At 66.5% G+C, this 57,671-nt stretch carries 55 protein-coding genes (2 of these 55 cut by a window edge); 44 read left to right on the forward strand and 11 right to left on the reverse strand.

Annotated elements, in window-relative coordinates:
* Positions 1 to 652, forward strand: partial view of an RNA polymerase recycling motor ATPase HelR gene (gene helR, locus EV641_RS21750; RefSeq protein ID WP_199233351.1) — the 3' end only. Its footprint begins 1,586 nt before the window's first position; 652 of the gene's 2,238 nt are visible here — the last part of the coding sequence; its start codon lies beyond the left edge, outside the window; the stop codon is at positions 650 to 652.
* A 19-nt stretch (positions 653 to 671) separates the two neighbouring features.
* On the opposite strand, the gene EV641_RS21755 is transcribed toward helR, so the two are convergent.
* The 3 genes from EV641_RS21755 to EV641_RS21765 are packed head-to-tail and all read right to left on the reverse strand — an operon-like array spanning position 672 to position 2,571.
* A complete protein-coding gene (locus EV641_RS21755) occupies positions 672 to 1,109 on the reverse strand; it encodes a MaoC/PaaZ C-terminal domain-containing protein (RefSeq protein ID WP_132474472.1) in 438 nt (145 codons plus the stop codon).
* Positions 1,106 to 1,552 (reverse strand): MaoC family dehydratase N-terminal domain-containing protein, encoded by a 447-nt coding sequence (locus tag EV641_RS21760; protein WP_132474474.1) that lies wholly within the window; start codon positions 1,550 to 1,552, stop codon positions 1,106 to 1,108. Before EV641_RS21760 ends, EV641_RS21755 begins: the two co-directional genes overlap by 4 nt.
* Positions 1,540 to 2,571 carry a WYL domain-containing protein gene (locus tag EV641_RS21765; protein ID WP_132474476.1) on the reverse strand — a complete coding sequence of 344 codons (1,032 nt, stop codon included), beginning with the start codon at positions 2,569 to 2,571 and terminating at the stop codon, positions 1,540 to 1,542. The genes EV641_RS21760 and EV641_RS21765 overlap by 13 nt, the downstream gene beginning before the upstream one ends.
* A gap of 61 nt (positions 2,572 to 2,632) precedes the next feature.
* On the opposite strand from EV641_RS21765, the gene EV641_RS21770 reads away from it, so the two are divergent.
* The 7 genes from EV641_RS21770 (at position 2,633) to EV641_RS21800 (ending at position 9,382) form a co-directional block, all read left to right on the forward strand.
* A complete protein-coding gene (locus EV641_RS21770; protein WP_132474478.1) occupies positions 2,633 to 4,879 on the forward strand; it encodes an ATP-binding cassette domain-containing protein in 2,247 nt (748 codons plus the stop codon).
* 109 nt (positions 4,880 to 4,988) lie between these two features.
* Positions 4,989 to 5,723, forward strand: coding sequence for a bifunctional 1-(5-phosphoribosyl)-5-((5-phosphoribosylamino)methylideneamino)imidazole-4-carboxamide isomerase/phosphoribosylanthranilate isomerase PriA (priA, locus tag EV641_RS21775; protein ID WP_132474481.1), 735 nt, complete (start codon positions 4,989 to 4,991; stop codon positions 5,721 to 5,723).
* A 5-nt stretch (positions 5,724 to 5,728) separates the two neighbouring features.
* A complete protein-coding gene (locus tag EV641_RS21780; protein WP_054716721.1) occupies positions 5,729 to 6,556 on the forward strand; it encodes an inositol monophosphatase in 828 nt (275 codons plus the stop codon).
* Positions 6,553 to 7,326 (forward strand): imidazole glycerol phosphate synthase subunit HisF, encoded by a 774-nt coding sequence (gene hisF / locus EV641_RS21785; protein WP_132474483.1) that lies wholly within the window; start codon positions 6,553 to 6,555, stop codon positions 7,324 to 7,326. Before EV641_RS21780 ends, hisF begins: the two co-directional genes overlap by 4 nt.
* On the forward strand, positions 7,323 to 7,664 hold the full coding sequence (gene hisI, locus EV641_RS21790; protein WP_132474485.1) for a phosphoribosyl-AMP cyclohydrolase: 342 nt from the start codon (positions 7,323 to 7,325) through the stop codon (positions 7,662 to 7,664). Before hisF ends, hisI begins: the two co-directional genes overlap by 4 nt.
* 591 nt (positions 7,665 to 8,255) lie before the next feature.
* A complete protein-coding gene (locus EV641_RS21795; RefSeq protein ID WP_132474487.1) occupies positions 8,256 to 9,107 on the forward strand; it encodes a glycoside hydrolase family 19 protein in 852 nt (283 codons plus the stop codon).
* A gap of 71 nt (positions 9,108 to 9,178) precedes the next feature.
* Positions 9,179 to 9,382 (forward strand): 4-oxalocrotonate tautomerase family protein, encoded by a 204-nt coding sequence (locus EV641_RS21800; RefSeq protein WP_277874518.1) that lies wholly within the window; start codon positions 9,179 to 9,181, stop codon positions 9,380 to 9,382.
* 39 nt (positions 9,383 to 9,421) lie between these two features.
* Here the strand turns inward: EV641_RS21800 and EV641_RS21805 are convergent, their stop codons facing one another.
* Positions 9,422 to 10,060, reverse strand: coding sequence for a GNAT family N-acetyltransferase (locus EV641_RS21805; RefSeq protein ID WP_132474491.1), 639 nt, complete (start codon positions 10,058 to 10,060; stop codon positions 9,422 to 9,424).
* 21 nt (positions 10,061 to 10,081) lie between these two features.
* Positions 10,082 to 10,567 (reverse strand): MarR family transcriptional regulator, encoded by a 486-nt coding sequence (locus tag EV641_RS21810; RefSeq protein ID WP_054716708.1) that lies wholly within the window; start codon positions 10,565 to 10,567, stop codon positions 10,082 to 10,084.
* A 147-nt stretch (positions 10,568 to 10,714) separates the two neighbouring features.
* Between EV641_RS21810 and EV641_RS21815 the strand changes: the two genes are divergently transcribed.
* The 10 genes from EV641_RS21815 to EV641_RS21860 all read left to right on the forward strand — a co-directional run bounded on the left by EV641_RS21815 (position 10,715) and on the right by EV641_RS21860 (position 21,238).
* Complete coding sequence (locus tag EV641_RS21815; RefSeq protein WP_132474622.1) at positions 10,715 to 11,482, forward strand: class III extradiol ring-cleavage dioxygenase; 768 nt, start codon at positions 10,715 to 10,717, stop codon at positions 11,480 to 11,482.
* Positions 11,483 to 11,548: 66 nt separating this feature from the next.
* On the forward strand, positions 11,549 to 13,132 hold the full coding sequence (locus EV641_RS21820) for an anthranilate synthase component I (protein ID WP_132474493.1): 1,584 nt from the start codon (positions 11,549 to 11,551) through the stop codon (positions 13,130 to 13,132).
* Positions 13,129 to 13,860, forward strand: coding sequence for a TIGR02234 family membrane protein (locus EV641_RS21825; protein WP_241997395.1), 732 nt, complete (start codon positions 13,129 to 13,131; stop codon positions 13,858 to 13,860). The genes EV641_RS21820 and EV641_RS21825 overlap by 4 nt, the downstream gene beginning before the upstream one ends.
* 90 nt (positions 13,861 to 13,950) lie before the next feature.
* The gene (gene trpC / locus EV641_RS21830; RefSeq protein WP_132474495.1) at positions 13,951 to 14,760 is read left to right on the forward strand and encodes an indole-3-glycerol phosphate synthase TrpC; all 810 of its coding nucleotides are present in this window, start codon (positions 13,951 to 13,953) and stop codon (positions 14,758 to 14,760) included.
* Positions 14,761 to 14,898: 138 nt separating this feature from the next.
* On the forward strand, positions 14,899 to 16,152 hold the full coding sequence (trpB, locus tag EV641_RS21835; RefSeq protein ID WP_132474627.1) for a tryptophan synthase subunit beta: 1,254 nt from the start codon (positions 14,899 to 14,901) through the stop codon (positions 16,150 to 16,152).
* Positions 16,149 to 16,952, forward strand: coding sequence for a tryptophan synthase subunit alpha (gene trpA / locus EV641_RS21840; protein WP_054713527.1), 804 nt, complete (start codon positions 16,149 to 16,151; stop codon positions 16,950 to 16,952). Before trpB ends, trpA begins: the two co-directional genes overlap by 4 nt.
* Positions 16,949 to 18,001, forward strand: a complete 1,053-nt coding sequence (gene lgt, locus EV641_RS21845) for a prolipoprotein diacylglyceryl transferase (protein WP_132474497.1) — start codon at positions 16,949 to 16,951, stop codon at positions 17,999 to 18,001. Before trpA ends, lgt begins: the two co-directional genes overlap by 4 nt.
* Positions 18,001 to 18,864: a TM2 domain-containing protein gene (locus EV641_RS21850; protein ID WP_054713528.1), complete on the forward strand. Its 864-nt coding sequence runs from the start codon at positions 18,001 to 18,003 to the stop codon at positions 18,862 to 18,864. Before lgt ends, EV641_RS21850 begins: the two co-directional genes overlap by 1 nt.
* Before the next feature lie 68 nt (positions 18,865 to 18,932).
* A complete protein-coding gene (gene pyk, locus EV641_RS21855) occupies positions 18,933 to 20,354 on the forward strand; it encodes a pyruvate kinase (RefSeq protein ID WP_132474499.1) in 1,422 nt (473 codons plus the stop codon).
* Entirely contained in the window at positions 20,351 to 21,238 is an 888-nt protein-coding gene (locus EV641_RS21860; RefSeq protein ID WP_132474501.1) for an acyl-CoA thioesterase II, read from the forward strand. The genes pyk and EV641_RS21860 overlap by 4 nt, the downstream gene beginning before the upstream one ends.
* 19 nt (positions 21,239 to 21,257) lie before the next feature.
* Here EV641_RS21860 and EV641_RS21865 read toward each other — a convergent pair whose 3' ends face one another.
* Positions 21,258 to 21,713, reverse strand: a complete 456-nt coding sequence (locus EV641_RS21865; RefSeq protein WP_241997396.1) for a MarR family transcriptional regulator — start codon at positions 21,711 to 21,713, stop codon at positions 21,258 to 21,260.
* Positions 21,710 to 22,342, reverse strand: coding sequence for a DJ-1/PfpI family protein (locus EV641_RS21870; protein ID WP_132474505.1), 633 nt, complete (start codon positions 22,340 to 22,342; stop codon positions 21,710 to 21,712). Before EV641_RS21870 ends, EV641_RS21865 begins: the two co-directional genes overlap by 4 nt.
* A 329-nt stretch (positions 22,343 to 22,671) precedes the next feature.
* Between EV641_RS21870 and EV641_RS21875 the strand changes: the two genes are divergently transcribed.
* The 6 genes from EV641_RS21875 to EV641_RS21900 all read left to right on the forward strand — a co-directional run bounded on the left by EV641_RS21875 (position 22,672) and on the right by EV641_RS21900 (position 28,338).
* Positions 22,672 to 23,694 carry a 2-oxoglutarate and iron-dependent oxygenase domain-containing protein gene (locus tag EV641_RS21875; protein WP_132474507.1) on the forward strand — a complete coding sequence of 341 codons (1,023 nt, stop codon included), beginning with the start codon at positions 22,672 to 22,674 and terminating at the stop codon, positions 23,692 to 23,694.
* 63 nt (positions 23,695 to 23,757) lie between these two features.
* Entirely contained in the window at positions 23,758 to 24,594 is an 837-nt protein-coding gene (locus EV641_RS21880) for a MetQ/NlpA family ABC transporter substrate-binding protein (protein WP_132474509.1), read from the forward strand.
* Positions 24,540 to 25,613 carry a methionine ABC transporter ATP-binding protein gene (locus EV641_RS21885; protein WP_241997397.1) on the forward strand — a complete coding sequence of 358 codons (1,074 nt, stop codon included), beginning with the start codon at positions 24,540 to 24,542 and terminating at the stop codon, positions 25,611 to 25,613. Before EV641_RS21880 ends, EV641_RS21885 begins: the two co-directional genes overlap by 55 nt.
* Positions 25,610 to 26,278, forward strand: a complete 669-nt coding sequence (locus EV641_RS21890) for a methionine ABC transporter permease (RefSeq protein WP_054713532.1) — start codon at positions 25,610 to 25,612, stop codon at positions 26,276 to 26,278. The genes EV641_RS21885 and EV641_RS21890 overlap by 4 nt, the downstream gene beginning before the upstream one ends.
* A gap of 37 nt (positions 26,279 to 26,315) precedes the next feature.
* Positions 26,316 to 27,095, forward strand: a complete 780-nt coding sequence (locus EV641_RS21895; protein ID WP_132474511.1) for a 2-phosphosulfolactate phosphatase — start codon at positions 26,316 to 26,318, stop codon at positions 27,093 to 27,095.
* A gap of 94 nt (positions 27,096 to 27,189) precedes the next feature.
* The gene (locus EV641_RS21900) at positions 27,190 to 28,338 is read left to right on the forward strand and encodes an RNA-guided endonuclease TnpB family protein (RefSeq protein WP_132474513.1); all 1,149 of its coding nucleotides are present in this window, start codon (positions 27,190 to 27,192) and stop codon (positions 28,336 to 28,338) included.
* 111 nt (positions 28,339 to 28,449) lie between these two features.
* On the opposite strand, the gene EV641_RS21905 is transcribed toward EV641_RS21900, so the two are convergent.
* Entirely contained in the window at positions 28,450 to 28,671 is a 222-nt protein-coding gene (locus EV641_RS21905; RefSeq protein WP_132474515.1) for a hypothetical protein, read from the reverse strand.
* Positions 28,672 to 28,840: 169 nt separating this feature from the next.
* On the opposite strand from EV641_RS21905, the gene EV641_RS21910 reads away from it, so the two are divergent.
* The 5 genes from EV641_RS21910 to EV641_RS29925 are packed head-to-tail and all read left to right on the forward strand — an operon-like array spanning position 28,841 to position 35,211.
* Positions 28,841 to 29,608: a TnsA-like heteromeric transposase endonuclease subunit gene (locus tag EV641_RS21910; protein ID WP_132474517.1), complete on the forward strand. Its 768-nt coding sequence runs from the start codon at positions 28,841 to 28,843 to the stop codon at positions 29,606 to 29,608.
* On the forward strand, positions 29,605 to 31,749 hold the full coding sequence (locus EV641_RS21915) for a DDE-type integrase/transposase/recombinase (RefSeq protein WP_132474519.1): 2,145 nt from the start codon (positions 29,605 to 29,607) through the stop codon (positions 31,747 to 31,749). The genes EV641_RS21910 and EV641_RS21915 overlap by 4 nt, the downstream gene beginning before the upstream one ends.
* Positions 31,746 to 32,846 (forward strand): TniB family NTP-binding protein, encoded by a 1,101-nt coding sequence (locus EV641_RS21920; RefSeq protein WP_132474521.1) that lies wholly within the window; start codon positions 31,746 to 31,748, stop codon positions 32,844 to 32,846. The genes EV641_RS21915 and EV641_RS21920 overlap by 4 nt, the downstream gene beginning before the upstream one ends.
* Positions 32,843 to 34,666, forward strand: a complete 1,824-nt coding sequence (locus tag EV641_RS21925; RefSeq protein ID WP_241997398.1) for a TniQ family protein — start codon at positions 32,843 to 32,845, stop codon at positions 34,664 to 34,666. Before EV641_RS21920 ends, EV641_RS21925 begins: the two co-directional genes overlap by 4 nt.
* Positions 34,597 to 35,211, forward strand: a complete 615-nt coding sequence (locus EV641_RS29925; protein ID WP_241997399.1) for a hypothetical protein — start codon at positions 34,597 to 34,599, stop codon at positions 35,209 to 35,211. The genes EV641_RS21925 and EV641_RS29925 overlap by 70 nt, the downstream gene beginning before the upstream one ends.
* A 563-nt stretch (positions 35,212 to 35,774) precedes the next feature.
* On the opposite strand, the gene EV641_RS29540 is transcribed toward EV641_RS29925, so the two are convergent.
* Positions 35,775 to 36,497, reverse strand: coding sequence for a hypothetical protein (locus tag EV641_RS29540; RefSeq protein WP_199233354.1), 723 nt, complete (start codon positions 36,495 to 36,497; stop codon positions 35,775 to 35,777).
* A gap of 653 nt (positions 36,498 to 37,150) precedes the next feature.
* Complete coding sequence (locus EV641_RS29320; RefSeq protein WP_158289205.1) at positions 37,151 to 37,729, reverse strand: hypothetical protein; 579 nt, start codon at positions 37,727 to 37,729, stop codon at positions 37,151 to 37,153.
* An 85-nt stretch (positions 37,730 to 37,814) separates the two neighbouring features.
* Between EV641_RS29320 and EV641_RS21945 the strand changes: the two genes are divergently transcribed.
* Positions 37,815 to 38,309 (forward strand): MarR family transcriptional regulator, encoded by a 495-nt coding sequence (locus EV641_RS21945; protein ID WP_054717935.1) that lies wholly within the window; start codon positions 37,815 to 37,817, stop codon positions 38,307 to 38,309.
* Positions 38,310 to 38,355: 46 nt separating this feature from the next.
* Here the strand turns inward: EV641_RS21945 and EV641_RS21950 are convergent, their stop codons facing one another.
* Positions 38,356 to 39,390, reverse strand: coding sequence for an iron-siderophore ABC transporter substrate-binding protein (locus EV641_RS21950; RefSeq protein WP_132474527.1), 1,035 nt, complete (start codon positions 39,388 to 39,390; stop codon positions 38,356 to 38,358).
* A 178-nt stretch (positions 39,391 to 39,568) separates the two neighbouring features.
* On the opposite strand from EV641_RS21950, the gene EV641_RS21955 reads away from it, so the two are divergent.
* From EV641_RS21955 to nuoI, 14 genes are all read left to right on the forward strand, one after another.
* The gene (locus EV641_RS21955; protein ID WP_132474629.1) at positions 39,569 to 41,278 is read left to right on the forward strand and encodes an ABC transporter ATP-binding protein; all 1,710 of its coding nucleotides are present in this window, start codon (positions 39,569 to 39,571) and stop codon (positions 41,276 to 41,278) included.
* Positions 41,275 to 43,086 (forward strand): ABC transporter ATP-binding protein, encoded by a 1,812-nt coding sequence (locus tag EV641_RS21960; RefSeq protein ID WP_132474529.1) that lies wholly within the window; start codon positions 41,275 to 41,277, stop codon positions 43,084 to 43,086. Before EV641_RS21955 ends, EV641_RS21960 begins: the two co-directional genes overlap by 4 nt.
* Positions 43,087 to 43,315: 229 nt before the next feature.
* Positions 43,316 to 43,618, forward strand: a complete 303-nt coding sequence (locus EV641_RS21965; RefSeq protein ID WP_054718833.1) for a hypothetical protein — start codon at positions 43,316 to 43,318, stop codon at positions 43,616 to 43,618.
* A 113-nt stretch (positions 43,619 to 43,731) separates the two neighbouring features.
* Positions 43,732 to 46,098 (forward strand): Hsp70 family protein, encoded by a 2,367-nt coding sequence (locus EV641_RS21970; RefSeq protein ID WP_132474531.1) that lies wholly within the window; start codon positions 43,732 to 43,734, stop codon positions 46,096 to 46,098.
* Positions 46,099 to 46,205: 107 nt separating this feature from the next.
* Positions 46,206 to 48,020, forward strand: coding sequence for an Hsp70 family protein (locus EV641_RS21975; protein ID WP_132474533.1), 1,815 nt, complete (start codon positions 46,206 to 46,208; stop codon positions 48,018 to 48,020).
* Between the two features lie 84 nt (positions 48,021 to 48,104).
* Positions 48,105 to 48,530 (forward strand): hypothetical protein, encoded by a 426-nt coding sequence (locus EV641_RS21980; protein ID WP_054720379.1) that lies wholly within the window; start codon positions 48,105 to 48,107, stop codon positions 48,528 to 48,530.
* 200 nt (positions 48,531 to 48,730) lie between these two features.
* Positions 48,731 to 49,090: an NADH-quinone oxidoreductase subunit A gene (locus EV641_RS21985; protein ID WP_054720384.1), complete on the forward strand. Its 360-nt coding sequence runs from the start codon at positions 48,731 to 48,733 to the stop codon at positions 49,088 to 49,090.
* Positions 49,091 to 49,175: 85 nt separating this feature from the next.
* On the forward strand, positions 49,176 to 49,730 hold the full coding sequence (locus tag EV641_RS21990; protein ID WP_132474535.1) for an NADH-quinone oxidoreductase subunit B: 555 nt from the start codon (positions 49,176 to 49,178) through the stop codon (positions 49,728 to 49,730).
* A complete protein-coding gene (locus EV641_RS21995; protein WP_132474537.1) occupies positions 49,727 to 50,422 on the forward strand; it encodes an NADH-quinone oxidoreductase subunit C in 696 nt (231 codons plus the stop codon). The genes EV641_RS21990 and EV641_RS21995 overlap by 4 nt, the downstream gene beginning before the upstream one ends.
* Positions 50,423 to 50,436: 14 nt before the next feature.
* Positions 50,437 to 51,738 carry an NADH dehydrogenase (quinone) subunit D gene (gene nuoD / locus EV641_RS22000; protein WP_132474539.1) on the forward strand — a complete coding sequence of 434 codons (1,302 nt, stop codon included), beginning with the start codon at positions 50,437 to 50,439 and terminating at the stop codon, positions 51,736 to 51,738.
* Entirely contained in the window at positions 51,735 to 53,861 is a 2,127-nt protein-coding gene (nuoF, locus tag EV641_RS22005) for an NADH-quinone oxidoreductase subunit NuoF (RefSeq protein WP_132474541.1), read from the forward strand. Before nuoD ends, nuoF begins: the two co-directional genes overlap by 4 nt.
* Positions 53,858 to 56,308 carry an NADH-quinone oxidoreductase subunit G gene (locus EV641_RS22010; protein WP_132474543.1) on the forward strand — a complete coding sequence of 817 codons (2,451 nt, stop codon included), beginning with the start codon at positions 53,858 to 53,860 and terminating at the stop codon, positions 56,306 to 56,308. The genes nuoF and EV641_RS22010 overlap by 4 nt, the downstream gene beginning before the upstream one ends.
* On the forward strand, positions 56,305 to 57,633 hold the full coding sequence (gene nuoH, locus EV641_RS22015) for an NADH-quinone oxidoreductase subunit NuoH (RefSeq protein ID WP_132474545.1): 1,329 nt from the start codon (positions 56,305 to 56,307) through the stop codon (positions 57,631 to 57,633). Before EV641_RS22010 ends, nuoH begins: the two co-directional genes overlap by 4 nt.
* On the forward strand, positions 57,626 to 57,671 hold the start of the coding sequence (nuoI, locus tag EV641_RS22020) for an NADH-quinone oxidoreductase subunit NuoI (RefSeq protein WP_054719372.1). 509 nt of this gene lie beyond the right edge of the window; only the first 46 of its 555 coding nucleotides appear in the window; its start codon is at positions 57,626 to 57,628; its stop codon lies off the right edge, out of view. The genes nuoH and nuoI overlap by 8 nt, the downstream gene beginning before the upstream one ends.

Below are 57,671 nucleotides of genomic sequence, written 5' to 3' on the forward strand. Positions count from 1 at the left end.
CGCTGCAGCGGATCGGGAATGGACCTATCGGCACGTCGTCGTCGACGAAGCTCAGGAACTGTCCGAGATGGACTGGAGAGTGCTGATGCGCCGTTGTCCGGGACGATCCTTCACAATCGTAGGTGATCTTGCTCAGCGTCGATCGGCGGCGGGAGCGACGTCGTGGGGCGAGATGCTCGAGCCGTACGTCCCCGGACGGTGGGTGTACCGATCGTTGACCGTGAACTACCGGACACCCGCCGAGATCATGGCCGTCGCCGCGAGTGTGCTCGCCGAGTTCGCACCCGGCATCGCACCGCCGGAATCGGTCCGCGCCTCGGGTTCGGCGCCCTGGTCCAGGTTCGTGAGCCGGGACGAATCACGGCTCGCTGTAGAAGAATTCGTCAGGGACGAAGCCCTCATGGAAGGGACGAGCATCGTGATCGGCCCGCCGGACGTCCCCGGCGCGGTACTGCCCTCAGAGACCAAGGGCCTCGAATTCGACGCGGTCCTCGTCGTCGAACCCGAACGGATCCTCGCCGAGGGACCGCGCGGGGCAGCGGAGTTGTATGTTGCGCTGACCCGTGCCACCCAGCGTCTCGGTGTCCTGCACCGCGCACCGTTGCCGGAGATCCTGTCCGGTCTCACGGCCAGAACCCCGCTCACGCGGTGAACCGGGACCGAGGCGTGGGTCAGGGCCGAAACCTGACCTGGGCCTGGGTTTTTCCGAGGACGGTGCGGCCCTCGTAGCTCACCGTGATGTCGATCCGCGCCGTGTGTCCATCGGGGTCGAGTCGGGCGACCTTGGCGGAGATCGACAGGGTCGCGCCGTCGACCGGGTCGACGACCACAGGTCGCGTGAACCGTGTCTCGTACGAGATCACCGCAGTGGGATCGCCGATCCAGTCCACCACGACCTGCAGTGCCAGGGCTGCGGTGAGCATCCCGTGCGCGAGCACCCCGGGGAGGCCGACCTCGGCGGCGGTGACGTCGTTGTAGTGGATCGGATTCAGATCGACCGACGCGCCCGCATAGCGCACCAGGTCGTCGCGGGTGATCTTCGGTTCGGCCTTGGCAACGACGGCACCGACCTCGAGGTCGCCGAACGTGCGGCCGGCGGGAAGGCTCATGCGTCACCTCGATGCAGGAAGCTCGAGGTCACCGTCGCGACCAGCGCGCCGGTCTCGTCGCAGACGTCGCAGATCGTCGAGAGGAACGAATTGCCCGCGCGCTCGGACACGTCGACGATGGTCAACGTGGTCGACAGGTCGTCGCCTGCGACGATGGGCCGACGGTATTCGATCTTCTCCGAACCGTGGACTACCCGGTGCAGCTCGATGCCGGTGCCGGGGGACTCCATCAGCTGGGTCACGGCCGGACCCAGCACCACGGTGCTGAAGGTCGGTGGTGCGACCACATCGGCGAACCCGGCGGCGCGGGATGCCTCGACGTCGTGATGGAGCGGGTTCGTCGAGCGCACGGCGCGGGCGAATTCACGGATCTTCTCGCGGCCGACGAGATAGTTCGTCGGTGGGAAGACCCGACCTGCGAGATCAGGGTTCAGTGGTGCCATCCGCCGAGCTTATCGGGCCGCGAGGCCGGGGCGGTGCCGGAATCGTCCGTTGCGGCCGACAATCGCTGCGCGAACAGCCGGCAGGAGCGTAGAAGTGCCTCGCTGCCATCGATCCTGAAGTCGGCATCGACGAAGGCGAGAATGAGGACGAGCCATTGCCACGAGTCAACATCGAGGCCTACAGCGGTGCGATCGTCGTTCGCCGAGCGGATCCGGGCTTCCTGGAACTTCAGTGCGTCGACGACGTGCTCGACCGGCGCGTCGACCAGCAGATCCACCGGTTCCTTGCCACGGCGGAGGTTCCGGCGAAGGTATTCCGACGCCGAGTCGGCCGGCAGATCCCGTACCGGGTAGCGGTGTCCGGTACGGACCGGTTCGTGCACGCGGTCGACCCGGAAGACGCGCCAGTCCTTGCGCCGGGTGTCCCAGCCCATCAGATACCAGCGCAGGAGATGGTGGATCTGACGGTACGGGTCGACGCGTCGCTCGGTGGTGTTCCCCGCTGCGTCGACATAGCGGAAGGTGATCGTCTCCCGGTGCGTGATGGCCTCGGCGATGGTGCTCAGGTGCTGTGCGGTCACCGTCGGTGCCTGCTGGGGGCTGGTCTCCAGTCCGGCACGGATCGCGGTGAGCAGCGGGCGGAGTCGAGTGGGAAGGAACTGGTCGAGTTTGCCGTACGCGCGGGTCGCGGCATCGTCGATGCCGTTTGGCGCGGCATCGACGATGCCACCTTCCGCGGGCCCCACAGCGGCGAGTGCGGCGAGTGCCAGCAGTGTGGCGACGGCCTCGTCGTCGTCGAGAACGAGCGGTGGCATCGTTCGCCCGGCGGCGAGTCGGTAGAAACCGCCGGGACCGGGCTGTGTCTCGACCGGGTACCCGTACCCGCGAAGACGGTCGACGTCGCGCCGCACCGTCCGCGGACTGACTTCGAGCCGGCGTGCGAGTTCGTCGCCGCCGATCGCGCGACCGGTCTGCAGGAGAGACAGCAGCGCGAGCATCCGTTCCGTCACATCGGCCATGTCCCGATTCTTCCCGAAAATGCGGTCAGGATCCGGCCGCATCCGGTCGTACCGTCGACCTATGGCACCAACGCGACACATCACCGTCCGCCGGGCACACACCAACAACCTGGCCGACCTCGACCTCGACATCCCGCGGCACCGGCTGGTCGTCGTCGTCGGGGTGTCCGGCTCGGGCAAATCGTCGCTGGTGTTCGACACGATCGCCGCCGAGGCGGGGCACCAGCTGGGCGAGACGTTCCCGCCGTTCACCAGGAACCGACTGCCGAAATGGAGCCGGCCCGACGCCGAACACATCGCGGGTCTGACCCCTGTCATCGTCATCGATCAGCGCAGGATCGGCGGAAACGCCCGTTCGACCGTCGGCACTATCACCGATACCTGGACCTACCTGCGATTGCTGTACTCACGCATCGGGACACCGCACGTGGGCGAATCGAATTGCTTCTCGTTCAACGACCCCGCGGGAATGTGCCCCACCTGCTCGGGACTGGGGGAAGTCGTCGCCAGTGCGGTCGAACGCTTCCTGGACCTCGACAAGTCGCTCGCCGACGGCGGCATCGTGCTCCCGGGCTTCGGCCACGGCGGGTACTGGTACTCGTTGTACGCCGATATCGGCACGTTCGACGCTCGAACCCCGCTCCGGCAGTGGAGCGAGGCCGAACGCAACGCACTCTTGTACGGCGGTGAGGCCGGGGCGAAGCTGGGTCGCAGGACGCCGAAGGAGTACGAGGGCGTCGTCCCGCGATTCGAACGCATCTACCTGCACACCTCCGACAATCTGTCCGAACGCAAACAGGACACCATCCGCCGCTTCACGAGATCGCAGACCTGTCCCGAATGCGACGGCGACCGGCTGAACAAGGCCGCCCGCACCGCGGTCTTGCTCGGCCGCACCCCCGGCGAGATGTCCCGTCTCGAGGTCGCCGAACTCCTCGACCTCGTCCGCACCATCGATTCCGCCCACGTCGCGCCGGTGGCCACCGCGCTGACAGAACGGCTCGACGCCATGGTGAAGATCGGACTCGGGTACCTGACGCTCGCCCGCCCGACCACGAGCCTGTCCGGCGGCGAATCCCAGCGCATCAAGACGGTCCGACACCTCGGATCGAGCCTGACCGAGATGACCTACGTGGTCGACGAACCGACGGTGGGGCTGCACCCGAGCGATGTCGAGTCGATGGTCGAACTGCTCGAACACCTCTGCAGCAGTGGTAACAGCGTGCTGGTCGTCGAACACGATCCCGCGGTGATGGCCCGGGCGGACGAGGTGATCGAGATCGGTCCGGGCGCCGGCGCGGCCGGTGGCCGACTCGTGTTCCAAGGGACATTCGACGACCTGCGCCGCGCCGACACTCCGACCGGACATGCCTTGCGTCGACGAGCACTGCCCGAGCGTGCACCACGGCCCGCGACCGGGTCCCTCACCGTCGCCGACGCACGACGCAACAATCTGCAGCATCTCACCGTGCAGATCCCCAGAGGCGTGATGACCGTGCTCACCGGCGTTGCGGGATCCGGGAAGTCCAGTCTTGCTACGGAACTCGTCGACCAACACGAGGCAATCGTGATCGACCAGAAGCCTGTGAGCACCAACCGGCGTTCCACCCCGATCACCTACACCGGCATTGCACCCGCGATCCGGAGACTGTTCGCGCGCCGCAACGATGTGCCCGCGAGTCTGTTCAGTGCCAACTCCGACGGCGGGTGCCCAGACTGCAAGGGCACCGGCGTGACCTACACCGATCTCGCGTTCATGGAGGGCCAGGAAGTCGTGTGCGAGACATGCCACGGACGTCGATTCACACCCGAGGTCCTCGCGCACACAGTCGACGGGCTGTCCATCGCGGACGTGGACGATCTGACCGTCGAGCAGGCCGTTGCCCGGTTGCCCGACAAGGGCATCGCCCGTGCGATGGAACAGCTCGCGGCGGTCGGCCTGGGCTATCTGCGCCTGGGGCAGTCGTTGAGCACGCTCTCGGGAGGAGAATGCCAACGAGTCAAGATCGCCAAGGAACTGCGGGAGGTGGAACAGACCACCACCTATGTCCTCGACGAACCGACCACCGGGCTGCACATGGGCGACATCGACGCCTTGCTGCACGTTCTCGACAGGCTCGTCGAGTTGGGGAACGATGTGGTGGTCATCGAGCACAACCTCGATGTCATCCGCCGCGCTGACTGGCTGATCGACCTCGGCCCCGGGCCCGGCCGACACGGTGGGACGGTCCTGTTCGAGGGACACGTGGCCGACTACACCGGATACGACACACCCACGTGTCGTGCACTGGCGGACGCCCCTGAGTGAGCACCGGCGTGCCCGCGTCGATGACGCCGGGCCCGGTGGCGGTCCCCCGTGGCTCGATCCCGCCGAGTCGCTTTCGAGGTTCGATACGACAGGCACTACTGTAGGCGCAGTGAGCCTGGTCCTTTTGCCTGCAGTCGACGTTGCCAACGGTGAAGCAGTTCGCCTCGTCCAGGGAGAGGCGGGCAGCGAAACCGGCTACGGTTCTCCGCGCGACGCCGCCTTCGAATGGCAGAACGCCGGTGCCGAATGGGTGCACATGGTCGATCTCGACGCGGCGTTCGGTCGCGGCGACAACCGTGAACTCATCGCGCAGGTCGTCGGCGAACTCGACGTGAAGGTCGAACTCTCCGGTGGCATCCGCGACGACGCCACCCTCGCAGCGGCCCTCGCGACCGGCTGCGCGCGGGTGAACCTCGGCACCGCCGCCATCGAGAATCCCGAGTGGTGTGCACGGGTCATCGGCGAGCACGGCGACCGCATCGCCGTCGGCCTCGACGTCAAGCTCATGGACGGCGAATGGCGTCTCCGTGGGCGCGGATGGGTGTCCGACGGCGGCGACCTGTGGGAGACACTCGAGAGGCTCAACAGCGAGGGCTGTTCCCGATACGTCGTCACGGACGTGACCAAGGACGGCACCCTCAGCGGCCCCAACCTCGATCTGCTCGGCTCGGTGTGCAACGCCACCGACGCTCCCGTCGTTGCCTCCGGCGGCGTCTCGACCGTCGACGATCTGCGTGCGATCGCCACCCTCGTCGACGAAGGTATCGAGGGCGCGATCATCGGCAAAGCGCTCTACGCGGGCCGCTTCACCTTGCCCGAAGCGCTCGACGCGGTCTCGCGCTGACGTCGATGGCCGCGAACACGGACCGCGAACACCTCCTTGCTGTGGCGAGCGAGGTGCTCGACGGTGTGTCCGAACGTTTCGTCACCGGCCATGGAGCGCCGCGGTCGGTGGACAAGGGGCGCAACGACTTCGCCACCGAACTCGATCTCGAACTCGAACGCCGCATCAGCGGCGAGCTCGCCGAGCGCACGGGTATCGCTGTGCACGGCGAGGAGTTCGGAGGACCGTCTGCGAGCAGCGGGACAGTGTGGCTGCTCGACCCCATCGACGGCACCGTCAACTACTCGGCCGGACTGCCCACTGCGGGGATCCTGCTGTCGCTCGTCGAGGACGGCGAGCCGGTAGTGGGCTTGACGTGGATGCCACTGATCGGCCACAGGTTCTCCGCGGTGGTCGACGGTCCGCTGCTGTTCAACGGTGAGCCCCGCAAGCAGCTCGAGCCTCAGCGGCTCGAAGACCACATGATCGCCGTCGGCAGTTTCGACGTCGACAGTCGCGGTCACGTTCCCGGACGCACCCGGCTGTCCGTCATCACCGAACTGAGCCGGCGGGTCGCGCGGCTGCGCATGCACGGCTCGACGGGTATCGATCTGGCCTACACGGCGTCGGGTGCGCTCGGCGGCGCGGTCGTGTTCGGTCACCACCCGTGGGACAATGCAGCCGGGGTGGCCCTCGTCCGTGCGGCAGGCGGGATCGCCACCGACTTCGAGGGCGAGCCCTGGCGGATCGGATGCGGATCCGTGCTGGCCGCAGCGCCCGGTATCCACGACGAAATATCGGACATTCTGAGATCCGTGAGGACGGAGTCTCGTTCAGAAGGAGAATCCCAATGACGCTCGCCGTGCGAGTGATCCCCTGCCTCGATGTCGACGCCGGACGGGTCGTCAAGGGAGTCAACTTCGAGAACCTCCGCGATGCCGGCGACCCCGTCGAACTCGCCGCCCTCTACGACGCCCAGGGCGCCGACGAACTGACCTTCCTCGATGTCACCGCCTCGAGCGGTGATCGTGGCACGATGCTCGACGTCGTCACCCGCACCGCCGAGCAGGTCTTCATTCCGCTCACGGTCGGCGGCGGTGTCCGCACGGTCGACGACGTCGACCGGCTGCTGCGGGCGGGTGCCGACAAGGTCTCGGTGAACACCGCGGCGATCGCGCGCCCGGAAGTGCTGCGCGAGATGTCCGAGCGATTCGGCTCCCAGTGCATCGTGCTGTCCGTCGACGCCCGCACCGTTCCGGACGGTCAGGAACCCACCCCGTCGGGCTGGGAGGTCACCACCCATGGTGGTCGCCGCGGGACGGGTATCGATGCGGTGGAGTGGGCTCGGCGCGGTGAGGAACTGGGAGTGGGGGAGATCCTGCTCAACTCGATGGACGCCGATGGGACCAAGGCAGGGTTCGATCTGAAGATCATCGAATCCGTGCGCGCCGCGGTCCACGTCCCCGTCATCGCCTCCGGCGGCGCAGGCGCAGTGGAGCACTTCGCACCGGCCGTGCAAGCGGGTGCGGACGCGGTGCTCGCGGCGAGCGTGTTCCACTTCCGTGAACTCACGATCGGGCAGGTGAAGGACGCGATGCGTGCGGAAGGAATTGTGGTCCGATGAGTAGCTCCCTGAACCCGGAGATCGCGGCCAGGCTCAAGCGTAACGAGGACGGTCTGTTCGCCGCCGTCGTGCAGGAGAAGTCCACCGGGGCGGTCCTGATGATGGCGTGGATGGACGACGAGGCGCTCGCGCGGACGCTCGCCACCCGCAAGGCCACATACTTCTCGCGGTCCCGCAACCAGTACTGGGTCAAAGGCGAGACGTCGGGGCATACCCAGTACGTGCACGAGGTGCGGCTGGATTGTGACGGCGACACCGTGTTGCTCGTCGTCGATCAGGTCGGTGCGGCATGTCACACGGGTACGCACACGTGTTTCGACACCGACGTGCTCCTTTAGACCCTCCTGTTTCAGAAGGTGGTTTCGTGCCCGCTGGGGGGCGGGAGCGAGACCATGTCATCCCACCATCGTGACGTGTCATGGAATCGCGAACTTGATCTGTGCGATGTGACACAGAATCGTCTCGAACTGCGTCTCTGAGGGTCCACACGACGTCCGTTTTCTCGTGAGGCGGACCCGAGGCGGGATGTGCTGGCGCCACCCCCGGCGGGCGAGACCGATCGAGTTGTCGGCAGAGGTCGACGGCCGCCGAATTATGTTGCGGCGCAAGTGATGACTCCAGATCGTTCGGCTGGAGGCGCGCCCGGAGCGGGTGCGCCCGGTCGGTTCGCGGTGTGGCGCTCGCGTGGCGTCGTCGAATGTTCCTGCCGCGCCGGATCGACCGAGATGAGACGTGGTTCACGTCTACGCCGTCCACGTGGCGTCGGGCACGATCGCTTGAAGGTGCCCGACCTGCGGCGTTACCTGGTTGTGACCTCAAGGCCGCCGAATTGTGATCCGTCAGGGATGGACGACTTCCTTCGGTGCACGTGCGCGGCCGCCATCCCCCGGAGGCCGAACCGAATTCGGTCGAATTTTGGAGCACGACCAATGTCTCTTTCACATTCGCGCCATTTTCGTGTCGCGATCGCAGCTGCGGCCCTGATCGGCACGGCAAGCACCGCCGTCCTAGGACTCGGTACGTCCGACGCCAATGCCGATTCGGTGACCTCGGCGCCCACTCGGTACGAGGAGCCCGGCAATTTGCTCGAGGTGCTGGAGGTCCCTGCCTTTGCCGGGGGCGAGTGGGCCGGCCCCGGAGCCTCCCTGTCGTCGGCCTCCCCGTCGTCCGTTCCTGCCGAGTCCTCGGACGACTCCGACGATGCACCGGAGGCTACCTCGGCCGATTCCGCGGATCAGGCGCCTGCGCCACCTGCTGTCACCTCGGACGATCTCAGGCGGATCGTGCCGGGAATCCCGGCCGAGAGGATCGACCAGTACATTGCTCCGCTGAACGACGCGATGGTGCACAACGGCATAGACACGCCGATCCGTCAGGCGGCGTTCATCGCGCAGCTCGCCGTCGAGTCCGACTCCTTCCGGACCTTCGAGGAGTATGCGTCCGGTCGCGCCTACGAGGGCAGGGCCGATCTCGGCAACACCCAGCCCGGAGACGGAGAACGCTACAAGGGGCGCGGCGCGATCCAGGTCACCGGTCGTCACAATTACGAGGAGTTGAGCCAGCACACGGGGGTGGACTTCGTTGCGAACCCGGAGTTGCTCGCCGCGCCGGAGAACGCCTTCGCCAGTGCTGCCTGGTATTGGACGGCGCGTGACCTCAACAAGGTTGCAGACACGGCGGGAATCGTGCGGGTGTCGGAACTCGTCAACGGCGGTCACCACGCCCTCACTCGTCGAATCGCCGACTTCGAGCGGGGCCTCGACGTGCTGCTCGCGCCGTAGGCGCGAGCAGAGGGGTGCGGATCGACGCGAATCCCGACACGGCGATCGCCAATGCGACGTCACCGCTTCGCCTGCACTGTGATTACAGTGCGTCCATGCCTCTTATCCAGATCAGTCAGACGCCCGGACTCACGAGTGAGCAGAAGGCCGAGGTGATTGCCGCGGTGACCCGCGCGTATGCCGAGGCCGCCGGCAAGAGCGAGTCGTCGGTGTGGGTGACTCTTACCGAGGTGCCGCGTGAGAATTGGGGTGTCGGCGGGACTCCACTGGGGTGAACGGGGCCGGGACGCCGCTGGGTTCAGTGCGGACAGTGGTCAGAATGATCGGACCATGGTGAGTTGGTGCACCCGGGCACCTTCGTAGCGAAGTCCGGGAACCGGTGGAGTGCTGCCGTGCGGTGCGAACCCCATTCGCTCGAAGAATCTTGCTGCCCTGGCATTTTCGACCAGTGTCTGTAGGTGGCAACCCGGCACCTGTTCCGAGCGTAGGTGTTCGAACCAGGCGTCCATCAGTCCGGCGGCGGCTCCGGTGCCCCGCGCCTCCGGCGCGACGTTGATGTGCAGGTGCGCAGGCCACCGTGGATCGTGGATCTCGCCTGCCGTCGGTGTCCGGCAGATTGCTGCTGCGGCCGCGTCGAGCATGCTGCGGCCGAAGAATGTGACGGCCTGCCTGCTGCGAAACGGCCGGTACCGACGGAGGGCGTCGGTGATGAGTGTGTCCTCGCTCGGAAACGCCTCGGTGTCGATGCATCCGGTGAGGTATCCGACGAGTGCTCCGTCGTGCTCGGCCACGAACAGTGATGCGGGTTCGAGGTCCATGTACGGATCGAGGTAGACCGCCGCTTCGGAATCGGTGTGCCCCCACAGTGATTCGGTGGGGGTTCCTTGCCCCGCGCGTGCGAACAGGACACGCAGGCCGGTTCGGTCGTTCTCGCTGAATGTCCGAATTTGCATTCGGTCAAGCTACCGCAGGTCTCACGCTTTGCCGGTGCCTTCGGCGATGCCTTTGTCGAGTTGGGTCAGCAGGGCGGTTCCGACGGTCTCGAGGGTGCTCACCTGTTCGTTGTCGAGACCGTCGAAGACGAGCCGCCGCACCGTGTCGACGTGTGCGGGTGCGGTTTCGACGACTTTGGCGTATCCGTCGTCGGTGAGGACGGCATACGACCCACGGCTGTGCGGGATGGCTTCGCGACAGACCCAGCCGCGTTTGGCGAGTCGGGTGATGACGTGTGAGAGCCGGGACAGCGACGCGTTGGCTTCCGCGGCGAGTGTGGACAATTGTAGGCGACGGTCCGGGGCCTCCGACAGGACGGCGAGGACGAAATACTCGAAGTGGGTGAGGTCGGCGTCGCGCTGCATCTGGGTGTCGAGGGCCGCCGGTAACCGCGTGATCACGGCCACGAGCGAACGCCAGGCTTTTTGTTGTCGGTCGTCGAGCCACCGGGGATCGTCGCTGCTCATCGTCGAATAGGCCTCTCTTCGAGTCATCGTGATCTGTCCAGCCTGCCAAACCGGACGGTTGTGTCCCGCGGTGGGAATGGAATCGGTTCGGGGGATGTTCCCTGTACGATACTTGAAGCTTCAATAGTAGGAGTTCTTGTGAACGCGATGCCCGCCCTCTTCGTCAGCCACGGCGCCCCGCCCCTCGTCGACAGCGAGTTGTGGGTATCCCAGTTGGAGGCGTGGTCGTCGAACCTTCCGCGCCCTACCGCGATCCTGATCGTGTCCGCGCACTGGGAATCGGCGCCGCTCACCATCGGTGCGACCACCACCGGAACCCCTCTCGTGTACGACTTCGGTGGGTTCCCGCGCCGCTTCTACGAAGTCACCTACGAGTCACCGGGCGCACCCGAACTGGCTCGCAAGGTCGCCGCGCTCATGCCCGACGACGAGCCGGTGGTGCAGCAACCCCACCGTGGTCTCGACCACGGTGCCTACGTCCCCCTCACCGTGATGTATCCCGGCGCAGATATTCCCGTGCTGCAGATCTCGCTGCCCAGCCTCGACCCGCAGCGTCTGTTGGCACTGGGGGAGCGGCTACGCCCGCTGCGCGACGAGGGTGTGCTGATCATCGGGTCGGGGTTCACCACCCACGGTCTGCCGTTCCTGAGGGACATGCGCCCAGAGGCACCCGCGCCGGGCTGGTCGGCAGAGTTCGACCACTGGACCGCCGAAGAACTGGCCGCCGGAGACATCGATTCGTTGCTCGACTTCCAGCGTCGTGCACCCGGGATGCCGTATGCACACCCCTCCACCGAACACTTCGCGCCGCTGTTCGTCACGCTCGGCGCGTCCGGCGACCCAGGGCAACGACCCGACCAGGTCATCGATGGTTTCTGGCTGGGTTTGGCGAAGCGCTCGTTCCAGGTCGCGTAGAGCGGCCGACGCGCCGCAACGACCCGCGGCGCAGCCCGTTGTCATGGTGCCTGGGATGATGGGCGCATGTCCGGCGAGCCCACCACCATTCCCGCAGCCACCACGACCACGTCGGCCGGGGGGTGGTCCGATACGACGACCTCCCGTGCGCAGTTCAGGCTCCTCGCGGCCGAGCACCGCGTGGTCCCGGTGACCCGCAAGGTGCTCGCCGACGCGGAGACCCCGCTGTCGGCCTACCGGAAGCTCGCGGCCGACCGGCCTGGCACATTCCTGCTCGAATCCGCCGAGAACGGCCGGTCGTGGTCGCGTTGGTCGTTCATCGGTGTGGGGAGCCCCGCAGCGCTGACCGTCGTCGATGGTGAGGCTGCATGGTTCGGTCACGTACCCAGCGGTGCGCCGTCGGGAGGTGATCCGATCGAGGTTCTCCACGAGACCCTCTCGTTGTTGCACACCGATCGCATCCACGGTCTGCCGCCGCTCACCGGCGGCATGGTCGGGTATCTCGGATACGACATCGTCCGGCATCTCGAGAAGCTGCCTTCGCTGGCTGCCGACGATCTGCAGATCCCCGAAATGGTCATGCTGCTCGCGACCGATCTCGCCGCGGTCGACCACCACGAGGGCACGATCTGGCTGATTGCGAACGCGGTCAACTGGGACGGCTCGGACGAGCGCGTAGACGAGGCGTACGACGACGCCGTCGCGCGACTCGACCGCATGACCGCAGACCTGGCCGCTCCCGCGCCGTCGACCGTCACCACCTTCTCGAAGCCGGAGCCCGACTATCGGCGTCAGCGCACCACCGAGTCGTTCTGCACCGACGTGCGCAAACTCATCGGCGACATCGAAGCGGGCGAGGCATTCCAGGTGGTGCTCTCGCAGCGATTCGAAATGGATTGTGAAGCAGAACCGTTCGACGTGTACCGGATGCTGCGTGCATCGAACCCGAGCCCGTACATGTTCCTGGTGCACGTCCCCGATGCCGACGGCGGGACGGCGTTCTCGATTGTCGGGTCCAGTCCCGAAGCGCTCGTGACGGTCGCCGACGGTGTTGCCACCACTCACCCCATCGCAGGCACCCGCTGGCGTGGTAGGGACGAAGAGGAAGATGTGCTCCTCGAGAAGGACCTCATTGCCGACGAGAAGGAGAACGCCGAGCACCTCATGCTCGTCGATCTCGGTCGCAACGATCTGGGACGTGTGTGTGAGCCCGGCACCGTCAAGGTGCACGATTACCGGCACATCGAGCGCTACAGCCACGTCATGCATCTCGTGTCGACCGTTACCGGGCACCTTGCCGACGGCAAGCACGCCCTCGATGCCGTGACCGCGTGCTTCCCGGCGGGCACCCTGTCGGGCGCACCCAAGGTACGCGCGATGGAATTGATCGAGGAGCTCGAACCGACCCGCCGCGGGATCTACGGCGGGATCGTCGGTTACCTCGACTTCGCAGGTGACGCAGACACCGCGATCGCGATCCGCTCGGCCCTCGTCAAGGACGGGGTGGCCTACGTGCAGGCGGGTGCAGGCGTGGTGGCCGATTCGGCTCCGGAGGCCGAGGACACGGAGGCACGGAACAAGGCGATGTCCGCGCTCGCCGCGGTCGCGGCGGCAGCCACCCTGGCCCCGTTCGGAGGGGACGACGAGTGACGGACCCGGAACCTGTGCAGCCGGAGAACGCTCAGCCGGAACCCGACGCCGAACGCTCGACCCGGCCGGTCCGGCGGCGCTCGACCGCGCTTGCCGCGGTGCTCCTCGTCGTCGCGGCCGCAGCCCTGTGGGCATCGAGCCGCATGACCTGGGTGCAGGTGGACTCGGCCGACGGGCTCGGCACCGACCGGATCACCGACCTGGACGGCGGCACCTGGGCTGCCGCGACCACGCCACTTGCCCTGGCACTGCTCGCCGCGGTGGCCGCGGCGTTTGCGGTGCGTGGTCGCGCGGTGCGTGTCGTGGCCGGCGCGGTAGCGCTCGTGGGGGTGGCGGCGGCGATTCCGGTGGTGCAGTTGTTCACCTCCGGGGTGGATCCGGTTACCGCCGGGCAGGTTGCCGGGTTGCCGGACCGTGCCGCCGTGGTGGCCACCGAGGTCTTCCCGGTGCCCGCGGTCATCGCCGGTGTCGGTGCGTGTGTGGCACTAGCCGCGGCCGTCGCGCTATGGCGCACACCGAGTGCGCAGGCAGGCCTGTCCTCGAAGTACGACGCTCCCGCTGCGCGCCGCGAGGCCGCTGCGCGCAGCGCCGAAACGGACGAGCCGATGACCGAGCGGACCCTGTGGGACAGCATCGATGCCGGGCACGATCCGACCATCGCCACCGCCGACGACGATGCGGATAACGACCCCGATACGAATTCGGGCGAATCGGGGACCCGCCGCTGAGCGGCGTCGCGAGGCGGACTAGGCTGGGCAGTACTTCCGATGAAGTTGATCACATCGGGATTGACATGGGGCGAAAGGACTCGAGCCACGATGACAGTTCTCGACTCGATTCTCGAAGGAGTGCGCGCAGACGTCGCCGCTCGGGAGGCGGTCGTCGACTTCGCTTCCGTCAAGGCTGCCGCGGCTGCCGCGCCCTCGCCGATCGACGCCAAGGCGGCGTTGCTCGAACCGGGGATTGCCGTGATCGCCGAGGTGAAGCGCGCGAGCCCGTCGAAGGGTGCGCTCGCCGATATCGGCGACCCGGCCGAGCTCGCCAAGGCGTACGAGGCAGGCGGTGCCCGTGCGATCAGCGTGCTCACGGAGGAACGGCGATTCCGCGGAAGTCTTGCCGATCTCGACGCGGTGCGTCGTGCTGTGCGTATTCCTGTGCTGCGCAAGGATTTCGTGGTCGGCCCGTATCAGATCCATGAGGCTCGCGCGCACGGCGCCGACATCGTGCTGCTGATCGTCGCTGCTCTCGAGCAGACGGTGCTGCATTCGCTCATCGAGCGCGTCGAGTCTCTCGGCATGACCGCGCTCGTCGAGGCACACACGGAGGAGGAGGCCGACCGCGCCCTCGAGGCCGGCGCCAGCGTCATCGGAATCAACGCGCGAAATCTCAAGACCCTCGAGGTCGACAAGAACACCTTCGGCCGCATCGCGCCGGGACTGCCCTCCGATGTCCTCAAGATCGCCGAGTCCGGCGTTCGGGGACCGGCCGACCTGCTTGCGTACGCGGGAGCAGGAGCCGACGCCGTGCTCGTCGGCGAAGGCCTGGTCACCAGCGGTGATCCACGTCAGGCCGTCGCGGAACTCGTCACGGTGGGCACCCACCCGTCGTGCCCGAAGCCTGCGCGCTGAGGGCCGACTCCGCCCGAGCCTCGTACCTGGGAGCGGACCGCACAACCCGCCGGTGAACATGCACCACCGGTGGGGCAGACTGGACGTGTGACTGCAGACGATCCCGCACTGTCCGCCAAAGGTCGCGGACTTCCCCTGATGAGCGAAGCCGTCTCGACTTCGACCGCGCATGAACCCGATGCCGGAGGACATTTCGGTGTATTCGGCGGACGCTACGTTCCCGAAGCGCTGATGGCGGTCATCGAGGAGGTCACCGCAGCATTCGAGAAGGAACGCACCGATCCGGGGTTCCTCGCCGAACTCGACCGGCTTCAGCGCGATTACACCGGGCGCCCGTCGCCCGTCTACGAGGCAGCCCGCCTGAGCGAGCACGCCGGGGGAGCCCGCATCCTGCTCAAGCGGGAGGACCTCAACCACACCGGCTCACACAAGATCAACAATGTGCTGGGCCAGGCCTTGCTCGCGAAGCGCATGGGCAAGACCCGTGTCATCGCCGAGACCGGAGCGGGCCAGCACGGCGTCGCGACCGCCACCGCGTGCGCACTGCTGGGGCTCGAATGCCGTGTGTACATGGGCGAGGTCGACACCGAACGTCAGGCACTCAACGTCGCCCGTATGCGGTTGCTCGGCGCCGAGGTGATTGCTGCGAAGACCGGCTCGCGCACTCTCAAGGATGCGATCAACGAGGCGATGCGCGACTGGGTCACCAACGCCGACAACACCTACTACTGTTTCGGCACCGCGGCCGGACCGCACCCGTTCCCCGCAATGGTCCGCGATTTCCAGCGCATCATCGGGCTCGAGGCGCGCGCGCAGGTCCGCGAGCTGACCGGCCGTCTGCCCGACGCTGTCGTCGCGTGCGTCGGCGGCGGCTCCAACGCGATCGGAATCTTCCACCCCTTCATCGACGACGCGTCGGTCAAGCTCGTCGGCTTCGAAGCCGGCGGCGACGGGGTCGAGACCGGTCGTCACGCCGCGACCATCGGCGGCGGTACCCATGGAGCGCTGCACGGCGCGTATTCGTACCTGTTGCAGGACGAGGACGGTCAGACCATCGAATCGCACTCGATCTCGGCGGGCCTCGACTATCCCGGCGTGGGCCCTGAGCATTCGTGGCTGAACGACATCGGGCGCGCCGAGTACCGCGCGATCACCGACACCGAAGCAATGAACGCGTTCGAATTGCTGTGCCGCACCGAGGGGATCATCCCTGCGATCGAGTCCGCGCACGCCGTCGCGGGTGCACTGAAGCTGGGCCCCGAACTCGGCGAGGGCGCGATCGTCCTCGTGAACCTGTCCGGCCGCGGCGACAAGGACGTCGATACCGCAGCCAAGTGGTTCGGATACCTCCCCGCCGACAACGAGACCAGCACCGAAGGAGCAGCGCAGTGAGTGCCCCGCACGAACGCCTCACCGAGATCTTCGCAACCTGCCGCGCCGAGAAGCGTGCTGCACTCGTCGGTTATCTGCCCGTCGGATACCCCACGGTCGACAAGTCGATCGAGGCCATGACCACCCTAGTCGAGGCAGGGTGCGACCTCATCGAGGTCGGCATTCCGTACAGCGATCCGGTGATGGACGGCACCACCATCCAGGAGGCGGCGTTCGAAGCGATCGCCAACGGCGTGCGGGTACGCGACGTGTTCACGGCAGTCGAAGCCATCAGTGCAGCCGGTGGTGCAGCAGTCGTCATGACCTACTGGAACCTGGTGTTGAAGTACGGCGTGGAGAACTTCGCCCGCGACCTCGCGGCCGCGGGTGGACTCGGCATCATCACCCCGGACCTGATCCCGGACGAGGCCGCCGACTGGATCGCTGCATCCGACAAGTACGGACTCGGACGCACCTTCCTCGTCTCGCCGTCGTCGACGAACGAGCGTCTGGTGAACACCCTCGAACAGTGCCGCGGCTTCGTCTACGCCACCTCCACGATGGGTGTGACCGGTGCGCGCAACGCCGTCGACAATCGTGCACCCGAACTCGTCGCCCGGGTGCGTGCGCACTCGGACATCCCGGTCGGTGTCGGCCTCGGTGTCCGCAACGGCGCTCAGGCAGCGGAGATCGCCGGCTACGCGGACGGCGTCATCGTGGGTTCGGCACTCGTCACCGCTGTCGCTCAGGGGCCTGACGCGCTGCTGGCCCTGACACAGGATCTCGCGAAGGGCGTGCGCTCCGCTACCGTGGCGTCGTGACTTCGACCGCAGCAGTCCTGGCTTATCTGCCCAGCCCACCGCAAGGCGTCTGGTATGTGGGACCGTTGGCCCTCCGTGCATACGCACTCTGCATCATCGTCGGCATCGTCGTCGCGATCTGGTGGGGAGATCGCCGCTGGGTCGCCCGAGGTGGGCGGGCAGGCACCGTCCTCGACATCGCCGTGTGGGCGGTGCCGTTCGGTCTCGTCGGTGGGCGCCTCTACCACGTGGCGACCGACTGGCAGAAGTACTTCGGTGAGGGCGGCGACCCCATCGATGCCCTGAAGATCTGGGAGGGTGGCCTCGGGATCTGGGGCGCTGTGGCGTTCGGCGCGCTCGGCGCCTGGATCGGCTGCCGTCGACGGGGGATCCCGCTGCCGGCGTTCGGTGACGCTCTCGCACCCGCGATTCTTCTCGCGCAGGCCATCGGCCGGCTCGGGAACTGGTTCAACCAGGAACTCTACGGCCGTGAAACCACGGTGCCGTGGGGCCTCGAGATCTACGAGCGCACCGACGATGCCGGCCGGAGCGCACCGGGGCTGATCGACGGCGTCTCGACCGGTGAGGTCGCGTTCGTCGTCCACCCGACGTTCCTCTACGAACTGCTGTGGAACGTGGCGGTCGTCGTTCTGCTGGTGCTCATCGATCGCAAGTTCGCGATCGGTCACGGCCGGCTCTTCGCTCTCTACGTGGCCGGGTATTGCGCCGGCCGATTCTGGATCGAACTCATGCGAGCCGACACCGCAACCGAGATCGCAGGCATCCGCATCAACACCTTCACCTCCGGCATCGTGTTCGTGCTCGCCGTCGGATACGTGATATTTGCGCGTAAGGGCAGGGAAGCGCCCGAGACACTCGACCCCGGTGCATCGAGAGTCGAGGGTGCCGCGACGGACACCGCGGCAGCCGTTGACACGGACACCGGTGCCGAGGAAGTCGGCGGGCAGACGGAGTCGACGAAGAGTGACGACACACCGGATCCGAAGGAGTCCGATTCCGCCGGTAAGGTCGGAAACGGTACGCCCGGCACCAGCAAGGGGGAGAAGTAGTGACCACACCCGATCCCGGTAATTCGGACAAGCAGGACGACACGTCGGGGCGCGATCCCGTCGACAAGCCGGATCTTCGTAAGAAGACCGATTCTGCAGGACAGTCGTCGCCCACGGAGAACGCTGCCGAGGCAACCCACGAATTCGGCCGGACTTTCGATTACGACGCGACAGCGCAGGCATCGCTGTCCGAGCAACCCCCCACTCAGGAATCGCTCGGGGGATCCGGCGGTACGCCGGGGCCGGGTTGGGACACCTACTCGGGCGTGGGCAACGGACCGGGCTGGGGCACCACCCCGAGTTACCCGCCGCCGACGGAGAACCCGCAGTCCGACTACCCGGCACCCGGAAGCGCAGAGTTCGGCGCGGCCGCACCTCACTCGTATCCGGGCGGCCCGCAACCGGGGTTCACTCCGCCGCAGTACGGCATGCCGGGCCCGATCTACGGCACACCCGATCCGCAGTACCCGATCGGTGGCACGCCCGGGTCTTCGATGCCGAACCCGCCGGGCGCGCCCCAGGACCCGTACGGCAATCCACAGCCGTACGGTGCGTACGGTCCGCCGCCCGGATATCACGGGGTTCCGGTCGGATTCGTCGACCCGTCTGCGCCCTATGGTCGCGATCCCTATACGGGCGAGCCGTTCTCCGACAAATCCAAGGTCACGGCGGGTCTCCTCGAGATTCTGCTCGGCGCGTTCGGTGCCGGTCGTTTCTATCTCGATCAGCCCGGAATCGCGATCGCTCAGATCGCTGTCACGTGGCTGACCTGCGGCGTCGGCGGAATCTGGCCGCTGATCGACGGCATCCTGATGCTCACCGGAAAGGTTCGCGACAACCATGGGCGTCCGCTACAACCTTAGTGGAACGGCTACCGGCCGGTAACCGATGCGAAATGGTGGCGCAGGGTCGAGGGGACTAGGCTCGTCTCGTGACCCGACGCACCAAGATTGTTTGCACCATGGGCCCTGCGACAGCCGATCCCGATGTTCTACGAGAACTCGTCGATGCCGGCATGAACGTGGCCCGACTCAACTTCAGCCACGGAGAATATTCAGAACACGAGGGCCACTTCAACCGCGTCCGCGCGGCCGCCGAGGCCACCGGCAACGCAGTGGGTATCCTCGCTGACCTGCAAGGACCGAAGATCCGGCTCGGGCGTTTCGCCGAGGGACGCACCGTGTGGGAGAACGGCGAGGTCGTGCGCATCACCGTCGACGATGTCGAGGGCACGCACGATCGGGTGTCGACCACCTACAAGCAACTCGCGGAGGATGCCGCCGCGGGCGACCGGCTTCTCGTCGATGACGGCAAGGTCGGCCTCGTCGTTGAATCCGTCGAAGGCAACGACGTGGTCTGCCGTGTCACGGAAGGCGGACCGGTCAGCAACAACAAGGGCGTGTCCCTTCCGGGGATGAATGTGTCCGTTCCTGCTCTGTCGGAGAAGGACATTGCAGACCTCGAATTCGCACTGCGTCTGGGAGTCGACTTCATCGCTCTCTCGTTCGTCCGGTCCCCGGCCGACATCGAACTCGTCCACGAGGTCATGGACCGGGTCGGGCTTCGCCTCCCGGTCATCGCCAAACTCGAGAAGCCGGAAGCGATCGAGAACCTCGAGGCCGTCGTCCTGGCGTTCGACGCGGTGATGGTGGCGCGCGGTGACCTCGGTGTGGAACTTCCCCTCGAGGAGGTGCCGCTCGTGCAGAAGCGCGCGATCCAGATCGCGCGCGAGAACGCCAAGCCGGTCATCGTTGCGACACAGATGCTCGAGTCGATGATCGAGAATTCGCGGCCGACCCGCGCGGAGGCGTCGGATGTCGCCAACGCGGTGCTCGACGGCGCCGACGCGGTGATGCTCTCCGGTGAGACATCCGTCGGCAAGTTCCCGATCGAGACTGTCAAAACGATGGCGCGGATCGTCTCCGCCGTCGAATCGGACTCGACGGATGTGCCGGCACTGACGCACGTGCCACGCACCAAGCGCGGCGTGATCTCCTATGCCGCGCGTGACATCGGCGAGCGCCTCGATGCGAAGGCACTGGTGGCCTTCACACAGTCGGGCGACACCGTTCGCCGCCTCGCGCGACTGCACACCCGGCTGCCCCTGCTGGCGTTCACGCCGGTCCCGCACATCCGCAACCAGCTCGCACTGACATGGGGCACCGAGACGTTCTCGGTCGAACCGGTGGACACCACCGATCAGATGGTCGAACAGGTCGACCTCGCGTTGCTCTCGCTCGGCCGGTACCAGCGCGGCGACCTCGTCGTCATCGTCGCCGGTGCGCCTCCGGGACGATCCGGGTCGACGAACCTCATCCACGTGCACCGACTGGGGGAGAAGGACACTCGGTGACAGACCGCGAGTCCACGGGGAACACTTCCCGCGATCTCGATGTGCTCCTCGGTCTGCTCGATCTCGAGCAGACCGAGGAGCACATCTTCGTGGGGCAGCACCCGCAACAGACCGGGGCTCGTACGTTCGGCGGCCAACTGGTCTCGCAGGGCCTCGTCGCTGCCGGGCGCACGGTGGGGGATCGGCCGGTGCATGCCGTCAACGCCCACTTCATCCGGGGCGGCGACGTCAAAGAACCGATCGAATATCACGTCACCACGCATCGTGACGGCCGCGATTTCGCCAACCGTATGGTCACTGCCATGCAGGACGGCCGCGAACTGTGCGCGATGCTCGTGGCGTTCCAGCGATGGGGTAAGGGCCTCGAGCATTCGGTCGAGGTGCCCGAAGTTCCGATGCCGGAAGCACTTCCACCGATCGGCGATCGGCTTCGCGGGTTCGAGGAGCAGCTGCCGCACTTCGTCGGTGCGCTCAAACCCATCGACATGCGATACGCGAACGACCCCGCGTGGGTGCTCAAGGGAACCGGCGAACGCTTGAACCACAACCGGGTGTGGATGCGCTCCGACGGCGACCTCCCCGACGATCCGATGCTCCATGTCGCGACGCTCGCCTACGGATCCGACACCACGGTGCTCGATTCGATTCTGACGACGCACGGTCTCTCGTGGGGTCTGGACCGCATCGTTGCCGCCACGGTCAACCATTCGATCTGGTTCCACCGACCGCTGCGCTTCGACGATTGGCACCTGTACGCCACGGAGTCTCCTGTGGCTGCGGGTTCGCGGGGGATGGCGACGGGTCGTTACTTCACCCTCGAAGGTGAGCTGGTGGCGACGGTGGTGCAGGAAGGGCTCGTGCGGCACTTCCCGCGTCGCTCCTGATCTCCGTCGCTGATCCGGGTCAGCCCCCGGAGATCGCGTCGAGGGCCGAGGTGAGTCGGCGCATCGAGTCGAGGGCCGCATCGAGCTCGTCCCGGCCCATCGCTTCGACAAGTCGTGCGGCGGCGGCGGCGTGTGTGGGTTCCAGCGCCGAGACGGCATCGAGGCCGGCCTGTGTCGGCGCGACGAGTTTCGCGCGGCGATGTGACGGGTTGGGCCGGTATTCCGCCATCCCGCGCGTCACGAGCAGGTCGGCGATCCGCTGCACACTCTGTCGTGTGGTTCCCATCTCGCGTGCGATGGAAGCGACGGGCAACGGTTCGCGCAGGACCGCTCCGAGTACCTGCCACCACGCGGCGGTCAGTCCGACGGGGCGTGCCAGCATCTCGGCAAGCGCCAGGAACTGACCGTTGAGACGGAAGGTGGTGAGCGCGACACCGCTGAGCAAGTCTTGATCGGTGTGGTCCTGCGTGGTCACTGCTGCTGTTCCATCAGCGTGTAGAAGCCTGCGGGGTTGCGGTCCGCGTACAGCGCGAACCATGCGTCGAGGACCTCCGGTTCGTAGAGGTCGAGTCGTTCGAAGATGGCGTGCGCGAAGTGGATCGGTGCAATTCCGGTGGCCGTGATCAGCGCTCCGTCCGTCACTGCCGGCTCGTCGCGGTACAGGGCGCTGCCCGCGTAGCCGACTTCGTCGAGGAACTCTGCCGCGTTACTGGTGTGAGCGCGCTCGTCGAGAAGCCCGGCGGCAGCCAGGGCGCCGGTGGCGCCGCAGATCGCGGCGACCGGGACGTCGGCGTCGAGGAAGTCGCGGGCCTTGTCGGTGAACGAGGTGAAGCCATCGGTGTTCCAGATTTCGTTGCCCGGGAGGATCAGCATGGCGCTGTCGCCCGGTCGGATTTCATCGAGGGTCAGATCCGGAACGATCCGCAGGCCGCCTTTCGTCGTGACCGGATCGCGTGTCGCGCCGACCGTGGCCACCGTGAAGGATCCCGGTCGCTTCTGGAATTCGGGATCGTTGATTCCGGCCACTGCGTATCCGTACTCCCAGTCGGCGAGAGTGTCGTAGAGCGCGAGGTGAACTGTCTGTGGTGCGTCGAAATCAGACATGACAGCAGCCTGTCAAAAAGGCAGCATGTTGTCAATATGAGTCATGGTGAACGAGACAATTTGCCCTCGAGTTGTTCCTCGGATTAGCCTTGACCACCATGTTCGGCAATGATCTCGCGCAGTTCGTGAGCGCACGCAGGGTAGGCGTCCATGCCTCCGTGTGTTGTTGTCGCAGTCTCTGATGGTGCCTCCCGGGGCGATTCCCCGGATCTCCTCGACGTTCCGGTTCCGCCCGCAGTCTCCGTGCCCGCAGTCGTCCACGGAATGAACCCGCTGCCGAACCCGTTCCTGCATGCGACGGCACGTCGCGTCCAGAAAGGATCCATCTCATGCCCGACTCGGCAACATTGCCCATCATCGATCTCGCAGACCTCGACCGGGGCGACGACGCGCGCAAGGCGCTCCTCGACCGCCTGCGGACGGTCACGCACGAGATCGGATTCTTCCACCTCGCCGGCCACGGCATCGAGGAGTCGAGCGCGCGCCGCCTGATCGCGTCCTCACGCGAATTCTTCGCGCTGCCCGAGGTCGACAAGCTCGAGATCGAGAACTCGTACTCGCCGCACTTTCGCGGTTACACCCGCGTGGGCGGCGAACACACCCAGGGATACATCGACTGGCGGGAGCAGCTCGACATCGGGCCGGAGCGTGAGGCGGTCACGGACATCGATCCGACGCGCCCATGGGAAGTGCTGCACGGGCCCAACCAGTGGCCGTCACAGGTGCCACGCCTGCGCGAAGAGTCCCTCGACTGGATCACCCGTTGCAGTGAAGTCGGGATGCGCCTGCTTCGTGCCTGGGCCGAATCACTCGGAGCCCCAGCCGTTTTCTTCGACGATGCGTTCGCCGAACCCGATCCGCTCCTCAAGATCGCCCGGTATCCCGGTCACGATGGGGCAGTCACGAATCAGGGGGTCGGTAGCCACAAGGACGTCGGTGCGCTCACCCTCCTGTATCCCGAACCCGGCAGCGGTGGATTCCAGGTCGAACGCGACGGAGCCTGGCTCGACGTCGATCCGCTGCCCGGGCACTTCATCGTCAACATCGGCGAACTCCTCGAATTCGCCACCGGCGGCTATCTCAAGGCAACCGTGCATCGGGTACTGCCCCCGCCGGCAGGGTCCGACCGGGTGTCACTGCCGTTCTTCCTCAACCCGGGTCTCGACAAGGCGCTGCCCACTGTCGAGCTCCCCGACGACCTGGCCGCTGCCGCAAAAGGCGTGGGCACCGACGTCCACGGCGGTACCTTGCATTCTGTGTACGGACTCAACGCCCTGAAGTCGCGACTGCGGGCACATCCCAACGTCACGGACCGCTATCACACAGATCTGGCGCGGTCGTTCGACAGGTGATCCATCGCCGGCTCCACCCGGTACCGCGCCGCGGACCGGTCTCCACCACGGAAGGTAGAAACGATGTTCCTGCGTCGCACCGCCGCCGCTTCGGCAGCTGTTGTCCTCGGTCTCGGCCTGGCAGCCTGTGGGTCGTCGGGAGGTGACGAGAACACCCTGGTCATCTCTGCATCCTCCACACCGCACGTCGAGATCCTCGAGCAGGTCGTGAGCACCGGTGCGCTCGGCGACTACTCGCTCGATATTCGCGAGGTCACCGGTGAGATCGACCCCAACGAGCTGCTCGCCGCCGGCGATGTCGACGCCAACTTCTTCCAGCACGAGCCGTACCTCGTGGATTGGCAGAAGCAGAACGGAGTCGACAACCTCGTCGCCGTCGCCGACGTGCACCTCGAGCCGATCAGCCTCTACTCGAACAAGGTCACCTCGCTCGACGAGATCGCCGACGGCGACTCGATCGCGGTCCCGCGCGACACCACGAACTATGCGCGTGCGCTGTACCTGCTCGAATCCGCGGGGCTGATCACGATGGACGTGCCGTTCACCGAAGCCGATCTGTCGGTGGTCACCGAAGCGAACATCACGGAGAACCCGAAGAACCTCGAGTTCATCCAGATCGAGCGCCCGCAGCTCGCGCGTCAGCTCGACGACCCACAGGTCACCGCCGCGGTGATCAACTCAAACTACGCACTCGAGGCCGGGCTCACTCCGGCGGACGATTCCATCTTCACCGAAGAAGTCGAGGGCAACCCGTTCTCCAACCTCCTCGTGGTGCGCGCGGAGAACGAGAATGATCCGATCGTGGTCGCGCTCGCCGAGGCGCTCGAGTCCCCCGAGACTGCCGCATGGATCGAGGAGACCTACTCGGGCTCCGTGGTTCCGGTGCACCCGGCGAACTGATGATTGTCGTCGACACTCTCGTCAAGACCTTCCCCGGCGCCGGTGGCGCCGGGGAAGTCATGGCACTCCAGGGTATCGATCTCGAGATCGCGGATGGGGAGATCTTCGGGATAGTCGGCCCTTCCGGCTCGGGGAAGTCCACTCTGCTGCGCTGCCTCAATCTCCTCGAAGAACCCACGTCCGGCCGGATCCTGCTCGGCGGCGACGACCTGTCGAAGTTGTCGGGCTCCGAGCTCCGGTCGGCGAGGCGCCGCATCGGGACGGTCTTCCAGCAATTCAATCTGTTGCACTCGCGCACCGTGGTCGGCAACATCGAGTTTCCGCTCGAGGTCGGGGGTGTCGGCAAGGCCGCACGACGGTCACGTGCGAAGGCGCTGATCGATCTCGTCGGGCTCACGGGCAAGGAGAAGTCCTACCCGTCGCAACTGTCCGGGGGACAGCAGCAACGCGTCGGCATCGCCCGCGCCCTTGCCGCCGAACCCGATGTGTTGTTGTGCGACGAAGCGACCAGCGCCCTCGATCCCGACACCACCGACCAGATCCTCGATCTCGTCGTGGAGGTCAACCGCCGCCTCGGTGTCACCGTCGTGATCATCACCCACGAACTCGGTGTGCTGAGGCGTGTCTGTACGTCCGCGGCCCGGCTCGAGGCCGGTCGCATCGTCGAAACGGGTCGCATCACGGATCTCGTCGCACACCCCGGCTCGGCGCTCGGCGCGGCGATCGTGCCGGTGGGCGACGATCCGTCGGCCGGGGCGATCAGCGACACCGCGCTCGTCACCGCGATCGGCGACTACGCACACGGGCCATGGCTCTCGGAGATGATCCGGGAGCTCGATGCCGATATTGCTGTCGTCGGTGGTCGTGTCGAGAAGGTGGGCGATGTGACGGTCGGCCGCCTGCGTCTGCGCTTCGCTGCCGGAGCCGATCGTGACCGCATCGCGCGGTTCGTCGACGAGCGTGAACACCTGACCCTGTCGTGGGGGACCGACACCGACCTCGAGGGGTTGTCCGAATGAACAAGACCGCCTGGTACGAGGTCTTTCCCGAAGTCTGGGTCGCGACACTCGAGACCCTCTACATGGTCGGGGTCTCGTTCGTGCTCACCGTGATCGGCGGAATACTCGTCGGGATCATCCTGCAGATCACAGGGCCGAGCGGCCTGTGGCCCCAGCGTCTGATCAACGGCGTACTCGGCGTGATCGTCAACCTCTTCCGTTCGCTGCCCTTCCTCATCCTGCTCATCGCGCTGATCGGCGTGACGCGGTTCATCGTGGGCACGGCAATCGGCCCCACCGCCGCGATCGTGCCGCTCACCATCGGCGCGATCCCGTTCTTCGCACGCATTGTCGAGTCCGCGTTACGGGAAGTGCCACGTGGACGTGTGGAAGCCGCGGAGGCAATGGGCGCGACGAACATCCAGATCGTGCGTAAAGTGCTGTTGCCCGAAGCGACGACCGCACTCGTGGCCGGTGCGACGCTGACGCTCGTGCTTCTCGTCGGTTACTCGGCCATGGCCGGCGTGATCGGGGCCGGTGGCCTCGGCGACTTCGCGCTCGTCTACGGATACCAGCGCTTCAACACCCCGGTTCTGCTCGTCGCTGTGGTCGTGCTCATCGTGATGGTGCAGATCATGCAGTCGATCGGCGACACGATCATCAAGCGGATGGCGCACCGACGTTGACAGTCCGATGAACGGTACCCGGATGAACGACAGTCGGATGAACACTGCACACAGGCAAGGTGATTCCCGGATCCGATTCGACTGGGGATTGCGGGGCGCCGCGGCAATCGCCGAGGGCGCGGATGTTGCGGTCGTGGTGGACGTTCTCTCGTTCACCACGACGCTGTCCGTCGCGCTCGACGAAGGCATCGACGTCCTGCCCTATCGGTGGCGGGATGACACCGCAGAGGCCTACGCGGCCGCACACGACGCGGTGCTCGCGGGGGGGCGGCAGGAGATGACGCCGGGCGCAGTGAGCCTGTCACCCGGCACGATCCGGTCCGCGCGCACTGTCGAGCGGCTGGTCCTTCCCTCACCGAACGGGTCGTCGATCGCGTATGACCTGGATTCGCGGGCCTCGACGTGTCTCGGAGCGTCGCTACGGAACTTCCATGCCGTGGGCGAGTGGATCGCCCGGCACCATCCGACCGCGGTGGTCGCCGTTGTTGCGGCGGGGGAGAAATGGCCGGACGGGTCCTTGCGGCCGGCAGTGGAAGACTTGTGGGGCGCGGGTGCGGTGATCGCCGAGTTGGTGGGCGCACACGGTTTCGGGTCGTTGTCGCCCGAAGCTGAGCAGGCGCGCGCTGCGTGGGATGTGGTCGCCGGTCGAGTCACGAGTGTCCTGCAGGACTGTGCTTCGGGTCGCGAGCTTGCCCAGATCGGATTCGCCCGCGACGTGGAGATCGCGTCCGAGGTGCGGAGCAGCGACTGCGTTCCGGTCCTTGTTGATCACCGGTTCGTCGACGCCGACTCGCCTTCTTTCGCGGACGGCTCGTGACCGCACTATCTTCGGCGCAAGCCCGGTCGTTCACGGCCGGGGACAGCCGATCCCTAGAGCGGTGTGTGTCGGTGGTCGCTTGTATGGTGCGGGCGTGCAACTTCGATACCGCTACCGCGTGTATCCGACGCCCGGCCAGCAGGACATGCTGGTCCGGTCGTTCGGATGCGCGCGGGTGGTGTTCAACGATGCGTTGCGCGCCCGGCAGGACGCGTATGCGGCGGGGGCGAAAATCTCGGACACCGCCGTGCAGAAACAGGTGGTCACCGACGCGAAGAAGACTCCGCAGCGGGAATGGCTGGCCGAGGTGGCGTCGGTGGTGTTGGTCCAAGCCTGTCAGGACGCGCGTCGCGCGTATCGGAACTGGTTCGATTCACTGTCCGGGAAGCGGAAGGGCCGCAGGGTCGGGGCTCCGCGGTTCCGGTCTCGCAAGGACACTCGGCAGTCGATCCGGCTCACTCGGAACGGGTTCGGTATCCGGGACAACGGGAAGTTGTATATCGCGAAGGTCGGCGAACTGAAAGTCGCCTGGTCACGGGAGTTGCCGTCGGAGCCGAGCAGCGTCACGGTCGTGAAGGATTCGGCGGGCCGCTATTTCGCGTCGTTCGTGGTGGAGACCACCGATGTGCCGTTGCCGGAGTGCGATGCGGAGGTGGGGATCGATCTGGGTTTGACGACGTTTGCGGTCCTCTCGGATGGGAAGGTGATCGAGTCGCCGAGGTTCTTCCGCCAGGCCGAACGCAGACTCCGCAAGGCGCAGCAGAATCTGTCTCGCAAGGCGAAGGGCAGCAGGAATCGGGCCAAGGCACGTACCCGCGCGGCGAAGGCTCACGCGAGGGTGGCCGATGCCCGCAAAGATTGGGCGCACAAGCAATCCACGGCGATCGTCCGCGAGAACCAAGCGGTGTATGTCGAGGATTTGTGTGTCGTGGGGTTGGCGCGGACGCGGTTGGCGAAGTCGGTGCACGATGCCGGGTGGGGGATGTTCACTCGGTTGCTCGAGGAGAAGGCCGCCCGCTATGGGCGGGTCTTCCAGCGGGTGGACCGCTGGTTCCCGTCGTCGCGGTTGTGCTCGGTATGCGGCGTCTCGGACGGTCCGAAACCGTTGTCGGTGCGGGTGTGGACCTGTCAGGGGTGTGGTGTGGTCCACGACCGGGATCTGAATGCAGCACGAAATATCCTCGCCGCTGGACGGGCGGAGAGGCGAAACGCCTGCGGAGAGACGGTAAGTCTCTCCGCCTAGCGAGGAGCGCGACTCGATGAAACAGGAACCCACCGAAAGCGCCCAGCGGGCGCTGGTAGGAATCTCGGTCGTTCACGGCCGGGAGGACGTCAACGTCCGCTGATCACCACATCACCACATCAGGGTTTCGTCGCCCACGCGCACTCTGCCGAAGAAGCGTGTGCCTATGTCGGAGCCGTCGTGATTGTATCCGTTCATGAGGTCGGCGAGGTCGTCGAGGAGTGCTCGGAGCGCCGAACTCGGGGTGTCGATTCCGAATTCCGACACCCATCCCCAATCCTGCGGGACATTCTCCAAGGTGATCACGACCTCGGAATCATGGGGTGTCCGCACGGTATAGGTGATGTAGGGTCTCGAGACCCGTGGCCAAATCTCATCCGAGATGGCCACTCGGTGGCCAGTTGGCCATTTGGGTGAGACTGCCTTCGGCGTGGCTGCGTCGCGGAGCCGCGTAACGGGTGGATGATCCAACGAGTTACTTCCGAAGCGGGGAGATGCCGCGATGGGGAACGCTACGGTGGTCGGATCATCGAAATCGCTTGCCGGTTTGGTGGATCTGCGTACGACGTTGCTCGCCCGCCGCCGTGCAGTGGACGGTGCCGAGGAGATCCGACCGCTGGCTGAGGTCGCGGTCGATGACATTGTCGCCTCCGCGCCGTGGCGGACCTTCCGCTGGCATGGAGGTCAGCAGCACTATTCGGGTACCTATTGGGCGGCGACCGAGTCCGATCATGTGATCTACGAATCGCGGCTGGAGCTGGCAAGGCTGCTGTTCGCGGACTTCGATGTGGGGGTGCAGCGCATTGCCGCGCAGCCGTTTCTGCTGCGGTGCCCTGTCGACGGCAAGGAACGCCGGCACATTCCGGACTACCTACTGCTGTCAAACGCTGGACCGGTGATCGTGGATGTGAAACCTCGCCGGCGGTTGGAGTCGAAGAGTGTGGCGTTCACGTTCGAGTGGACCAGGTCGGTGGTGACCGAGCGGGGATGGCGGTACGAGGTGTGGAGCGAGCCGCCACCGATCGAGCTGGAGAATGTGCGGTTCCTCGCCGGCTATCGGCGGGCGTGGTTGTTCGATCCAGATGTACTCGACGCGGTGAGAAGTGCAGCGCGGGAGGGGATCACGCTCGGACAATCGCTGTCTGCGGTGCCTGCCTATCCGGAACCGTCGATACGAGCGGCGCTGCTGCATCTGCTGTGGCGGCAGGAGTTCAGTGTGGACATGACCCAGAGGTTGACCGCCGCCAGCGTGGTGCGGACCGCGCCATGAGTGGAGCAGCGGCGCGGGTCGGTGTCGGGACTCGGTTCATGTACGACGGTGAGATCGTCGAGGTGATCGAGATGATCGCAACCGCCGTGGGCAATGAGGTCGTGCTCAGAACCAAGACGAACGGTCAGATCCGCCGCGTCGCCATCAGAGAGCTGCTGACCTCAGAGAGTGCGCGTGTGATCCCCGAGGAGTCCGGGCCGTCCTCCGATGACCCCGGCGAGTTGTCTTCCGTCGTGACGGCGATGCTGACCGAACCCGACCGCATCCAGCTGCTCGAACGGGCTGAGCATGTGCGCGAGGTCCTGACCGGGTACAGGTCGGGTAGCGAGCAGTTGCCGGCGGCGGGCGAACCGCGCGGCGAGTACGGCCCGGCGGTGCCGTTGACGAGGCGGTATGCGGCCAAGGCCGCGGAGCTCGGGATCGGGGTGCGGACACTGCGGCGCTGGGTCGGTGACTATCGCCGCGGCGGTGAGGCCGGCCTCGCCTCGGGCAGAGCGGCCGGGAATAGGCCGTTGGAGCAGCGCGACCAGCGCTGGGTCGAGACGGCGTTGGAGGTGATGGTCGAGCACACCGCTCAGTCGCGGCTGTCGCGGACGATGGTGATCGAACGAACGAACGCCCGGGTGATCGCGCGGTTCAGGGCAGGCGTGGTGCGGCTGCCGTCGCGGGCGACGGCGTTTCGCATACTCGAGGACTTGGAGCGGCGGCACCCGACGTTCCGGTTGAGCACCACACGCAACCGCGACATCGCGACCCGACCGGACGGGCCGTACGGGAAGCTGCGCCCGACCCGGCCAGGTGAGTACCTGTTGATGGACGCGACACGGCTGGACGTGTTCGCGCTGGATCCGGTGACACTGCGGTGGGTGCAGGCCGAGCTCACGGTCGGGATGGACTGGTACACCCGCTGCATCGTCGGTATCCGGCTCACCCCGGTGTCGACGAAGGCAGTGGATGCCGCCGCCACGTTGTATCAGGCGTTCCGGCCGCGCCCGGCGGGCAAGGACTGGCCCGCGCATGCGGTGTGGCCCGAACACGGGATTCCACGGTCGCTGCTGGTCGACGCCTCGGCGATCGACGGGCCGATGGCCGGGGCGGCGAGTCCGGCACTGGCGCCGGAGACCATCGTGATCGACCACGGAAAGATCTACGTCTCCGAGCATCTGACCAGTGTGTGTCAACGGATGGGGATCTCGATCCAGCCGGCCCGGTTGCGGACCGGCCGCGACAAGGGGCCGGTGGAGCGGTTCTTCCGCACCCTCCGGGAGGACCTGCTGCAGGCCTTGCCCGGCTACAAGGGCCCGGATGTGCACTCGCGGGGAGTGGCGCCGGAGTCGGAGGCGTTCTTCTACCTCGACGAGTTGGAGGCGATCATCCGGGAGTGGGTGGCGGTGGTGTATCACCACCGGCCGCACGAGAGCCTGCTCGATCCGCATCTGCCGTCGGTGAAGATGTCGCCAGCGGTGATGTTCGAGCACGGTATCGCCCGCGCCGGCTACATCGAGGTGCCCCGCGATCCGGACCTGGGGTACGAGTTCCTGAAGGTGCAGTGGCGCACCCTCCAGCATTACGGGTTCGAGGTGCACGGTCGCCGCTACCACGGCGAGCTGCCACCGGGATGCCGCGACGGCGCCAGCCCGTACCCGGACCGAGGCAAAGGCAGGGGCCGGTGGTGGCCACTGCACGTCGACCCGGACGACATCACCCGGATCTACCTGCGGGATCCGACCTCACGGCGGTGGTACCCGCTCGAATGGGAGCACGCCCGGTCGATGCAGATTCCGCTCAGCGAGGACGCATTGGCGTTCGCCCGCAGGCTGGCGCGAGCGAAGTGCACCTACCCCGACGACCGGATCGCGGTCGCCGACCTGCTCGAGCGATGGAACCTCGGCCTCGGATCGAGCATGACCGAACGGCGCATGGCCCTGCGTATGGCACGCGAGGACGCGGCGCTCGACCTCGACCTCGACCCGGACGGACCGACAGACCCGACCGGACCGCCATCGGTGACGCGTCACGGCACGTCGGCGCCGGTCGACGCCGCGCAGACCAGCGAGGACATCGGTGATGACGACGCCGAGGACGAACCGGACCGGCCCGACGACGGCGACTTCTACGCCGATGCGCTGGAGTACCTGTGACCATCGCCCTGATCCGGCAGCGTCTGCAGGACTACGCGCCGCTGGGCAACGTGGCGCTCTCCCGCAAGGAGGGGTGGCGCGAGTTCGCCGACGCCCCTTCCCTGGTCGCGCCGCAGGTGCTGACCCACACGCAACTGCGCGCGCTCAGCGCGGACGATGCCGAGGTCTACAACCATTTCCGGCAGCTGTGGCACGCGAACCTGGGCCCGATCCGGACCCCACAACTGACCGCGCTGCACGAGCAGCTCTCGACCGTGGTCGACAGCAACCTCCAGTTCGGCGACAAGGCCAAGGGCGCGGTCGCGATCGACGCGTACCCCGGCCTGGGCAAGACGACGTCGGTGTTGGCGTTCGCCAAGGCGTTCCACCGCCGTGAGATCCGGATCAAGGGCACCCACACCCGCGAGGGGCACCAGCGGTGGCCGGTGTGCCGGGTCGGGTTGACCGGCAACACCGGGCTCAAGGAGTTCAACCGGGCGATGCTCGAGTTCTACGCCCACCCCGGGACCACCCGCGGCACCAGCGCCGACCTGTCCCGCCGCACCCTGGACTGTGTGACCTCCTGCGAGACACGGCTTTTGGTAATCGATGATCTGCATTTCCTGAGATTGCACGCCACCAGCGGGGTGGAGATCAGCAACCACTTCAAGTACGTCGCCAACGAGTTCCCGGTCACCGTGGTGTTCATCGGGGTCAAGCTCGCCGACCGTGGCCTGTTCGCCGAGGCGCAGACGGCGCGGCGCACCACGCTGGTGGGGATGCGGCCGTTCGTCATCGACACCGACACCGGCCGCCGCGAGTGGCGGACGATGCTGTTGGCGATCGAGCAGGGGCTGGTGCTGGCCGAGAAATATCCCGGCATGCTCGCCGACGATCTGTCGGACTATCTGTTCGCCCGCAGTACCGGCCACATCGGGTCGCTGATGGTGCTGATCAACCGCGGCTGCCATCGCGCGGTCGCCGGCGGCCGGGAACGCCTCGATACCGGCGTGTTGGACGCAGTGAGCAACGACGAGGACGCCGAGACCGCGCGGCGAGAACTGCAGGCTGCGATCGAGGCGCGGCGCATCACCACCCGGCCGCCCCGCCGCCGATGACCGAGGTGCGGTCCCTGCCGATCCGGGTGGCCCCGCTGCCCGGAGAGGCGATCGATTCCTGGCTCGAGGCCATCGCGCACCGCACCGGCACGACATTCGGTGACCTGGACACGGCCCTGCGCCCCGACGACAGCACTGCCGCAGACAGGGGTCGGCGCCCGAGCAGGTGGCCGATGCACCTGCGCCCGAACGACGTGGACACCATCGCCACGGCGGCGGACCTGCCCACTACCACCGTCGAGGCGATGACGCTGGCCCGCTACGACGGCATCGCCCTGTCGCTCGCCGACGGGAAGGGGCGATCCGCCGTGGGGTGGCCCTGGGGCCGCGGGCGCCGATCCCGGTACTGCCCGCACTGCCTGGCCGAGTCCGGCGGACGGTGGCACCTGCAGTGGCGGCTGGGGTGCGTGTTCGCCTGCCTCGACCACCACTGCCTGCTGGCGGACACCTGCCCGGACTGCGGAAGCTTCCAACGGCGTAGCCGTCCCCTCCGCGGACTGGTTCCGAGTCCGGGCCACTGCGCCCACCGGAGCGCGGACACCGCTCGCCCACCGGGGTTCGCCCGGTGCGGAGCAGACCTGACCTCGGCGCCGGTACTGCGGCTGCGCCCGGATCACCCGGCGATACGGGCGCAGCACCGGGTGCTCGAGGCCCTCACCTGCGGCCAGGGCACGTTCGGGGTGTACGCCGACCACCCCCATCCGGCCCGCGCGGTGCTGGCCGATCTGCACGCCCTCGCCTCCCGCGTCCTCGCCTACGGCCCCGCCGAAGCGATCGCCGAGCGGGTTCCCGCCGACCTCGCCGACGCGCTCACCCGGATTCGGTCCTCCGCATCCGCCGTACCGGTACGAAGATCGGAGCTGTCGAGGGCCGGTGGGGCGACCGCGCCGGCCGTCGCGGTGACCGCGACCGCGGCCGTGCTGGAGCGGCCCGACATCGCCGAAGCCGGCGAGGCGTTGCGGTGGCTGGTGCACGGCGGTCGGCGTCTGGGCCGGCAGGTCGACGCCGGAACCATCTGCGACTGGGGCAGCGACACCAGCACGACCTTGGCGGCCATCCAGCTCGCCGCGTTGCGGCCACTGTTCGTCCGCGCCGTCGATCAGCTGCGGTATCGCAGCGCCGCCGCGGTTCCGAGCTACCCGTCGGCAAGCGCCACCGCCGTGGACGACGCCGCCCGCCGCATCCCGTCCCTGCTGTGGCCGCAATGGTCGCTGCAGTGCACGGTGCCGCCGTGCAGCTCGACGCAGGTCCGACCGGCCCTGTCGGCGGCGCTGATGCTGGTGGGCACCACCCTGACCGTCGGCGAGGCCGCCGACCGCCTGGGATCTGCGGTCCGAGCGGGCGGAATCACCCGCACGCTGGCCTCCCTGCGGAACTCTCCACACTGGGGCGACACCCTGACCGCGCTGACCCGACTGGCGGACCACCTGGGCACCGAGGCGCCCCCGATCGACTACGACCGGCGCCGCCGCCTGGACTACCGAGCCCTGCTGCCCGACGCACTCTGGGACGAGATCTGCCGCCGAACCGGCACACCGCCCGGCGCCGGCCAGAAGGTAGACCTCGTCCGCTGCCTGCTATTCGAACGACTCAGCGGGCTCCCCGCGTCCCGGTCCCGTTCCTCGCGGCCGGTTACGACGTCCGCGCGAGATTGTCCGAGTTCCCGCGCGAACTCACCCCCGCACTGGCCGCGCTGCTCGACGAGGCGGCCCGCGGGTTCCTCGACGACCAGGGACTCGGCGCAGAACCGGTGTCGTGGCATCCCCCACCGCATCTGCTCGACGGGCTCGGTCTGCCCGGCCCCGATCCCGCCGCAGTGAACCTCGTCGACCTGCATGGTCTGACTCGCCGCGACCACATCGCGCTCTCGGAGATCGCGCGGCAACTGGGCACCACCGTCGAGGTGATCCGCTATCTCCTCGAACACCACCCCGCTCCCGCATCGTCCACTGTCGCACAGCGGTCCGGGCGACGCGCCGCCCGGCACACGGCCGAGGAAGCGATGAGTCGTTCGCAGTTCATCGACCTGTATGTCGTGCAGCGCCGCACCCTCGCCGACATCGGCGCGCTGCTCGGCGTCAGCAGGAAGGCGGCGGGTCGACTGGCCCGGCAGCACGGCATCACACCCCACACCGGTGGGCCCCCGGTCGATCCGGCCTGGCTCTACGACCAGTACGTCACACCCCACACCCGTGGACCCCCGATCGATCCGGAGTGGTTCCACGACCAGTACGTCAATCAGCGGCGAACCTTGCGGGAACTGGGACACGAGGTGGGCCGCGATGTCTCCCGGATGAGCCGGATCGCGAAAAGGTACGGCATCCCGATACGTACACCGAGCGAGGCGTGCCGTAGGCACAACTGAGCGAGGCACACCGATGGGCAACTTCCGTCGATCGTGACGCACGGACCGGGTCTTCGAACTACACGGAAATCACCGGGCATGCCCCCAGCCGCCGAGCACCCCCGGCCCGCAGCATGGGCACCCGATCCCGCTGGACGATAAGCGAAATTCGACGAAGGCAGGGATCGACCCCTACCGGGACCATCGATACCTCTCGCATCAGGCCGGCACTCCCGCGGAATTTGCCGGGATCATGGGCAGAGGCGCCGGCATCCATCAGTTCCTCGTCACACTGAAGGTGCCGACCATCACGATCATCCCCGCCACTGATGCGGGCCATCTCAGCAGCACTGAACCTGACGCTCCCCACACTCGGGGTCGTCATCCAGCGAGACGGTCAACAGACGGTTGCTGGCGACTCGCCGGGATAGCTCAACGGAACCAAGACCTTAAAGAATCAAAGCAGATTTCTAACAAGCTAACTTTCTATCGACATTTGTGCGGGCATCCGAGGCGCGTGCGATCAGTGCTGTGCCCCGATTTTCTCAAGGACTACTAGAGCGGACCCTCTACACGACACCCGATCACCCTATCGTCGCAATGTCGAGAACAAGGCTCGATGGATGGTCCAGTACCTTCGCACGGAAGGGTGGCCTGTCGCCTTGCACCCCGATGAACGACTGAGTAATTCCACCGACCACAGACTGAACGATTCCGCCCGCGCCTGCGCTCGGTCTCAAATACAGACGAGACACAATTGCGGCGTCCGGTTCCACAAGCGGGTTCGATACGCCATACGAGACTGCCTGTTCATCCACTTCGATGGAAGTACCCATCATGTCGACTTGAATAATGGAAGGAGAATTTATCTCTAACGGAAAACCGCCTCCAAACGGAACCGCCTCACTGACGTACTCGGCCTTCCATGCGATGGTACCGACGCCATCGAACTCATACACGATGCGGTCAAATTCGGGATTCGTCTCGATCCGAATATCCACCACGATCGGCCCTGAGGCTTGGGGCGGTGAGCCCTCATCCCGGGGAATTGAATTCTCCTCGGTCGGTGGCGTCGATGGAGGGGTCCCCACTTCTATTTGGCCAGTCTGGGTATCGGCAGAATTCGAAGGGGCTTCCGATCCTGGAACATTATCATTCCCGCACCCGAAAGACGTCATAAATACCGCTGCTGTGATTCCCAATAATCTCAGCGACATCGCCGATGCCTGCAATAGAAACCTACTCTCAGCCTGTCGATTCAAATACCAATCATTCGCAGAGCCAACACCATCCGACAGTTTGCGCATCGAATCCCAGGTCCGGATTAGACGACAAGCCCCATACTGTACGCAAGGATCCTGAGCAATTTCCTGACCAGAAATCGATGGGTCCAACGTTATTAACTACCGAGCGGACAGAAATGACAGTTGGGCCACAATACGCCTGTGCGTTGACGGTGAAATCTCGGCGTGCGCCCGTGTAATTTGGCCCAGACCACGTGCATATCGTAGCGATTCCGCACGCTGGAGGTTGAGCATTGGCCGGCGCACCCAATGGTGAGACAGCACTTGCTGCCGCGAATCCAAACATCAAGGCGGCGACTCCGGCGAACCGTTTGACGGACTTGGATAGATGATTCATTCAACCCACCCCACCTAGTTGTTATGACCTGCGGATAATAATCCGCAGTTGAAGTGATGCTACTGAGAGATATGCGATTGAGTCGGTCATTTCGGGCAGGTAGCCTCGTCAAAACGTAGCAGGGTGCTGGTAGTGGCGGCGACAGAATCGGCGGATTACCAGGCCAGGCCTTCGCAGCCACCGCCGACGCGGATCCACGTCTGACTGCGCTGACCTGCATACTCGCCCAATACCCCACCCTACTTACCCGGCATCCTCACATCGATCGGTCGATCGCCATCACCGTGGGGAACCGCCGCAGCATCATTCATTCTCGGCTTCAGAGCGCTACGAGACTTGTCGATCCAGGCCCGCCCAACCGCGAGAAATCGCGTTCCTGTTCCCTGTCATCATCGACGGGACGATCCTGCAAGCGAAGATGGGTGTGGTCACCCGCCGACACGACCGCCGGGCACGCGCGCTTCGAAATGTTCCTGAAGAAATGCCATAGCATTGAGACAAATCGCGGAGGCCACACCATGAGACAACGGGCGAACGTGCAGATCGCAGCGTCCCGAAATGTCACCGGCCGCGAGACCCTACAGGTGACGTCGGCAGGCGCATCTGCAATCGGGTCGTGCACGGCGGGTCGGGACGGCTGTGTCGACGGTGCGAATACGACGCGCGCGAAAGCGATGTCCTCGCGGATCATCTCCGCGATACGCGACAGGTTCGAGTGTCGGCCGACACGGTGGTGCCGGGCACCGTACGTCCGGTCTCCGGAGTGCCGAGGGCTGCGTGACGCGGTCAGGGTCCTGTCGAGCATGCGCTGTGCTGCGGCGCGTTCACCGTCACCGGTGCCGGGGTGGTCGATCAGCGCCCGCAGACGCATGATCCGAAGGGTCACGTTGCCTGCCATGCACGCACACTAGCGCTTTCCGTCGATGGCCCATAGACGTACCACCCGCACAACGGACGAGAAGTGGGTTGCGACAATGGCTGCCATGAGCAGTTCCAGCGGGGCGGACGGCACCGGCGTCAGGTCGTGGTTCGTCGAACGATTCGCCGACTACTGGCAGACGGGTGGAGCATCGAGGATCGAAGGGCGCATCGCGGGTTACCTGCTCGTCGACGAATCGGGCGGGGTGAGCGCCGACGAGCTCGCCCGCGTTCTGGGCACGAGCCGGGGTTCGGTATCGACCTACACTCGCCGACTCGTCGCCCGCGGGTTCGTGCAGCGGGTCCGGCGTGCGGGGGAGCGTGCCCACTATTTCGTCATGGCCGACGATGTATGGGGCGGCTTTCTCGACATCGAGGAGGAGTACTTGCGTAGCCAACGGGCCCTCGCCGAGGAAGCACTCGCGCGGGTGGACCCGGAATCGGCAGCGCATGTCCGGGTCGAGAACATGCGCGACTACATGGGCTGGCTGCTGGACAACCGGAAACTCGGCGCCGAGTGGAAGCGGTTCAAGACCGCACGCGACGACGAACGAGGGTGAGGGCGGACACTCGTCCGCCCCCACCCTCTCGGTGTGTGCCCGCCGTTTACCGATCGAGCTTCGAGATCGCTTCGTCGATCATCGGGACATAGCGGTCGAGCGCCCACGGCACCGTGAGCGGGTTGATGATCGACGACCCGGTGACGAACGGCTGCTCTTCGGGAGCCACGATCGAACCCCGCGAGATCGCCGGGATCTGCTGGTAGACCGGCTGTGCCTCGATCTCGGCGCGATTGGCGGGATCGCTGTAGAAGGTGAAGATCAGGTCGGAGTCGGCGAGTAGATGCGCGTTCTCGAGTCCGATGACCGACGAGTCGGTGCCCTCGGTCTCCTCGAGGGTGTCGACGACCGGGTCGACGGTGAGTCCGAGTCCGCGGACCATCGCGACACGCTGCTCGTTCGCGAGGAACACGCCGAGGGTCGCGGGGCCGGTGTTGTAGATGTACGAGAAACTCACGTCCTGGTATTCAGGATGCTCGGCGGCCGCATTCGCGAAAGTGTCGTCGATCTCGGTGATGAGATCGAGGGCCTCGTCGTGCTTGCCCATCGCGGTGCCGATCGTCTCGATCTGCTGCTGCCAGGTGATGGTCCACGGCAGTTCCGGGTAGGCGACGGTCGGCGCGATTCCTTCGAGCATGTCGTACTGCTCTTGGGTGACTCCGGACCACGGAGCGAGGATCAGATCGGGTTCCAGCGTCGCGATCGCTTCGATATCGACCTCGGTTCCACCGGTGAACTGGGCGGGCAGTTCTTCGCCGCGCTCGGTGAGTTCTTCGTGGATCCACGGCAGATAGCCGGTCTCGTCGCTGCCCCATGAGTACTCTTCGATGCCCACCGGAACAGTGCCGAGTGCGATCACGGTCTCCGCGGATCCCATTCCGAGCGTGACGATGCGTTCGGGTTCCTCGGTGATCTCGGCGGTGCCCAGGGCATGCTCGATGGTCACCGGCTCGAAGTCGCCGGACGCGGCGGTGTCGGATCCGCTGTCACTGCTCGAACATGCCCCGAGCAGGAGCGCACCGGCCGCGACCATCGCGATGAGCTGGGGCCGGCGCAGGGCACGGCCGAGTCTGTTGTGCATGGATGCCTTTCGACGGGGCGGGGCGAGGGGACGTCCCAACCGAACTGTTGGGTCAGCCTAGCCTTACCTGGGCACTGGTTTCAAAAATTCTGAAACTTCTGGCGGTGGAAGAATCCTCGGTGTCGCCGTCACCTAGGGTGAACCCCGGCGGAAACGGGAGGTGCCGGTGGACACGCAGATGCAGGCGTCGCACGGAAGCGCGCTGCTGTGGCGGACACTGCGGCGACACCGCGGAAGCATGACCGTCGCCGTGGTGCTGTGCGGTCTGCACCAGTTGTTCGAGGCGCTCGTCCCGGTCGCGATCGGAGCGATCGTCGCGAACGCCATCGCCCCGGGCGATCGGACAGCGCTGGTGGCCTGGCTCGCCGCCCTCGCGCTGCTGTTCATCGCCCTCACCTATTCCTGGCGTCTCGGCGCACGCCTCGTCGTCGCAGCGATGGAAGGGGAAGGGCACAGCCTCCGCGTCGAAGTCACCGACACCCTCCTGCGTCCACGTGGCGTCCGCACCGACATGCGCGCGGGGGAACTGCTTTCCGTCGCGACCTCCGACGCCGATCGCACTACCTGGATTCTCGACCTCGTCGCGCGGGCCGTCGCGAGCGCGGTCGCGGTGATCGCGACGGCGGTGATCCTGTTCGTGATCGATGTTCCGCTCGGTCTCGGCGTTCTCGTCGGAACAGCAGGGCTATTTGCAGCGCTGCACTTCGCGGCCCCGGTCATTGCGCACCGAACCGCCGAGCAACAGGCTCGCATCGGGACCGCGTCGGGCGTCGCGACAGATCTCGTCACAGGGCTGCGTCCGCTGCGCGGTATCGGTGGTGAGGCCGCAGCAGGGGAGCGTTTCCGCGCAGTCAGCGCCGACGCCCTGACCGCCACGCTCAGCGCTGCGAAGGTCCGCTCGCTGTTCGCGGGTGTCTCGACCACCTCGAGCGCGTTGCTCGCAGTGGCGATCGCAGGCTGGGCGGGTTGGCTGGCACTCAGCGGACGAATCGGTCTCGCCGAGGTCATCACGGTGGTGGGTCTTGCTCAATTCCTGATCGAACCACTCACCACTCTGGCGCGGGTCCCTGCCGTCGTCGCGGCGTCACGAGGGTCGGCGGATCGGGTGGCGCGCGTCCTCGACAGCGCTCCGCTGCTGGATCCCGGACGTGACGACGTGACTCACCGCGACCAGGGGCCGGTACTCGAACTGGCCGATCTGCGGTACCGAACACTCGACGGGCTCGACCTCGCCGTCGCGCGCGGCGAGTTCGTCGGAATCGTGGCATACCGACCGGAGGACGCGGATGCGGTGTTCGCGCTGCTGTCGTCGCAGGTTCCTGCCGGCGACTACACCGGCTCGTTCACTGTCGGATCGGTGCTCGCCCGCGACCTTCCGATCGAGCTGGCCCGCACCCTGATCCTCGCCGAACCGCACGACACCTTCCTGTTCGCGGGCACCCTGGGGTCCAACATCACCGCGGGACGTGGCCCTGCCGCGTCGATCGACCTCGAACGTGCACTCGAGGCGTCCGCCGCCCGCGATGTCGTAGACCTGCATCCTGCGGGTCTCGATCACCCGGTCGGTGACGACGGCACCACACTGTCCGGTGGCCAGCGGCAGCGCATCGCATTGGCGCGGGCCCTCGTGGCGGATCCACCGGTGCTCGTCCTGCACGATCCCACCACTGCGGTCGACTCGGTCACCGAACTGAACATCGCGGAGGGGCTCCTCGAACTCCGGCACGGAACCGACCCGCGCACCACGATCGTGCTCACCTCGAGTCCCGCGCTTCTTGCCGCCGCCGACCGCGTCATCGTGATCGACGACGGTCGCGTCATCGCCGCCGAGACCCACCATCGGCTCGCCGAGACCGACGCGGTGTACCAGACAGTGGTCGTGCGATGACCGACCTGAACTCGGCCACCGAGCGTCAGTTGCTGCCGGTCGCCACAGCCGGCGAATCATGGGCATGGCTCGGCCGCGCGGTCCGCACGAGATCGGTCGTCGCAGCAGCGGGGGTCGTCACGGCAGCGCTGGGCGCCGCGGCCACTGTGCTGCCCGTCTACATGTTCGGGGTCCTCATCGACCGCGTTCGTGAGTCGGCACCGATCTCCGCACTCGGCGGGATCGTCGCGATCATCGCCGTCGCCGCTATCGCGGCGGGCGTGTTCACCGGCCTTGCCGGATACTTCGTCGCGGTACTGGGATCCACGGTGCTCGCCCGTCTCCGTGAAGCGGCCGTCGTGCGCACCCTGCGGCTACCGATGCGCACGGTCGAGCAGGCAGGTAAGGGCGACGTGCTCGCCCGGGTCGGCGATGACGTCGCAGTGATCGACAAGGCGGTCTCCGAGGCCGTCCCCCCGGTGATCTCCGCACTGTTCCTCGTCGCGGTGAGCCTGACCACTATGGTCGGAATCGATTGGCGTCTAGGACTCGCCGGTGCGATCGCCGTCCCCATGTACACCCTGGCGCTGCGCTGGTACCTGCCTCGGTCCGCGCCCCGATACGCTGCGCAGCGCGTGGCGATGGGAGCGCGATCCCAGGCCCTGATCAGCAGCATCCAAGGGCAGCGCACCGTGCGGGCCTACGGGACCGAAGCCGTACACCGCGACCTCGTGGACCAGGCATCCGACCGCGCACGGCTGCTCGGTATCGACGTGTTCGGGATCTTCGCACGGTTCGCGAGCCGCGGGAACCGCGCCGAGTACGTGAGTCTGGCCTGCATCCTGGCCGCGGGATTCGTTCTCGTCGACAACGGTTCGGTCTCGGTCGGTCAGGTCACCGCCGCAGCGCTGTTGTTCCACCAGTTGTTCAATCCCATTGCCGCGATCCTCTTCACCTTCGACGAAGTGCAATCGGCGGGCGCGAGCCTGGCGCGGCTGGTCGGCGTCGTCTCGATCCAGGACCCGCCGCCGCCGGCCGACCTTCGCACGCCCTCGGATTCCGGCCTACAGCTGAGCGGCATCCGCCACGGTTACGACGGGCACGAGGTGCTCCACGGCATCGACCTGATGATCGCCCCCGGCGAGCGGATTGCGCTCGTCGGCCCGACAGGGTCGGGTAAGAGCACACTGGCGTCGATCGCAGCCGGCAGCATCATCCCGGATTCCGGCGAGGTGCTCCTGGGCGGCGTGCCGCTCGCCGAACTCACGGGAACGATCCGCGACCACCTCGTGATCGTGACCCAGGAGGTGCACACCTTCGCAGGCACACTGCGCGACGACCTGCGACTCGCGGCGCCGCACGCCGACGATCGGGCCGTCGAACTCGCGCTCGCCTCGGTGGGTGCGACCGGCTGGGTCCGTGCGCTGCCCGCCGGTGTCGACACGGTGGTGGGCGAGGGCGGTCATCGGCTCACCGCCGCACAAGCGCAGCAACTCGCACTCGCGCGCGTCCTACTCGTAGACCCCGCGGTCGTTGTGCTCGACGAGGCGACCGCCGAAGCCGGAAGTGCCGGGGCCAGGGATCTCGAGAGTGCGGCTGCCGCCGCGGTGGCCGCCCGGACCTCGCTGGTGGTGGCGCACCGTCTCACCCAGGCGGCCACCGCGGACAGGATCGTCGTACTCGAGCACGGTCTGGTCTGCGAGTCGGGAACCCACGAGGCGTTGGTTGCTGCGGGAGGGCGGTACGCCAGGCTTTGGGCCACTTGGTCGGGGGACAGCGCGGTCGGTGACAGTGTTCGTGAGGACGAGGGCGAGGGCGGCGCTGAGTGAGGTGGGCCGGTCCCGAGATGCAACAGCTTGGTGACGCACCACAGCTCGGTTGCGAGATATTCATCACATTTGGTAGTGTTTCGTTATCCGCTACGCTGCCGGCCCGGGCGTGGCGGGTGAAGAGCGGAACTTTCGGTCCATTCGGATACCGCGATCGTGCATCTCGATGATTTCGATCTCTCGACGAAGCGCGGTCGAGTCCGCTCCGGGGAGGGAACGGGAGGGAATCATGGGCGAACATCGCGCCGAGTCGGGGGAGCGGTCGTCACAGGGCAGGGCGTTGGCAATCCTCGTTCTGTCAGCAGCACTCATCATCGGAACCACGGTGGTCATGGTCACCGGGTCGGTCGTGTCGGGAGTTCTCTACGGCGCGCTCACAGGCGTATGCGTCATCGTGGCGCACCTGATGATCACGCCGGGGCCGGCAGCAGGCCGGTTTCATACCGCAGGCGAACGAGTCCGGAGTCTGCGCCGAGCGCATCCGCGGGGAGCGGTCGGCGTCCGGGAGGGCGGCAAACACTCCGTCGCCTAGCGGAACCGCAGCGAGGCAGGAGAGCCACGGCAACGCGGCACCACTCGTGTTCATCGACGCCGGGTTCCTGCTGGGTCGGTGTGTCCGCATGGCCTCGCTTACGCTCTTGAGCCATGAGCAATGGGGACCGGTCGCTGGCGATCGATTTCGGCACGTCGAACACCGCTGCGGCCGTGACCGATCCACGGACGGGCATCCACACTCTTTCGTTGACGCATCACGGCAACCTCATGTCGTCGTCGGTCTTCGTCCGGTCGGTACCGGTTCGGTCGCTCGACGACATCCTTGTCGGTGATGCCGCGGTCAATGCCGCCGATTCGGATCCGAGTGCCTTCGTTCCGTCACCGAAACGGCTCGTGAGCATGCCCGCCGTGTCGGTCCACGGCACACCCGTGCCTCGCACAGCCCTGTTCGCGGCCGTGATCGGCAACGTCTACCAACGCGCACTGCGGCACAACAACAACGCGCCGCCGTCCCGCGTCGTACTCACCCACCCCGAAGGATGGTCGGCGGACCTGGTCGCTGTGTTGACCGACGCAGCCGCGCAGGTCGGCATCGATCCGTCCACAGTCGTGACAGTGTCCGAACCGCGCGCCGCCGCGCACTTCTACTCCCATAACACCCCCGTCACGGCAGGATCGGCTATTGCTGTGTTCGACTTCGGCGGCGGCACCGTCGACGTAGCGATCCTGCGCAGCACCCCCGACGACGAATTCGAAGTCGTCACCGCTGTCGGCGACAACGGACTCGGCGGTAAGAACTTCGACGCGCTCGTCCGCGGCTGGGCAGAAACCCAGCTCGCAGATCTCAACCCCGAACTCGCCGAGTACCTGCGGGGATCCGGCCCCGATCAGTTGCAGGCGCGTCGGGCACTCGAGGAGTCCGCGCGGCGGGCCAAGGAGGTGCTGTCCGATGCGCCCTCCGCGACGGTCACGGCCGCCGGTGGTCCGTGGCGCGAGAACCTACTCCTGACCCGCGACGAGTTCGAAGACCTCATCGCCCCGCAGATCGAGCAGGCAGCAGCGCTGGTCCGTACCGCACTGACCCAGGGCCGCGTTCCTCAGGATCGGCTGCAGGCGATCTATCTCACCGGCGGATCGTCACGGATCCCGCTGGTGCACAGTGTGCTCGGGCGGGTCGGCCCCGTCGCGACCCTCGACGATCCCAAGACCGTCGTCGTGCGAGGGGCACTCATCGCGACCGCTCGCTCGGGACGGCCCGCGGCCGCACCCACCGTGCCGGTGCGTGCACCTCGGCCGGCCGATACGTCGAACCGAGGCCGCGTCTCCGGCCGAACTCTCACCGTGCTCGGTGCGGTACTGGCGGTGATCGCTGCCGCCATCGGTGTCGTGGTGTACTGGCCTGATTTCAGGTCCGGCGAGGGCACCACGGCGAGTGGAGGGCCAGCACCGTCGCCGACGGAGAACGACGTGTTCACCGTCGCTGCCGGCGGGTGGTTCACGTGCGCTGATTCTCTCGGTGACGTCAGCTGCTGGGGACTCAACTCCTCCGGCCAACTCGGAGACGGAACCACCGATTCCCGATATTCACCTGTCTCGGTCGAACTCCCCGGACCCGCCTCCGCACTCGGCACGGGTCGCGAGCACACCTGCGCGTCACTCGACGACGGCGAGACCTACTGCTGGGGATACAACACGTTCGGTCAGCTCGGGACCGGCACCACCGACCCGAGTGCAGAACCGGTGCGGATCGACATGCCCGCCGCTGTCTCCGCGCTGAGCGCAGGGGAAGACCACACGTGTGCCTTGACCGAAGGCGGAGAAGGCTACTGCTGGGGCCGCAACACCAACGGCCAGATCGGCGAGGAGGGGACGGACCTGATCGAATCGCCCTACCGCATCGACCTGCCCACCATGACGTCGCTGGCAGCGGGTGGTAACCACACGTGCGCGTCCACCGTCATCGGCGATGTCTTCTGCTGGGGCGCGAATACGTCCGGCCAACTCGGCCGCGGATACACCAACGACTCGGACGTCGCGATCGCCGACCCGCTGCAAGTCGAACTCCCCGGACGTGCCGCGTTCGTCGCGGCGGGGCGCGGACACACCTGCGCCGCCCTCGAAGACGCCCGGACATACTGCTGGGGTGACAACGGCTGGGGCCAGCTCGGGGACGGCACCAGCGATTCGCACCCCGAACCCGTGCAGACCTCGATGGCCGGTCGAGTAGTCGCTCTGTCTGCCTCGCTGCGGCACACCTGCGCGCTGACGGAGGACGGCGTCGTCTCCTGCTGGGGTACGGCGGACTGGGGTCAGCACACCAGCGCGCCCGGCACCCTGTCGACCGCAGCATCCCGGGTGACACTGCCGGCAGCGGCCACGACCATCACGACCGGTGCCGTTCATACCTGCGCGACCACGGTCGACGAGGAGGTGTTCTGTTGGGGAGAGAACGGAAACGGGGAACTGGGCAACGAATCGACGACGGCGAGTGCGGTACCGGTGCGGGTCCCGGTCTGACCACGTGAAGCACCGGGCCACTGCGAGGCTTCCCCCAATTGCGTGGGTCACGACCCGGGCAACGTGAGGGAAGTTCCGTGCGGGGTGTAGTACTAGTCTCCTGAATCATGAGTGATGACCGATGGTGGCTCGCGATCGATTTCGGGACGTCGAACACAGCCGCCGCACACACCCGGACAGGCGACGGTTCGATCCATCCGGTGTCGCTCACCCATCGGTCGAACCTGCTGCCCTCGGCGGTGTTCGTACGCGCAGACGGCGAGATTCTCACCGGCGACGCCGCCCAGAATGCGGCAGATCACCACCCGGAGGGCTTCGTACCCGCGCCCAAGCGACTGATCTCGCAGCCGTTCATCCGGACCGGCAGTGTGGATCTGACACCGTCACTGATGATCGCAGCCGTGTTGCGTAGTGTGATACGCCGGGCGGCGGTACTGCACGACGACGTGCCGCCCGAGCGTGTAGTGCTCACCCATCCCGAAGCGTGGTCACACGCCACCGTCGCGGTGCTGGTCGACGCGGCCTCGCGTGCGGGAATCGATCCGTCCACGATCACCACCGTGTCGGAACCCCGCGCGGCGGCCTACTACTACACCCGCACCGCTCCGCTGCAGCCCGGTACTGCTCTCGCCGTGTTCGACTTCGGCGGCGGAACCGCCGACGTCGCGGTACTGCGGATCGCGGACTCCGGGGTGTTCGACGTCGTGGCCGCGCGGGGCGACAACGCTCTCGGAGGCAAGAACTTCGACGCACTCATCCGGCGCTGGGCCCTCGACCACGTGACCGACCGCGACCCCGTATTACGCGCCGAATTCGCCGACGGGGCGCCCGGAAGTATCGAGGCGATCCGTGCGCTCGACGAGGCCGCCCGCGGCGCCAAGGAAGTGCTCTCCGAGACACCCTCGGCAACGGTCGCGGTCATAGGGTCAGGATCCCGGACGACTCTGTCGCTGACCCGGCCGGAATTCGATTCGCTGATCACCCCGCAGGTCGAGTCGGCGGCGGACCTGGTCCGAGACGCGCTCGCCGATTCCCGTATCGCGCCGGGTTCCCTGCACGCCCTCTACCTGACCGGCGGATCGTCGCGGATTCCGCTTGTGCACCAGGAATTGTCGCGAGTGGCGCGGGTCGCGACCCTCGATGACCCCAAGATGGTGGTGGCGCAGGGTGCCCTGATCGCTGCGCGGCACACATTCGCGTCGGACCGGAATCCTGTAAAAGACCAGAACCCGGGTGAAGCCCCGAACCGTGTCGCCGCCCGCCAGTCCACGAATCCCGCGGCGGGTGCGAACGTCCCGGAGCGCTCGTCCGGAGCTTCCACGAGCAACACTCGCCGAGGCGCGATCGCGGGCGCGGTCACCGCGCTCGTCGCCGTCGGTGTCGTGGTCGCGTGGGTCGGTACGCGAGGCGATTCGGTCGATCCGCAGACGTTTGCCGGTCCGTCGGCCGGCGTCGGCACAGTGACGGTCGCCCAGGAAACCAGGACCACGGGCGCCCCCATGACGACACCGGTGACGACCACCAGCACTACACCCGCGACCACCTACGCCACGACGACACGGACCCCCAGCACGAGAACGCCAGGGGGAGTTGTCACGGTGGCCAACGCGGACGCGCAGGGATTCGTCGACGAGGTGGGTCCGCGGTGCAACGCGGACAACGAGGCGCTCGGTATCGCACGCACCACGGACTCGCTCATCGTCGTGTGCAGGACCGGTGTCGACCGCCTCTACTACAAGGGAATCAGGGTCGAGGACGGATCCGGCATCGAGATCGACGACCCGATCGTGGTCGCGGACGGATTCCAGGTCACCAATGCCGGAGTGACCTACCGGTTCGACGACAGTGCCCTGCTCATCACGGAAGGGGGAACGGAACTGGCGCGAGAACCCATGCTCGAATTCTGGTCGGCATACAACTGAGCAGACCGACAGGTTCGGTGCGACACGCCGCACGAGTCCGTCCGAACGGTCCGGTGACGTCCGCGAGGATCTAGCATCGGGCGCGTGAGTGATGCTACGAGCCGTCCCGCAACTCTGAAGGTCCTGGTGTACAGCGACGACGTTACTGTGCGCGACCGTGTGCAGGCCGCACTGGGCACGGCGCTGCACCCGGACCTCCCGCCGATCGAGTACGTCGAGGTGGCCACGGCAGCCGTAGTCCTCTCGCACCTCGACGCCGGTGGGATCGATCTGGTGATCCTGGACGGAGAGACCGCGCCCGCCGGCGGGTTGGGAATTGCCAAGCAGCTCAAGGATGAAATCGACCCGTGCCCGCCCGTCGTCGTCATCATCGGACGTCCCGACGACACGTGGCTCGCAACGTGGTCGCGGGCCGAGGCCGTCGTCTCCCACCCGATCGACCCGATGAAGCTCGGCCGCGAAGTCGTCCGGCTCCTGCTGCCCGGCACCGATCCGGCACCTGCACGCTGACCCGATCGGCCCTTGTCGGGGCGCGAAGACTACTCCTCGCGAGGAGCTCGAACAGGTGGACACGCCGCGCCGAAGAATGCGTGTCGAATCCTGGACAAGTCCGGCGCCATCGGCACTAGTGTGTGTGCCGTGGCTCACAGGATGTCCGATTGTCCGTCAGCCGCACGACCGGGGATCGAAGTTCGGAACCGGAGGTGCCGATGAACGTCTACGTGCCGATTCTGGTGCTCGGCGCAGTTGCGCTCGCGTTCGCTCTCTTCTCCGTGGTGGTGGCGAGTATCGCCGGCCCGAGTCGCTACAACCGGGCGAAGCTCGACGCCTACGAGTGCGGCATCGACCCGACGCCGCAGCCCACCGGTGGCGGCAGATTTCCGGTCAAGTACTACCTGACGGCGATGCTGTTCATCATCTTCGACATCGAAATCGTCTTCCTGTACCCGTGGGCGATCCATTTCGATGCACTCGGGGTGTTCGGTCTGCTCGCCATGGGCCTGTTCATGTTCAACGTGTTCGTCGCCTACGCCTATGAGTGGAGGCGGGGTGGCCTGACATGGGATTGACCGGATGAGCTCCGAAAAGGGCCTCATCAAATCGATTGCGCCCGAATAAGATCCCCAACCTTGTCGAAGGTGGTAAGAGTCGGATATGGGTCTCGAAGAGAAGGTCCCGAGCGGATTTCTGCTCAGCACGGTCGAAGTGCTCGCCGGCTTCGCCCGTAAAGGGTCGCTGTGGCCCGCCTCGTTCGGTCTCGCGTGCTGCGCCATCGAGATGATGTCGACTGCGGGGGGACGCTTCGACATCGCCCGATTCGGTATGGAGGCCTTCCGAGCTTCGCCACGGCAGGCCGACGTGATGATCGTTGCCGGACGTGTCAGCCAGAAGATGGCGCCGGCGCTCCGTCAGGTCTACGACCAGATGGTCGAACCGAAATGGGTCCTGTCGATGGGGGTGTGTGCATCGTCCGGGGGAATGTTCAACAACTACGCGATCGTGCAGGGCGTCGACCACGTGGTGCCGGTCGACATATACCTGCCCGGATGCCCACCGCGTCCCGAGATGCTGATCAACGCGATCCTCGCGCTGCACGACAAGATCCAGCACATGCCGCTCGGGGCCAACCGGGAGGACGCGGTCCGCGCGGCCGAGCAGGCAGCCCTCGCCCAGCGCCCGCTCATCGAGCTGAAGGTGCCGCGCCGATGACCGACGACCCCACACCCGATCCGGTCCCCGCGGAAGTCATTGCCCAGCGCCGCGGGATGTTCGGCATCCGCGGCAGCGGGGACACCAGTGGCTATGGCCGGCTCGTGCGCCGGATCGCCCTGCCGGGCAGCAGTCCGAGACCGTTCGGAGGTTACCTCGATGACCTCGCAGATACCTTCGAGGATGCCGTGAACGATGCGGGGTCCGGCGGATTCGAGGCCGCCGTGGAGAAGCTCGTCGTGTTCCGGGGAGAGATGTCGGTGCACGTGCGCCGCGAGCATCTCGCTTCGATCGCCCGCACCCTGCGCGACCATCCCGCACTGCGATTCGAACTGTGCCTCGGCGTCAGCGGCGTGCACTACCCCGAGGACACCGGCCGCGAACTGCACGCGGTGTATCCGCTGATGTCGATCACCCACAACCGTCGCATCCTCGTCGAGGTCACCGCGCCCGACGCCGATCCTCACATTCCGTCGCTCCACACCGTCTACCCGACAACGGACTGGCACGAACGCGAGACATACGACTTCTTCGGTCTCGTCTTCGACGGGCATCCGTCCCTCACCCGGATCCAGATGCCCGACGACTGGAACGGCCACCCGCAACGCAAGGACTACCCGCTCGGCGGAATCCCCGTCGAGTACAAGGGCGCACAGATTCCGCCACCGGACGAGCGGAGGGCCTACAGTTGACGAACGGGGCTGCGATGGAGTCGGATACAGGCACGACCGTCTACGACGCGGTGGGCCAGGACTGGGACGAGATCAGCGCTGCGGCACGTGTTGCCGGCGAAGACCACATCGTGGTCAACATGGGCCCGCAGCACCCGTCCACCCACGGCGTGCTGCGCCTGATACTCGAGATCGACGGTGAGATGGTGACCGAAGCCCGGTGCGGAATCGGCTATCTGCACACCGGAATCGAGAAGAATCTCGAATACCGCAACTGGACGCAGGGCGTCACATTCGTGACTCGAATGGACTATCTGGCGCCGTTTTTCAACGAAACCGCGTACTGCCTGGGCGTCGAGAGACTTCTCGGGATCACCGACCTGATCCCCGAACGTGCGTCGATCATCCGCGTGATGCTCATGGAGCTCAACCGTATCTCGTCTCACCTGGTGGCCCTCGCGACCGGCGGCATGGAACTCGGCGCCACCACGCCGATGCTGTTCGGTTTCCGTGAACGCGAACTCGTCCTCGAGGTGTTCGAGATCGTCACCGGTCTGCGCATGAACCACGCCTACATCAGGCCCGGCGGGCTCGTGCAGGATCTCCCACCCGAGGCCGTGCCCAAGATCCGCGACCTGCTGAAGCTCATGCCCAGCCGCCTGCGCGACATGGAGCTGCTGCTCAACGACAACCCGATCTGGAAGGCGCGGACCGAGGGAATCGGATACCTCGACCTCACCGGGTGTATGGCGCTCGGAGTCACCGGGCCGATTCTGCGCGCCACCGGGCTGCCGCAAGATCTGCGCCGGGCACAACCGTACTGCGGATACGAGAACTACGAATTCGACGTCGTCACCCACACCGGAAACGATTGCTACGGCCGCTATCTGATCCGAGTGAACGAAATGTGGGAGTCGCTGAAAATCGTCGAACAATGCCTCGACCGGTTGCAGCCCGGCCCGGTGATGGTGCAGGACAGGAAGATCGCGTGGCCGGCGCAGCTGGCGCTCGGCCCCGACGGCCTCGGTAACTCGCTCGAGCACATTCGCACCATCATGGGTACCTCGATGGAGGATCTCATCCATCATTTCAAGCTCGTCACCGAAGGTATCCGGGTTCCTGCCGGTCAGGTGTACGTCGCGGTCGAGTCACCCCGTGGCGAACTCGGAGTGCACATGGTCAGCGACGGCGGTACCCGCCCCTATCGAGTGCACTACCGCGACCCGTCGTTCACGAATCTGCAGGCAGTCGCCGCGATGTGCGAGGGCGGCATGATCTCCGACGTGATCGCCGCGGTCGCGAGCATCGACCCGGTGATGGGGGGAGTCGACCGATGAACACCGAACCCAGCGTGCCGGTGGTACCCGGACCGAGACCGGCCGAGCCGGTGTTCGTTCCGCTGGGACCGCGGCCGGAGGAAGACACCCAGCTCGTGCGGCCCGGCGGTCGCCGTAGTTACCCCGATGATGTCCGCGCTCGCCTCGACGCCGACGCCGCGCAGATCATCGCCCGGTATCCGCAGAGCAGGTCGGCGCTGTTGCCGTTGCTGCATCTCGTCCAGTCAGAGGACAGCTACATCACCCCGGCGGGTATCGAATTCTGCGCCGGCCAGCTCGGGCTGACCGGGGCGGAGGTGGCCGCGGTCTCCACGTTCTACACGATGTACCGCCGATCCCCGACAGGGACCTACCACGTCGGTGTGTGCACCAACGCGCTGTGCGCGACCATGGGCGGCGACGACATCTACGCCACGCTCTGCAGCCGGCTCGGTGTGGACAACGGCGGCACCACACCCGACGGCGCACTCACGATCGAACACATCGAATGCAACGCAGCATGCGACTACGCGCCGGTGATGACCGTCAATTGGGAACTGTTCGACAATCGCACCGTCGACTCCGCGACGGCCCTCGTCGACGATCTGCTGGCCGGGTCACCACCGGACCCCACTCGCGGCGCGCCGTTACGCACCTTCCGCGACACCGCGCGCCTCCTCGCCGGATTCCCCGACAACCGTCCCGGGGCGCTCGACGCCGGGGGTAGCGCCGGCCCGGCGTCGCTCGTCGGCCTGCACCTCGCTCGCGACAGGCACATGCAGGCGCCGCCCGTGACGGACGACCCCGTCGTGCATGACGAACCACTCGACTCCACCCTGACACCCGTTCTCACCGAGCACTGGGACGACGACCGGTCCTGGACTCTCGAGGCGTATCGGCGCCACCGCGGATACGACGCACTGCAGATCGCACTGCGCAAGGATCCCGATGAGATCATCGACGATGTCAAACAATCCGGCCTGCGTGGACGAGGTGGGGCCGGATTCTCCACCGGCACCAAATGGTCGTTCATTCCCCAGGGCGACGGAAAACCGCACTACCTTGTCGTGAATGCGGACGAATCGGAACCGGGCACCTGCAAGGACATGCCGCTGATGCTCGCGACCCCTCACACGCTCGTCGAAGGGGTCATCATCTCGGCGTACGCGATCCGCGCACAGCACGCCTTCATCTATCTGCGCGGTGAGGCAGTACCGGTGCTGCGCCGACTGCAGGCTGCCGTCGCCGAAGCCTACGACGCGGGATATCTCGGCCGAGACATCCTCGGATCCGGATTCGACCTCGAACTTGTGGTGCATGCCGGTGCCGGTGCGTACATCTGCGGAGAGGAGACGGCCCTGCTCGATTCCCTCGAAGGACGCCGCGGCCAGCCACGCCTGCGGCCACCGTTCCCCGCCGTCGCCGGCCTGTATGCGTGCCCGACCGTGGTCAACAACGTCGAATCCATCGCGAACGTGCCGTCGATCATCCGCAACGGCGTCGAGTGGTATCGCTCGATGGGCACCGAGAAATCCCCCGGCTACGCGTTGTTCTCCTTGTCGGGTCATGTGAACAACCCCGGCCAGTACGAGGCTCCGCTCGGCATCACCCTGCGCGAACTTCTCGACCTCGCCGGTGGTGTGCGTCCGGGGCACCACCTCAAATTCTGGACACCCGGGGGCTCGTCGACGCCGATCTTCACCGATGAACACCTCGATGTCCCACTCGACTACGAGAACGTAGGGGCCGCCGGGTCGATGCTCGGCACCCGCGCACTGCAGATCTTCGACGACACCACGTGCGTTGTCCGCACCGTGCTGCGGTGGACGGAGTTCTACGCGCACGAATCGTGCGGAAAATGCACTCCGTGCCGCGAGGGCACGTTCTGGCTCGAGCAGATCCTGCACCGACTCGAGCGCGGAGACGGCACCGAGGCAGATCTCGAGAAGCTGCTCGACATCGCCGACAACATCCTCGGCCGCGCCTTCTGTGCACTCGGCGACGGCGCCACGAGCCCGATCACCTCATCGCTCGCCTACTTCCGCGACGAGTACATCGCGCATTTCGAGCACGGGGGGTGCCCGTTCGACCCGGCCCTGGCAGCTCTGTCCGATGTGCACGCGACCGGAAGGGAGTACTCATGACCGCCGCCGCACAGACAGGTTCCGGCGACACGGCCCCCGTCGACCTGGTTACCGTCTCCATCGACGACACCGACGTGTCCGTCCCCAAGGGAACATTGGTGATCAGGGCCGCCGAGCTCATCGGCATCCAGATCCCGCGGTTCTGCGACCACCCGCTCCTGGACCCGGTCGGGGCATGCCGGCAATGTCTCGTCGACGTAGAGGGACAACGCAAGCCGCTCGCCTCGTGCACCACGGTCGTCACCGACGGAATGGTCGTGCGTACACAGGCCACGTCACCCGTCGCCGACAAAGCACAGCAGGGCGTGATGGAGCTCCTGCTGATCAACCACCCCCTCGACTGCCCGGTGTGCGACAAAGGTGGTGAATGCCCGCTGCAGAACCAGGCGATGTCCAACGGCCGACCCCAAACCCGCTTCGACGACGTCAAACGCACCTATCCCAAACCGATCGCCATCTCGGCGCAGGTCCTCCTCGACCGGGAACGTTGCGTGCTGTGTGCCCGCTGCACCCGCTTCTCCGACCAGATCGCCGGCGACCGTTTCATAGACATGCTCGACCGCGGTGCTCTGCAACAGGTCGGTATCTACACCGAGGAACCGTTCGAATCGTATTTCTCGGGTAACACCGTGCAGGTGTGCCCCGTCGGAGCGCTCACCAGCAGTGCGTACCGATTCCGGGCACGGCCGTTCGATCTCGTCTCGACCCCGAGCGTGTGCGAACACTGCGCCGGAGGCTGCGCGCAACGCACCGACCACCGTCGTGGATCCGTGATGCGCCGTCTCGCGGGCGACGACCCCGAGGTCAATGAGGAGTGGAACTGCGACAAGGGACGATGGGCGTTCACCTACGTCACCGAACCGGACCGTCTCACAGGGCCGATGATCCGCGATTCGGCGGGGATGCTGGTCCCTGCGTCGTGGCCCGCGGCGCTCACCGTCGCCGCCAGGGCTCTTGCTGCCGCCCGCGGCCACACGGGTGTGCTGACCGGCGGACGCCTCACCTGGGAAGAGTCCTATGCGTACGCGAAATTCGCGCGAACTGTGCTCGGCACCAACGACATCGACTTCCGTGCCCGCGCACACACTTCGGAGGAGACCGAGTTCCTCGGTCGCCGGATCGCAGGAACACGGATGTCCGTGACCTACGCCGACCTCGAGAAGGCGCCGGTCGTACTCCTCGCCGGCCTCGAACCGGAAGAGGAATCGCCCCTGATCTTCCTGCGCTTGCGCAAGGCGGTCCGAAAGCAGCGCGCAGCGGTGGTGTCGGTGGCGTCGTACGCAAGCCGAGGGCTGCAGAAGATGTCCGGAACGCTCCTCGATTGTGTTCCCGGTGACGAAGCCCGGGTGCTCGACGATCTGCGCTCCGGTGGATATCCGGAACTCGACGGGCAGCTGCGGGGGGACGGCGCGATCATCCTGGTGGGGGAGCGGCTCGCCACAGCATCCGGTGCGCTGGCCGCCGTCGCGCGTCTCGCCGACGAGACCGGTGCGCGCCTCGCGTGGGTGCCCCGCCGCGCGGGCGACCGAGGTGCGCTGGAAGCCGGTGCCTTCCCGACGCTCCTCCCCGGAGGCCGCGCGGTCACCGATCCCGATGCGCGGCGTGAGGTCGAATCCTTGTGGGGCTCAGATTCCGGCACACGATCGATACCTGAGAAGCCGGGCCGCGACACCGCGGGAATCCTCGCCGCCGCGGCATCCGGGGACCTCTCCGCACTGGTGGTCGCCGGCGTCGACGTCACCGACCTACCCGACCCGCATGCCGCCCGCGACTCGATCGACTCCGCAGGGTTCGTGGTGAGCCTCGAGATCCGCCGCACCGACATCACCGACCGGGCCGATGTCGTCTTCCCGGTCGCCCCCGTCGTCGAGAAATCCGGGACCTTCCTCGACTGGGAAGGACGCGAGCGACCGTTCCCGGTCGCGCTGCCCGACACCGGGGCATTGTCCGATCTGCGCATCCTCGACGCACTTGCCGAGGCCATGGATATCCCGATCCGCCTTCCCGACGTGGCAGCGGCCAGAGCCGAACTCGTCGAACTGGGACAACAGCGTGGTACCGGCCTCGAGTTCCCCGCGGCGTCGCCGGGAGCGACGCCGAAACCTGTTTTGGGTGAGGCGGTTCTGTCGACCTGGCGGATGCTCCTCGACGCCGGACGCATGCAGGACGGAGAACCGCACCTCGCCGGGACCGCGCGGGCGCCCGTCGCACGCCTGTCCGCCGCGACCGCTGACGAGATCGGCGTGCGCGAGGGCGACCCGCTGACGGTGTCGACGGGGCACGGTGAGATCACCCTTCCGTTGGTGATCGACACACTCCCGGATCGCGTCGTGTGGATTCCCCTCGACTCTGAGGGGTCGGAAGTACACGAACACCTCGCCGTCGACGCGGGAGCGATCGTGCGGATCCGCGCCGCCGCGGCCGTCGGTGAGGAGGCGCAGCCATGACCGTCGGAGCATCCAGCGCCGTCGGGACCCCCACCGCCGTCAGCGCGCGCAACGTCGATCTGTCGATGTTCGGCACCGATCCGTGGTGGCTCGTGATCGCGAAGGCCATCGTGATCTTCGCGTTCCTCGTCCTGACCACGCTCGTGCTGATCCTCGCCGAACGCAAGGTCATGGCGTGGATGCAGATGCGCGTCGGACCCGACCGGGTGGGGCCCAAGGGCCTGCTCCAAACCGTCGCCGACGGTATCAAACTCGGTCTCAAGGAAGGCATCACACCCACCGGTGTAGACAAGCCGATCTACCTGCTGGCACCCGTCATTGCGACCGCGCCCGCATTCATGGCCTTCGCCGTGATCCCGTTCGGACCAGTGGTGTCGGTCTTCGGGCAACCCACCCCACTGCAGTTGACCGATCTTCCCGTCGCCGTGCTCTACATTCTCGCGGTCACCTCCGTGGGGGTCTACGGCATCGTCCTTGCAGGTTGGGCGTCCGGATCCACCTATCCGCTCCTCGGTGGGCTGCGTTCGACGGCGCAGGTGATCTCCTACGAAATCGCGATGGGACTGACCTTCGCGGCAGTGTTCCTGCTGTCCGGCACGATGTCGACCTCGGGCATCGTCGCCGCGCAGGACGGACTGTGGTTCGTCGTGCTGCTGGTTCCGTCGTTCCTGATCTATTCGGTGTCGATGGTCGGTGAAACCAACCGTGCACCATTCGATCTCCCCGAAGCCGAAGGAGAACTCGTCGGCGGTTTCCACACCGAGTACTCGTCGCTGCGTTTTGCGATGTTCATGCTCGCCGAGTACGTGAACATGATCACCGTCTCCGCGCTGTTGACCACGATGTTCCTGGGCGGCTGGCACGCGCCGTGGCCGTTCAACATGGGCGGCTGGGCGAATGCCGGTTGGTGGCCGGTGCTGTGGTTCGTCCTCAAGGTGTGGGGTGTGCTGTTCGTCTTCGTGTGGCTGCGCAGCACGCTTCCCCGCCTCCGATACGACCAGTTCATGGCGTTGGGATGGAAACTGCTCATCCCGATCGCCGTGGTCTGGGTGATGGTCGTTGCCGTCGTGAGGCAACTCGCCGGCGACGAGGTGCTCCCGCAATCGGTGACCCTCGTCGTCGCCGGCGTGGTCCTCACCGCGATGGTGTTCGTCTATCTGATGATCCGCTCCCGCCGCCGTGATCGAGATCGCCTCGCGCCGCCCCCACCCGCCGCGGCCGATTTCGATCCGATGGCCGGAGGATTCCCGGTTCCGCCGATGCCGGCCCCATCCGCGCAAGCCACATCCAAGGAGGCGAGCGATGCCCGAAAAATCGATGTCTGAACTGTTGGGTCCGCTGGCAGGTTTCGGTGTAACCCTGT

It is taken from the genome of Rhodococcus sp. SMB37, from assembly GCF_004345605.1.
Classification (GTDB): domain Bacteria; phylum Actinomycetota; class Actinomycetes; order Mycobacteriales; family Mycobacteriaceae; genus Rhodococcus.

Coding starts and splice junctions, on each gene's coding strand:
- EV641_RS21755 (WP_132474472.1), bottom strand. CDS start 1,109: ATGAGCCTTCCCGCCGGCCGCACGTTCGGCGACCTCGAGGTCGGTGCC.
- EV641_RS21760 (WP_132474474.1), bottom strand. CDS start 1,552: ATGGCACCACTGAACCCTGATCTCGCAGGTCGGGTCTTCCCACCGACG.
- EV641_RS21765 (WP_132474476.1), bottom strand. CDS start 2,571: ATGGCCGATGTGACGGAACGGATGCTCGCGCTGCTGTCTCTCCTGCAG.
- EV641_RS21770 (WP_132474478.1), top strand. CDS start 2,633: ATGGCACCAACGCGACACATCACCGTCCGCCGGGCACACACCAACAAC.
- EV641_RS21780 (WP_054716721.1), top strand. CDS start 5,729: ATGGCCGCGAACACGGACCGCGAACACCTCCTTGCTGTGGCGAGCGAG.
- hisF (WP_132474483.1), top strand. CDS start 6,553: ATGACGCTCGCCGTGCGAGTGATCCCCTGCCTCGATGTCGACGCCGGA.
- hisI (WP_132474485.1), top strand. CDS start 7,323: ATGAGTAGCTCCCTGAACCCGGAGATCGCGGCCAGGCTCAAGCGTAAC.
- EV641_RS21795 (WP_132474487.1), top strand. CDS start 8,256: ATGTCTCTTTCACATTCGCGCCATTTTCGTGTCGCGATCGCAGCTGCG.
- EV641_RS21805 (WP_132474491.1), bottom strand. CDS start 10,060: ATGCAAATTCGGACATTCAGCGAGAACGACCGAACCGGCCTGCGTGTC.
- EV641_RS21810 (WP_054716708.1), bottom strand. CDS start 10,567: ATGAGCAGCGACGATCCCCGGTGGCTCGACGACCGACAACAAAAAGCC.
- EV641_RS21815 (WP_132474622.1), top strand. CDS start 10,715: ATGCCCGCCCTCTTCGTCAGCCACGGCGCCCCGCCCCTCGTCGACAGC.
- EV641_RS21820 (WP_132474493.1), top strand. CDS start 11,549: ATGTCCGGCGAGCCCACCACCATTCCCGCAGCCACCACGACCACGTCG.
- trpC (WP_132474495.1), top strand. CDS start 13,951: ATGACAGTTCTCGACTCGATTCTCGAAGGAGTGCGCGCAGACGTCGCC.
- trpB (WP_132474627.1), top strand. CDS start 14,899: ATGAGCGAAGCCGTCTCGACTTCGACCGCGCATGAACCCGATGCCGGA.
- EV641_RS21870 (WP_132474505.1), bottom strand. CDS start 22,342: ATGTCTGATTTCGACGCACCACAGACAGTTCACCTCGCGCTCTACGAC.
- EV641_RS21875 (WP_132474507.1), top strand. CDS start 22,672: ATGCCCGACTCGGCAACATTGCCCATCATCGATCTCGCAGACCTCGAC.
- EV641_RS21880 (WP_132474509.1), top strand. CDS start 23,758: ATGTTCCTGCGTCGCACCGCCGCCGCTTCGGCAGCTGTTGTCCTCGGT.
- EV641_RS21885 (WP_241997397.1), top strand. CDS start 24,540: ATGGATCGAGGAGACCTACTCGGGCTCCGTGGTTCCGGTGCACCCGGC.
- EV641_RS21890 (WP_054713532.1), top strand. CDS start 25,610: ATGAACAAGACCGCCTGGTACGAGGTCTTTCCCGAAGTCTGGGTCGCG.
- EV641_RS21895 (WP_132474511.1), top strand. CDS start 26,316: ATGAACACTGCACACAGGCAAGGTGATTCCCGGATCCGATTCGACTGG.
- EV641_RS21910 (WP_132474517.1), top strand. CDS start 28,841: ATGGGGAACGCTACGGTGGTCGGATCATCGAAATCGCTTGCCGGTTTG.
- EV641_RS21915 (WP_132474519.1), top strand. CDS start 29,605: ATGAGTGGAGCAGCGGCGCGGGTCGGTGTCGGGACTCGGTTCATGTAC.
- EV641_RS21925 (WP_241997398.1), top strand. CDS start 32,843: ATGACCGAGGTGCGGTCCCTGCCGATCCGGGTGGCCCCGCTGCCCGGA.
- EV641_RS29540 (WP_199233354.1), bottom strand. CDS start 36,497: ATGCGCAAACTGTCGGATGGTGTTGGCTCTGCGAATGATTGGTATTTG.
- EV641_RS29320 (WP_158289205.1), bottom strand. CDS start 37,729: ATGGCAGGCAACGTGACCCTTCGGATCATGCGTCTGCGGGCGCTGATC.
- EV641_RS21945 (WP_054717935.1), top strand. CDS start 37,815: ATGAGCAGTTCCAGCGGGGCGGACGGCACCGGCGTCAGGTCGTGGTTC.
- EV641_RS21950 (WP_132474527.1), bottom strand. CDS start 39,390: ATGCACAACAGACTCGGCCGTGCCCTGCGCCGGCCCCAGCTCATCGCG.
- EV641_RS21955 (WP_132474629.1), top strand. CDS start 39,569: ATGCAGGCGTCGCACGGAAGCGCGCTGCTGTGGCGGACACTGCGGCGA.
- EV641_RS21960 (WP_132474529.1), top strand. CDS start 41,275: ATGACCGACCTGAACTCGGCCACCGAGCGTCAGTTGCTGCCGGTCGCC.
- EV641_RS21965 (WP_054718833.1), top strand. CDS start 43,316: ATGGGCGAACATCGCGCCGAGTCGGGGGAGCGGTCGTCACAGGGCAGG.
- EV641_RS21970 (WP_132474531.1), top strand. CDS start 43,732: ATGAGCAATGGGGACCGGTCGCTGGCGATCGATTTCGGCACGTCGAAC.
- EV641_RS21975 (WP_132474533.1), top strand. CDS start 46,206: ATGAGTGATGACCGATGGTGGCTCGCGATCGATTTCGGGACGTCGAAC.
- EV641_RS21985 (WP_054720384.1), top strand. CDS start 48,731: ATGAACGTCTACGTGCCGATTCTGGTGCTCGGCGCAGTTGCGCTCGCG.
- EV641_RS21990 (WP_132474535.1), top strand. CDS start 49,176: ATGGGTCTCGAAGAGAAGGTCCCGAGCGGATTTCTGCTCAGCACGGTC.
- EV641_RS21995 (WP_132474537.1), top strand. CDS start 49,727: ATGACCGACGACCCCACACCCGATCCGGTCCCCGCGGAAGTCATTGCC.
- nuoD (WP_132474539.1), top strand. CDS start 50,437: ATGGAGTCGGATACAGGCACGACCGTCTACGACGCGGTGGGCCAGGAC.
- nuoF (WP_132474541.1), top strand. CDS start 51,735: ATGAACACCGAACCCAGCGTGCCGGTGGTACCCGGACCGAGACCGGCC.
- EV641_RS22010 (WP_132474543.1), top strand. CDS start 53,858: ATGACCGCCGCCGCACAGACAGGTTCCGGCGACACGGCCCCCGTCGAC.
- nuoH (WP_132474545.1), top strand. CDS start 56,305: ATGACCGTCGGAGCATCCAGCGCCGTCGGGACCCCCACCGCCGTCAGC.